Here is a 54280-nt window from a genome sequence, read left to right on the forward strand (position 1 = left end):
GCGTCCCGGAACGCGGGGTACGCGTCGTCGGGATACCGGGTCGCGTCGTCGAGCGCGCGCTCGTAGACCGCGCGGACGCCGTCGGGCCGCTCCGGGTTGACGTTCGCGGAGAACTCGAGGACGTCCGGGTCGCGCGTCCCCCCGTGCGGGACGCGCTCGGCCGCGTCGACCGCGTCAGGGCGCACGCCCCGTCACCTCCCCCGGCGAGCGCGTCACGACTCCCCTCCCGCGGTGGCGTCGCCGACGAGGCGGTCGTAGAGTTCGCCGGCGCGGTCGCGGACCGCCCCGAGGTCCCCGGTGGCGTTCGCGAGCGCGAGCGCCCCGCCCATGCCGACGCCCTCCTTCGCCTCCCCGTCGACGTACCCGCCGAAGCCGACGTGCGCGCGGTCGAACTGCGGGTCGGTCACGGTCGGCTCGCAGTCCAGGCGACGGGCGGTCTCGCGGAACGCGACCGCGTCGTCGTCAGCGACGTAGCTCGTCGTCGCGACGTCGAGCGGGCCGGTCGCGCCGTCGTGGCGGGCGAGCGCGGCGACCGCGAGCTGCTGGGTGCCGCCCGCGAGCGTCACGCGCTTCCCGGCGGCGAGCGCGCCCGTCGCGACGCCGGCGAGCGTCGCGAGCACCGGGTCGCCCATCCGCCGGGTCGCCTCACGCGGGTCGTTCTCGCAGTCGCCAGCTTCGAGGCCGCTCGCCGCGAGCCCCTCCGAGACGACCTCGCGCTTGCGCTCGATGGGGTTCGTCGGGAGCGACGACGACACCGCAGCGTCCTCGCCGAGTGCGCGCAGCACGCCGAGCGCGGTCGTCGTCCCACCGGGGATGGTCTCGGCGAGCACGAGGTGGTCGTCGGGCAGCGACCGCCCGACGCCGCGCGCCGCGAGGAACGCCCCGGGCGCGGTCGGCACCGGGTCGGCCTCGCGGACGTCCTCGCCGGGCCGCGCACCGACCGAGACGGTCGGCGCACCCGTCGGTTCCGCGAGCCCCGCGTCCACGACCGTCACGTCGAACCCGACGACCTCCTGGGCGGCGCGCGTGACGATCGCGGGCGTCGGCGTCCCCGTCGGCGACACCGGTACCGACGGCGCGCGGACGACGTCCCCGTACGCGAGGACCTCCGCGTCCGCGCTCGGCGTGTACGCCATCGCCTCCGGGTCCGCGCCCGCGGCACTCAGTCCCTCGATGCGCGCGGTCTCCGTCGACCCCGCAGCGAGCACGAGCCTCATCGGTCGCCCTCCACGGCGTCGTCCGTCGTTCCGTCGCTCGCGCGAACCGGGGCGTCCCCGGGCGCCGCGGCGAGCGCGGCGGCGACGTCGGCGTCCCCGAGTCGATTCACGTTCACGGCCAGTCGAGCGTCGTAGGTCGTATGCATGTTCTCTCCTCCAGTGTCGACGACGTTCAAGCCCGTCGGTGCGAGCCCGTCGAACGCGGTGTCGACGCTCGCACCGAGGCGCTCCTTGAGCGCGACGGGCACGCAGACCGACAGCGACCCGGTCGGGTCCGCGGCGTCGCCGCCAGCACCGTCCTCGCGAGCGATGCGTTCGCGGGCGGCGAGCGCGCGGTCGACGTGCTCTGGCGCGAGCAACGGCAGGTCCGCGGCGGCGGTGACCGCGGGCCGGCCGACGACGTCGAGCGCGGCGTCGAGGTCCGCGACGTAGCCGTCGCCGGGCGTGTCCACGACGGTGACGTCGTCGCGCGCGGCGAGGTGCTCGCGGGTCCGCGGCGTCTGCGGCGACACCGCGGCGTAGACGTCCTCGATGCCGTCCGCCGCGGCGAGCGCGTCGACGACGCGGTCGACCATCGCACGCCCCGCGACCGCGAACAGCGGCTTCTCCACGTCGGCGTCGAGGCGCGTACCCGCGCCGCCGCACATCACGAGAGCGTCCACGCTAACACCCCCGCGTGGAGCCCCAGGACGCGCGCGACCTCGGTCGCCGCGCCGAAGACGTCGCCGTTCGGGCCGCCGAGGCGACGAGTCGCCCACGCGCCGACGACGGCGGTCCCGGCGAGTGCGCCCGCGAACGCTCCCGCCGCGGCGACCGCGACCGCACCGCTCGCCGCACCGGCCAACGTGGAACCGGCGGCCAGGAGCGGCCACGCGACCGCAGGTCCGGCGAGCGCGAGCGCGAGGACCGCGGTCCCGACGCCGGCGCCCTCGGTGATGGCGCTCCCGAGGCCGTCGTGGGGCGCGGAGCCGAACGCGGCGAGCGCCGCGAGGCCGACGCGCGCACCGACCTCCGCCGCGAGGACGACCGCGACCGCAACGAACGGGGCCGTTCCGGCGACCGCGACCGCTCCCAGCGCGAGACCGGCGACGACCAGGGAGACGGCCGCGAGCGCGCCGACGCCCGTCGTCGTGTCCGCGAGCACCTCGCGCCGGCGGTCGCGGTCGCCGTGGACGACCATCGCGTCCCCGCAGTCCGCAACGCCGTCGAGGTTGTTGACGCCGACGAGCGCGTACACCGCGAGGACGTACGCGAACGCGACCGACGCCACGGGCAGGTCGGAGGCGACCGCGAGCGGCGCGGCGACGACGACCGCCGCGAGCGCGCCCACGACGTACCCGGGGACGACCGCGGCCGCCGGCGCGGCGGTGAACGCCGCCCACGCGTCGCCGTCTCGACCCACCGGCACGCGCGTCAGGAACCCGAGCGCGCCCGCCGCCGCCGCGAGCGCACCGCGAACGCGACCCGTCATCGCGCCACCACCACCGCCGGTGGCGGTCGCTCGCCGCCGTCCGGACGCGAACCGTGGTCCGGACGCGAGCCGCGTTCGACAGCGAACGCGGCGAGGACGCACTCGTTCATCTCGACTCCGGGTTCGCGGACGAACGGTTTGGGCGTTCTGGAACGCCACCGCTATCGAAGCACGCGAAACTCCGAAGAAGGGTCAGCGAACGTACTCAGGTCGGGACGCCGAGCACGCTCTCGTTCTCCGAATCGGCGGCCGGGTGAGGGTTCGACCGACGCGTCGAACGCGACCGCTATCGTGCCGTGGTCGAAGGCGGGGGGAAGCGGAGCCGTCGGGCCGAGAGCAGGCGCCGAGGGGAGGAACGCGCCTCGGTCGCGGGACCGAGTCAGGCGGCGGGGGCGGCGAGCGCTGACGCGGTCGCGTTCGCGGACGTCTCGGTGGCGTTCTGCGGGTCGTCGTCGCGCTCGGTGACGTCGACGAGCGCGGGCCACGAGTCCGCGGCGTCGGCCGGCCGCGGGTTCGCGGGCGCGTCGCCCTCGAACACCATGAGCACGATCCGGTAGTCGTCGCCGGTTTCGTTCACCGTGACGTTCCCGGACACCGTCTGGCGGGCGTCGGCGACGGTCGTCGAACGCTCGAGGAGCGTCTCGTTCGACGTCACCGCGATCGACGCGTTCTCGCCCTCGGTCGTCATCTGGTACTCCTGGAGGAGGGCGACGACGGTGTAGGACTGCTCGTCGTCGGACTGGTCCCGGAGCGTGATCTCGACGGGCGTCGGCTCGCCCGCGTAGACCGTGGGGTGACCGCCGTCCGCGGCAGCGTTCGCGGAGACGCTCCCGGTCAGGACGACGTCCGCGTCGGTCCCCGTCGTCACCGTCGTGCGTTCGGTCGTTTCGTTCGACGTCGCGTCGTCTGCGTTCGTCGTGTCGGTCGCAGTGGTCGCGGTGTTCGGCCCACCGAGGGCGCCGAGACACCCGCTCGTCGCGACGACGACGACGAGGAGGGCGATCGCTGGGATGCGGGAGACCATACTCGGGGTCCATCGGAGACACGACAAATACTTTGTGGAACCACCACCATCACGATACGTTTTCTCGGGCGTCGACTCCGAACCGAAACGAATGCATCAGGCCCCAAGAATCCCGTAAACGAAAGCCTCAGTCTCGACACGTGCACGAACGTTCTCGGTATCGTTACAATCTCTCGATACGCGTCACGGGAGCGCGAGCACCTCCGCGGGGGTGGGGACGGCGAGCGCGAGCGCGGCTGCGGTGGCGACGGCGAGCCACCCGGCGCGGTCGACGACCGCGAGTGCACGCTCCGCTATCGGCGTCGGCGGGAGCGGCGCGTCGGGATTCAGCACGTAGACGCCGGGTTTCTCCAGTCGGACGTCGACCGCGGCCGCGAGTGCACCCATCGGCCACCCCGAGTTCGGCGACGGGACGCCCGCGAGCCACTCGCGCGCGCGACCGAGCGCATCCGGTCGACCACCGGCGAACGCGAGCAGGCCCGCCGACAGCCGCGCCGGCACCCACATCGCGGCGTCGTCGAGGCGTGCGCTCGCGGTCCCGTGACGCTTGGCGGGGTACCCGAGCATCGAGTCGAGCGTGTTCACGGCCTTCACCCACGCCGCCGCGCCCGCGCCCGCAGCGATACCGAACGGGAGCGCGACGACGAACGCGAGGAGGGGCGCGACGAGCCCGTCGGCGAGGTTCTCGGCCGCGGACTCGACGGCCGCGGACCGCACCTGCGCCGGCGAGAGCGCGCTCGCGTCCCGCCCCGCGAGCCCCAAAAGGTCCTCGCGCGCCGCCGCGAGGTCGCGGTCACTCGCTGCGACGACGTCGCGAGCGAGCGCGAGGAGCATGCGTCGACTCGTCGCCGCGAATAACGAGAGAACGGCGGCGACGACCGACAGCCACGGGGTGAGGTATCCAACCGCGAGCACGACGCCCGCGACCACGCCCGCAGCGGCGAGCGGGAGGACGACCGCGACCGCGGCGCCCGCGACCGCCGGGTTCGCCCACTCGCGGTCCGCGAGCGCGACGACGCGCCCGAACCACGCGACCGGATGCAGGCGGTTCGGTGGTTCGCCGACCGCCGCGTCCAGCCCCGCCGCCGCGGCGACGACGAGCGCGCCGAGCGCACTCACTGCGACCCCGCTCCCTCGTCGGTCGCGCTCGACGCGTCACCGTCGTCGTCGACCGTGGTCGACGCGGCTCCGCCCCTGCCGGTCGAACGGGCGAACGACGCGACGACGTCCACGAACTCCGCGGACGCGACGTCGCGGACGTCCACGAACGACCCGCCGACGCGCTCGACGCCAGCGTCCGCGTCCGCGTCGCCGACGTGCACGAGCGCGTTCGGCTCGCAACCAAGCCCGTCCGCCACGCGCTCGAAGATCCGCTCGTCGGGCTTCCGCCACCCGCACGCGGCGCTCGCGACGACCACGTCGAACGCGTCGCGCATATCGGCGCGAACGAGCGTCTTCCGAACGAGTCCGGGAACCGAGCAGTTCGAGCACACCGCGACCGAGCCGTGCTCGCTGGCGGCCGCGACCGCGTCGCGCGCACCACGACGAACCGTCACGTCGGGGTCGAACGCGGCGACGACCGCACGCCGCGGCGCGTTCCCAGGCGCATCGACGCCGCGGCTCGCGAGCGCTCGCGCGACGTGCGCCGGAAGCGGGACCTCGGCTCCCTCCGGCGCGTCCACGTGCACCTCGCGGTACGCCTCGCCCCAGTCCTCGGGGACGTCGACGTCGCGAGCGCGAAGCTCGCGCGCCACCGCTTCAGCGGGGTCATCGGGTCGCGTGACGTCGACGAGCGTCCCGAACAGGTCGAACGATACTGCCACTACGTTCGACTCAGCGAAAACAGACTTGAAGATGACGGAACTACTGACTCGACCAGCATACGGCGCCCGCCAGGGCGCCGTTTCTACCGTCTCGACTCCACGAGCATCCGGCGACCTCCAGGCCGCCGGTTCTCGTGGTCGTGTTTGTCGTGAGCGTGTGGAGCGAAACCCGTTTCCCCTCGGGTCCGGTACGGGTGAGCGAATGGAGTGTTCGAAGTGCGAGCGGGATGCGGTGATGCATGCGGCGTATTCGGGCGCGCACCTGTGTGATGCGCACTTCGCGGAGTCCGTGGAGCGCCGTGTGCGGCGACGGGTTCGCGAGGACAATCTCGTGCCGCGTGACGCGACGCCGGAGGACCCGGAGACGTGGGTGGTCGGGCTGTCGGGTGGGAAGGATTCGGTTGCGCTCACGCAGATCCTGCACGAGACGTTCGAGGCGGATCCTCGTATCGAGCTGGTGGCGTTGACGATCCACGAGGGCATCGAGGGGTATCGCGACGAGAGCGTCGACGCCTGTCTCGAGCTGACCGAGGACCTCGACGTCCGTCACGAGGTCGTGTCGTACGCCGAGGAGTTCGGCGTGGAGATGGACGACGTCGTCGAGGACGACCCCGAAGGGATGGCGCCGTGCGCGTACTGTGGGGTGTTCCGACGCGACCTTCTCGAGCGCTACGCCGACGAGTTCGGCGCGGACAAGCTCCTGACCGGTCACAACCTCGACGACGAAGCCCAGACCGCGCTCATGAACTTCCTCGAGGGCGACGTCGCGCAGATCGCGAAGCACTTCGACGCGAGCCTCGGGCCGTTCGACGAGCGCGGGAGCGACGGCGACGGTGCGCCGAGTCGCGAGGACCAGGAGCACTTCGTGCCGCGCGCGAAACCGCTCCGGGACGTCCCCGAGAAGGAGGTCGCGCTCTACTGTCACCTCCGGGACCTCCCCGCACACATCACGGAGTGCCCGCACGCGAGCGAAGCGTACCGCGGCGAGATACAGCAACTCCTGCACGGCCTCGAGGAGAATCATCCCGGGACCCGTCATAGTATCCTCGCGGGCTACGAGGAGCTCGCGGGTATCGTCGCGAGCGAGTATCACTCCGACGCCGACGACTCGCGGGACGAAGCCGACCTCGGCGAGTGCGAGCGCTGCGGGAGCACCACCACGCGAGACGTCTGTCGGAAGTGCCAGTTACTCGACGCGCTCGACGCCTGAGGCGACCGGACAGGGCTAACTCGACCCGCCACCGCGGCGTCCGACGCGTCAGACGACGACGTACACAACCAGTCCTGCGAGCGCGACGCCAACGCCCGTGAACACGCCGATGTCCACGTACGTTCGGGCGACCGCGTCGCGCGAGTCGAGCGCGACGGCGACACCCGCGACGGCGACACCCACGAGGAACCCCACCGGCCCGAACCACGCGTGCGGCCCGCCACCGCCGCCGTGCGCGGCCACCCGCCCCGACGACACCACCAGGGCGACCATCCCAGTCACGACGAACCGCTGCAGCAACCCCGCTCGCCGCATCACGACACCTCCTCGGTCGTCACCGCCGCACGACCATCGGCCACGACGCTCGCGAACAGCACGCCGACGAGCGCAGCGAGCACCACCGCCCCAACGACGACGTGGATCGACCAGTTGAACAGCCCCTCCTGGAGGTACGAGTGGTCGATGCCGACCGTGAGGTCGACGACCGTGAAGTACACCGTCACGAACGCCGCCGGGAGGCCCGCCGCGAACGCGGTGAACGCTCGCGACCGGAGCGCACGACCAATCCCGACGCGACGCACGTACACCGCGAACACGTCCGCGAGCACGCCCGCGACCACCGCCGGAACCAGCAACCACACGTACCCCTCGACCTGCACGATAGCGAACGCCGCCACCCCGAACGCAACCGTGAACGCACCCGGCACGAGGTCGAACCGACGAAGCGTCGCCACGACCGCACCGACGTACACGAGCGGCCACGCGACCAGCATCGTCACCACCGACCGCATCGACTCCCACTCGAAGTGCGGGTACGGCCGCACGAGCGGATTCACGAACCCGCCGAACATCCCGAGAATCGCGAGCGCGAGCGTCATCGACACCACGACCGGGACCGCCCCGAAGGCCGTGTCCGCGTCCTCGCCGCGACGCGCCGCCGCTCGGAGCGGCGACAGCAGGAACAGGACCGACCCGACCGCGAGCGTCAAGTGACTCGGACTCACGAGCGCCTCGAAACTCTCCTCGAACCCGAACGCCGAATGCCAGAAGAAGTCACCGACGCCCCCGAACCCGAACACGAGGACGCCGACGATACCCCACCGGTATCCCGGCGGCACCGCCGCCACCCAATCCAGCCCACGGGACCGGCGGTGCGCCGTCCCGGCGAACAACGTCACCGCCACCACGAGGAACGCCGAATAGAAGAACACGTGCTCGGCGGTGAAGAACCCCTCCTCGGCGAACGAGATACCGGCCGCGTGCGACCGGAAGTCCGCAGCGATCCCCGCCACGGTCAACAACGAGAACACCGCGACCACCGCGTCGAACGTCCGACTCGACACCGGCAACCCGACGCCCTCGGTCACGTCACTCGAAACTGTCGTCGAACCCATGCCCGACCGTTCCACTCGCGAACACGTATAAATTACAGATTGTTTTCAGAGCCAGCAAAACGTCGCGCTCCGGGCCGCAGCCGTCACTACACCACGAGAACGGAAGGAAGGAAAGAGAACGGCCACGTGGCCACCGACGACGTCGACCGACCAGGGAGATCGGTCTCCACGAGTGCGCCGTCAGCGGATGACGTCCAGACCGTTGTTCCGCTCGACCTCGCTCCGACCGCCGTCGCTCTGCGCGCCAGACTGTCCGCCGAACGACCCGTCGCCGCTGACGTTCTGGCTCGCGTCGAACTCCGTCTCCTGACTGCCACCGACACCGTCGACGCCGTCGATGGCCTGCCGGGACTTGTTCGCCTGCTTCTGCGTGCTCGGCCCGAGCACCTGCGCGGACTGCACGCCCGTCATGATCGCCATGACGCGGACCTTACCCTTGTAGTTCTCCTGGATGCGCGCACCCCAGATGACGTTCGCGCTCGCCTCAAGACGCTCCGTGATGTTGTCCGCGATACCCTCCGCCTCTTTCAAGGTGAGGTCCGGGCCACCCGTGATGTGCACGAGTCCACCGCTCGCACCGCGGTAGTCCACGTCCAACAGCGGATGGTTCATCGCGTCGTTCACCACCTCGCGCGTCTTGTTCTTGTCCTGGGTCTCACCGACGAGCATCACCGCCACACCGCCCTGGTTCATGATGCTCGTCATGTCCGCGTAGTCCAGGTTGATGAGCGACGGCTGCGTGATCGTCTCCGAGATCCCCTTGACGGTCTCCGCGATGATCTGGTCCATCACGGAGAACGCCTTCCCGATCGGGAGGTTCGGGACGTAATCCAGCAGTCGATTATTGTCGAGGACGATGATGGAGTCAGCTTCCTCGCGGAGCTTCTCCAGGCCTTCCTCGGCCTTCACCGTCCGCGCTCGCTCCACGTTGAACGGCGTCGACACCATGCCGACGACGATCGCACCCTGCTCCTTCGCGATCTTCGAGACCACGGGCGCGGCACCAGTCCCGGTGCCACCACCCATGCCGGCGGTCACGAACACGAGGTCGGCCTCACCGAGGACCTCCTTGATCGTGCCCTGCGCCATCTCCGTGGCGCGCTCACCCATCGACGGGTCGCCACCGGCACCGAGTCCGTTCGTGAGGGACTTCCCCACGAGGATCTTGGTGTCGGCCTCGATCATCTTCAGGTGCTGTTTGTCCGTGTTGATCGCGATCGTCTCCGCGCCTTCAACACCGATGTTGTACAGGCGATTGACGGTGTTGTTGCCGGCGCCGCCAGCACCGACGATGACGATGCGGGGATCGCCGAAGTCGTCTCCGTCGATCTTCTGCTGCTTCTTCTTCTCTTGTTCCTCGTTCTCGAGGGCTTCTTGGACTATGTCCTGCATCGTCACACCTTCGCCCAGCTGCGGCCGCCTTTCTCGGCGCGGTCGCCTTGTTCGTTTAGCATTTCACGGACGGCGGAACGGATCGCTTCCGACCGGTTCGGAAACTCGCCCGTCTCCACCATCTGTTCGACCTCCTCGATCTGCTGTTTCGGAATGCGCAGTGTCACACGCTCCATGGTTCGTAATTTCCCCTTTGGGTAAGACGGCACGCGTGAGAGTCACACGCAATTTGTCTTACACGGCTAAACCCCAGTAGGGCAGTCCGTTCATCACCGCCGGACGCAGCCTGTAAGACGACCGTCTTACGCGACTGTATGCACTGTGTCATACGTAATAAAACTACCGCCGACATATTTCGACGGGCTCGTAGAGCGACTCCAGAGCCGCCCTACTCGCCGTTTACAGCGTTTACCCCGAATCGAGGACGTCAGCGGCCGGCGTCCGACGCCCACAGCCCGGACAGAACGCCCAATCCGACCGCACCTCGTCCCCACACTCGCAGAACGCCCGACGAGACGCCTTCTCACCACAGTTCGGGCAGTACACGTGCTCGCCGTCCAACGCCTCCCCGCACTGCGCACACGACTCATGGTCGTCGGACGACGACTCCACGCCCCCAGCCTCACTCTCGCCCGCAGTCGCCTCCGCCGCTTCATCCGACACCTCCGCATTCTCGTCGGACACCGCTCCTTCGACCGCGACCGTCACGTTCACGTCCTGTGGTTGCGGACGAACACCGAACCCGCGGTCCGCGAGCGCCGCATCCACGCGCTCGCGAACCACCTCGTCCACTCGCTCACGAACGAGCGCGTCCAGCGTCTCCGCATCCGCACCCCCAACCGAACCACCATCGGCATCCTCGATCACATCACCGTCCGCGAGCCGCTCGCTCCCCGCGTTTACATCCTCGAGATACGCGCGCAACGCCTCACGAACGACCTGGCTCTTCGAGGCGTCCATCGCCTCGAGTTCCGCGACCAGGTCGTCGTCCGCGCGAACGGTAATCTTACTCATCTAACACCAGCCACAACACAATCATCGTATTTCAACTTTCCTCACCGTCAGACACCCGAATCGACGACCCACAGCGACCACCGCGCCGTGACACGTAATCGCCCCCCGAAGGCACCACGAAAGAAAACCCTTATATCTACCCACGGACCAAGCAGTGAATGCGATTGCCCGCCCTTAGCTCAGACTGGTAGAGCAGTCGACTGTAGATCGACTTGTCCCCCGTTCAAATCGGGGAGGGCGGACTTCTCCTGCAGTCGATTCGTAGTCGAATTCTCGCCGTTCCTTCAGCTAGCGGTGGCGTTCGTCGGTGTCTCGTTCGTGGTATTCGCGGTGGACGGGATGGGGAGGTTCGTGGTGAGTGCTGGTGGGCCGTACATGTTGGTTGCGAGGTACGCCCAGTCGTCGAAGGGGGCGCTGGTGCTGTAGCCGAGGGTCTCCCAGGGGGCGTTGTAGTTCATCACGCTCTCGTAGCGGTCGTGTGGGACGTCGTACGAGTCGATGCCGTCGTAGTCGTCGTTGGAGAGGCCGAGTGCGTGCCCGAGTTCGTGCATGAGGACGTGTGCTTGGCCGCGGGTCGTGTATTGGTCGCCGTCGCGGCCGCTCGTCTGGAGGACGACGTGGCCGGTAGTTGCGAAGCCGGCGACGGAGTCGCCGGCGAGGCGGGCGTCGCGGACGACCATCGCGTGGTGATAGCCGCGGGTTTCGTTGTCGAAGTACGAGAGGCGGAGGCGGAGGCTGTCGAGTTCGTTCGTCTTCGGTTCGCGCGGGATGGCGTCGTCGACGACGACGTGCAGCGAGATGCCGGTGGTGCCGTCGGGGTTCGTGATGGGTGCGTTCGCGTACTCGTCGACGACGAGCGCGATCGCGGTCGCGTTCGGGCGTTCGCCGCGCATGTAGTCGAGTTCGACGAAGACGTCGCGAGCGAGCGGGTCGGCTGCGGCGAGCGGGCCGCTGTCGGCGGCTTCGACGCCGTCTTCGAGGCCGTCGTCGTCGGTGTCGGACGACGTCGGGTCGGTGTCGTACACGCGGAGTTCGACGGCGTCCGGGAGTCGGTCGCCGTCGGTGTCGTTCGTCGTCGGGTCGGTGCCGAGTTCGCGTGCTTCGCGGCCGTCTCGGAGGCCGTCGTCGTCGGTATCGGGGTTCGTCGGCGACGAACCGTACTCGGCGACTTCGACGCCGTCACCGAGGCCGTCGTCGTCGCTATCCGCGACGAGCGGGTCGGTCCCGTACGTCTCAGCCTCCTGACCGTCTTCCAGGCCGTCCTCGTCCGTGTCCACGACCGTGGGGTCGGTCCCGAGCGCGTTCACTTCGCGGGCGTCGTCGAGACCGTCGTCGTCCGTGTCGACTCGAAGCGGGTCGGTGCCGACGTCGACCTCGCGACCGTCTTCCAGGCCGTCGCGGTCGGTGTCCGCGAGCGTGGCGTTCGTGCCTGCGTCGCGTTCCGCGCCGTCGGTCAATCCGTCGGCGTCGGTGTCCGCGACGAGCGGGTCGGTGCCGGCGCGGAGTTCGTCGAGCGAGCCGACGCCGTCGCCGTCGAGGTCAGCGAGTGCCGCGGCTCCGCCGACCGCGAGCGCGAGGATGGCGACGCCGACGAGGAGGACGACGAGTGAACGACGGGAACGCACGTGCACCAAGTTGGCGTGGCACGCGATTAGTCCTTTCGCGCGACGGCGCTGCGAGGAACGCGTCGCGGTGCGCGCGCAGTTCCACAGCGTTCACGATACCGTCGGTCGTGGACCCAGCCATGAGCGAGTCCTGGCGGACGCGGCTGGCGCGATTGAAGTTCAACCTGTTCCCCGTCTACCGCGGAACGGGTGGCCGCGTCCGGTACATCCGCGAGGACTGGCAGGAGATCCGCGTCGAGATCCCGTATTCGTGGCGGACGAAGAACTACATGGGGACGACGTTCGGCGGGAGCATCTACGGGGCGTGCGACCCGATGCACGCGATGCTCCTCATCAAGAACCTCGACGAGTCCACGTACGCAGTGTGGGACACCGAGGCGTCCATCGACTTCAAGAAACCCGGGAAGACGGACCTGTACGCGAAGTTCGAGCTGTCCGACGACGAGATCGCGTCGGTGAAGCGCGCGGTCGACGCGGACGGCCCGGTGAATCGCGCGTACGAGGTGGACGTCGTCGACGCCGACGGCGTCGTACACGCGACCGTCGAGAACGTCGTGCACGTCTCGAAGCGCTGACTCCGCGGGTCGACGGCCTGGGACACGGTTCCCGAGGGCGGCGTGCTGAAGCGGGCTGGTTTTGACCGTGGCCGCGTTACCCTGGAGCATGAGTCTCTCACGGGACGACGCGCTGGACCGCGTCGCCGCCATCGTGGACGCGGTCGAGTCGGAGACGATGCCGGTCCCGGTCCGCGAGGTGTGGGTGTACGGCGACGTCGCACTCGGCCTCGATCCGGTCGACCGCCTGGACGTGTACGTCACGAAGGACATCCTGATGCGTGGGGACAGCGACCGCGCCGACGAGTTCGAGCGCGATCTCGGCGTGAAGGGTGTCGGACAGACCGTGCGCGCGGCGTGGGCCGAGGAGCACCCCGACCTGGTGCGGGCGAACGCGAACGGGCACGCGGCACCCGAACAGTGTCTCGCCGCGCACCTCCTGGAGGACGACGAACCCATCCATCTCGAGGTGTGTAACGCGAGCTTCGAGGACAACGTCACGCAGCGCCTCGAGGGCGCGAAGACGCGCGGCGACTGGACGCAGCTGCTCGACCCGCGTGGCGTCTGTCTGTTCGCGGAGGGCCAGCGGAGCGACGAGGCGATGCGGAAGCTCCGCGACGGCGAGGTCGCGCTCCCGACGCTCTCGCGGTCGCTCCAGATGCTCGGCCTCGACGAAGGGGACGCGCAGGACGCAGCCCAGGAGTTGCACGCGTGGCGCGACGAGCAGGAAGGCGCAACCGTTCGCGGCGACGTCGTCTAGCGGTCGCTACCGGTGGGGTGAACGACGAGAGGGTCGTGGCTGGCGAGCAGGCGGTGCGTGCGTCGTCGTCGCGTCGGCGCACCGCGCTCCCGTCTGGACCGACGCGACCATTCCTCAGCGCATCGCCGTCGTTCGCCGCCCGATGCAACTTGAATCGTTGGGGCGTCGAGGAGGAAGCGGACGGGACCGAGACCCAGCGTCGACGTGTGGATTACTCGCCGTCGAACCCGTCTTCGAACCGGAACGTCCCGTTGCGCTGCACTATCTCGCCGTCGACCTCGATGAACGAGTTCTCGCTCATGTCCACGATCATGTCCATGTGCGTCGCGGACTCGTTGAGGGGTTCGCCGTCGGGGACGGTGTGCTCGATGGCCTTCCCGACCGCCATGTGGACGGTGTCACCCATCTTCTCGTCGAACAGCATGTTGTACGTGAACCGGTCGATGTCGCGGTTCATCCCGATGCCGAGTTCGCCGAGGCGGCGCGCGCCCTCGTCGGTGTCGAGCACCGCGCCGAGGACGTCCTCGTTCTTCGCCGCCGAGTACTCGACGACCTCGCCGTCCTCGAACACGAGGTGGGCGTCCTGTATCTCGCGGCCCTGCGCCATCAAGGGCATGTCGAACAGGACCTCGCCCTCGACGCTCTCGGGTCGCGGCGCCGTATAGACTTCGCCGCCGGGGAGGTTCAGTTCGCCGTAGTCGTTCGCCGTCACCATCCCGTCGACGCTCATCCGGATGTCGGTGGTTTCGCCGGAGACGATGCGGACCTCGTCCGCGGGGTCGAGGATCTCGACCATCTGTTCCTGGTGCTCGCGCTGCGCGTCCCAGTCCTTGTTCACAGCGTCCCAGACGAACGACTCGTACGCGTCGGTACTCATCTCGGCGTCCTGTGCGTTCCCCGGCGCGGGGTACTGCGTGCCCACCCAGCGCGTCTCCATGCGGGCCTCCGAGATGGGCTTCCCGGCCTTCGATGCGGCCTGGACCTTCTCGGGGTCGACGTCGCTCGTCTCCTTCGTGTTCTCGTCGCCACGGACGATGACGACGACGTCCGTCTCCTCCATCTCCGCGAGCCGGTGTTCGGCGAGCGAGAACGAGTCCTCGTCGGCGGCGCGCATGTACGCTCGCGACGCCCGCTGGCTTCGCAGGTGGTACGCGGGGTTCGCACCCTTCTCGCCGAGTTTCTCCGCGAGCGCGACGACGAGGTCCTCGGCCGCCGACGGCGCGACGATGCGGACGTTGTCGTCCGCCTCGACCTTCGTGGAGTGTTCGACGATCACTTCGGCGTGCTGCTCGATGCGTGGATCCATACCGAATCGGTCTCGCGTCCCCGAGTTAAGGGTTTCCAGAAGCGTTCTTCTGTCTGAATCTTTTCACTCGCGGGTGGCGTCGAGGACGTCGCCGGTGTCGCCGAGCGTCACGACGAGGCGCTCCCCGCCGAGCTCGAACGACGTCTCGTACCGCGGCGGGTCGTCGCTCACCGCGGAGGTGTCGTCGTCGACGATGCCGGGGAGCGTCCAGGGGAGTCGCTCCTGCACGGTCACGCCGTGGTCGTGACAGAACGCGACGAACGCCGGATGCCGGAGTGCCGCGACTGCCGCGACGGAGCCCGTGACGTACCCGCAGCGCGTGCACTCGGTGTGGTACGCGTACGCCGGGAGGGCGTCGTCGTCGCTCTCGACCGACCGTATCTCGCCCTCGACGTGTCCGTAGCACTCCGAGCAGATACCCGCCGTCACCAGGTCGAGTTGCGCGTACGTCTTCCGGACCGCGAACCTGACGATCTCCTCGGTCGACCGGTCGGTCGCCGCGGCGGGCGGGAGCGCCGTCACGAGCAGCGGGTGCTCGTCCTCGCACTCGACGCGCAGCTGGCCGTCGCCGAAGTGCGCGACGACCGGCGTCTCGCAGAGCGGGCACTCCTCGTCGAGTGGCGCCGGGTCGAGATCCAAGACGTCGTCGTCGTACGTTCCGGCGAAGATGGCGCCGACGATCTCGTTCCCTGCTTCGGTCAGCGAGTACTCGCCGTCCTCGGACGCGACGAACCGGCCGCGGAGCTTCCCGAGGTGGTAGTTGAACCGGCCGGAGTCCGCGACGCCGACGCGCTCGCGGAGCGCGGAGAACGACAGCCCGGGGTTCTCGGGGTCCTCGCAGCGGGCGTCGACGAGCGCCTCGAGGATGGCGACGCGCGTCTCGTCGCCGAGCGCGGCGAACGCGTCGGAGACGCTATGGGTGTCCTCGACCATACTCGCTCGGTGGCTGCACGCGAACAAAAACCTCCGCTCCGGCGACGACCGCGCGGCGCCTCGCTCCTCGCCGAAGCGAGTGCGCGAGGAGCGCGGTCAGTCGTCGGGGACGCGCCCGACGGTGACGTGGAACGGGACGGTCTCGACGCGCCGATAGTCGCCGTCGGCGGCCTGCGCGGCGGCCTCGCGGCCCATCTCGCGCCAGTTCTCGCGGAGGTCGTCGTACTCGCTATCGGAGAGGACGGCGCGGAGGCTGGCCTCGTCGCTCGCGAGGCCGGCGCCGCTGGCTTTGCGCGCGACCGCTTCGAGGTCGGCGTCGTCGTACGGCGGTTCGATGGTGCGCGTGTGGTCGTACCGCCTGGTGCCGAGGACGTCGAGGCCGGCGTCTTGGAGGATTTCAGCGGCGTCCGCGCCGAGCGCGGGGTCGACCGTCGACCCGGCGATGTACGCGGCTCGCGCGGCCCTGGCGAGCCCTGGTTCGCGGTCGACGGTGGAGTCGACGGTGACGGCGGCGTTGTCGGGTTCGACGACCGCGACCAGGTCCCGGGAGGCGCGAGCGAACTCGCGGACGGCGGCGCTCGGGTCGGAGAGGTTCACGAGGAGCGCCTGGCACGCGACGAGGTCGAACGCGTCGTCGTGGACGGGGAGGCGCGTCGCGTCGCCGGCGACGACGGGGACGTGCTCGCGGGCGACCGCGAGGAGCGCGGGGTCGGCGTCGCACCCGACGACCTCGCCGGGCGTCTCCGCGGCGAGCACCCTGGAGAACTCGCCGGTCCCGCAGCCGACGTCGAGCACGCGCTCGCGGCCGGGGAGGTCCATGTCCGCGAGCGCGCTCGTCGAATCCGCCCACATCCCGCTCCGGGTGTGTTCGAGGTAGTCCTCGTCGAACCGTCGCACGCGTCCACGTCCGGGGGCGGTCGGGAAAAGCGAGTCGGTCCGCGGCGTCGGCTGGTCGACCCGGTGTCGCCGTCAGGCCTGCTGGCGGGCGGCGAACGCGGCGACGACGAGCGTCGTCGCGGCGAGCGCAAGCGCGAGCCCGAACCCGGGAACGGTCCGCTCCACGAGCCCCAGGCCGGTGGTCGTCGCATCGTCCTCGGTCGTCGACCCGCCGGCGCCGTCGTCACCGGCATCGCCGGGCGTGCGCGTCCCGGTTGCGGTGTCGGTCCCAGGGACGGTGACGGTCGCGCTCCCGCGCCACGTCACGACGACCTCATCGCCGGGACCGGGCTCGGGCGCGCTCGCGCTCGCACCGAACCGCACCGAATCGCCGGGCGTCGCGTTCGCGGGCGCTCGCACGACCAGTTCCGCTCGCGCCCAGTCGCCCGCTGGCACGTCCGCGAAGTGGAACGTCCGCGTCGTCTCGTTCACGCGCACCGCCGACCCGCGGTAGTCGACGACCGTCCACCCCGCGGGTGCCTCGAAGTACGACACCGACAGCGACGCCGGGTCGTCGTTCCGGTTGTACGCCGCGACCGTCACCGTCGCGTTCCCGCCGGGCGCGACCTCCGTCCCGCGCGCCTCGTACGTCAACGGGCGGTCCGCGCGCAACGCGAGGTCGACGGCCGCCGGGTCGCCGCTCGCGCTCGCGTTCACCGTCCGCACCGCGCTCACGTTCCCGTCCCGGAGCGCGACGACGTCGTACTCGCCGGCCGGCACCTGGAGACGGAACGATCCGTTCGCACCCGTCTCCGTGACGTGCAGCGTCGTGCTCGTCTCGTCGTCGACGACGGCCGCGAGCTCGCTCGGCGTCGCCTTCTCGAACAGCGGTTCGGGACTCGGCGCGAGGACGACCGACGCGTTCGCCGCCGACGAACCACCGGGCGCACGCACGACCCCGGTGACGTTCCCCGTCCGGTCGTCGTCGTCGTCCACGACCGCGCCCGGCTGGTCGGGGACCGACTCGGAGGACGCCGGCACCGCGTCCGTGACCGGCCCGACACCGACCGCGACGACCGCGGCGGTCGTCACGAGCGCGAACGTCGTGAGCGCAACGAACACCACGACCGCCTGTGCGCCCGGGCCGAGACTCCCGTCACTCATACCTGTTCGTTGCCCGTGAACGCACAAAGACCCACAAGATAGCTTCGATGACGCTTTCACCCTCTCCCGTCGGCCGTCTCCACCACTGCCGTCGCCCTCTCGTCGGCCGTCTCCACCACTGCCGTCGCCCTCTCGTCGGCCGTCTCCACCACTGCCGTCGCCCTCTCGACCGCTCCGTTCCGCCCCTCGTCGCTCGCGTTCAGGCGTCGTAGTCGTCGCGGAGTTCGCGGACGCGCTCGACGTTCCACGTGAAGCTCTTCCCGTCCTCGGTTGGCGTCTCCAGTACGAGCGGCACCTCGCCGTCGACGATGGCGTCGTGGTTCACGAACGCGCGCATCCCCGCCTCGCCGATCTCGCCCTCGCCGACGTGTGCGTGCTCGTCCTTGTTCGTCCCGCAGGCGTGCTTCGAGTCGTTCAGGTGCACGCACTCGAGGTGCTCGAACCCGACGACGTCGTCGAACTCCGCCATCGTCTCCGCGACGGCTTCGGCCGAGGACAGGTCGTAGCCCGCGGCGAACGTGTGCGCGGTGTCGAGGCAGACGTCGAGGTCCTGTTCGGACTGCTCGAGGACGCTCGCGAGGTGCTCGAACTGGCCGCCGAGCTTCGTTCCACTTCCCGCGTCGCTCTCGATGAGGACCGTGACGCCGTCGGGGACGTCGAGTTCGTCGAGCGCGCTCGCCGCGTTCTCGATGCCGCCCTCGACGCCCGCGCCGGTGTGCGCACCGAGGTGGACGTTCACGTACTCGATACCGAGGCGGTCCGCGGCGTCGACCTCCTGCTGCATCGAGTCGATGGACTTCGCGCGCAGGTCGTCCTTCGGCGTACAGAGGTTCACGAGGTACGACGAGTGAATCACCCACGGCCCAGCGAGGTGCTCGCTCGTCTGCCCGCGGAACGCCGCGGCTTCGTCGTCCTCGAGGGTCCCGTGGTCCCAGACCTGCGGCGAATGCGTGAAGATCTGCCCGCAGTTCCCACCGATGACGCGCTGGTTGTTCACCGTCACCTCGATGCCGTCGTCCGCCTTCTTCGACTTCCGCGTGAACGCGTACGCCGAGTCGCCGTCCTCGACCCAGTGCTGGCCCGTCGAGACGTGCGCACCTACCTTGAGCATGCCCGGAGCGACGCGGTAGCGGGTCAAAGTGCCTTCGGAAGCGGCCGGCGCTTCACGCTGGGCGCTCGCGCCCTACCGCGCCGCGTCGCGGTCACGCACCCACTCCTCGGCCGCGTACTTGTCGTCGACGAGGTCGCGTGCGGCGGCGAGTTCCGCGTCGGTCCACGCGCCCTCGCTGGCGTCGCACCAGTCCGCGAGGCCCTCCTCGAGCGCGGTGACGAACACGTCGCGCTCGACGTCGGCCTGTTCGCGGACGCTCGTCACGCGCTCGCGGAACCGCTCGGGCGTGACGTCGTGGTCCGCGAAGACGCCGAGGTGGTTCGCGAGCGCGTGGTCGTACGAGATGGAGCCGTGCTGGATGACGGCGTCGCGCTGGCGGTACTGGGCGTTCCCCGAGAGCTTCCGGCCGGTTCTGTCGTCTCCATCAGCTTCGTACGCGAACACGTCGTGCGCGGGGTGGATGCCCCGCAGGTAACAGGCCGGTTCGTGGATGCTGTCGTACTCGCGGTCGGCGAAGTCCGTGTCCACGCCGACGCTCCGGATAGCGTCGAGCACTGGCTCGCAGAGGAGCTCGTAGCACTCCATGAGGTCGCCGGGTAGCTCGTCGGCGGGCGCGACGATGCTGTAGGAGACGTCCGCGTAGCTGTCGTGATAGATGCCGCCACCGCCAGTCTGGCGCCGCGTCACGTCGATGCCCTCGCGCTCGCAGAACGCCCAGTCGACGCTCTCGGCGGCCTGCCGGTACCCCATCGAGAGGCAGCTCGGCTCCCAGCGGTACACCCTGACGGTGCGAACGCCGTCCTCGACGGCGGTCCGTGCCGCGACCTCGTCGAGCGCCATGTTCGTCGCTCCGTCGTGCGCTTCCTCGCGTATCAACCGCCACTCGGCGTCCGCGACCGAACCCATACCCGCGAGTTCGCCCACCCCCAGCATAGGGGTTTGGACTCGCCTCGAGGACGACCAGCGACCGTCACGCGTCCTCGAAGCGCCGGTTCCGCGAGCCGAACGTCGACGAAACGACTGGATCAGACAGCGGTCGCTCGACGCGTCGAGCAGCCGAGAAGTGGGTGAAGTGGTGTGGGATGACTGCGCTCCGCAGCGGTGGGAGGTGGGCGGCGCTACTCGGTGTCGGGTTCGGCGACCGCCTCGTCGAGACCGTCCTCGCGCGTGGCCTCGTCGAGGTACTCGGAGAGGTCGTCGTCGACCTCGCGTTCGCCGTTTGCTTCCTCGGTGTCCTGTTCTTCGACGACCTCCGTCTCGCCGGTCACCTTCTCGAACAGTGCACCGTAGTCCGCTCCCGACTGGGATTTCGACATTGGGTGATTCCTCCGTACAAGTACGCTACCGCCGACCCCAAATCACCACTCGGCCTAACCTGTATGGCTCGCCGTGACACGCGACGGCGTGGCCGCCACCCATCAACAGGCATATGCCGGGCAGTCGCGACGACGCGACCATGCAGTGCACCCTCCTCGGGACCGGTGACGTGACCGGTGTCCCGGCACCGTTCCGAGCCCTCGACGACGCAGGTGCCGCGGCGCGACGCCGTCGCCCCGGCCTCCTCGTCGAGACCGACGAAGCCACCGTCCTGTTCGACGTCCCGCCGGAGTTCCGCGAGGGCGTCCGCGACCGCGGCGTCCGCAGCCTCGACGCGACGTTCGTCACGCACTGGCATCACGACCACGTCGGCGGCGTCGACGACCTCTCGCTGTCCGCGCGCGCCGACGTCGTCGCGGACGACCTCTACCGGACGCCGACCGCCGGCGAGCACTTCCACCGCGAGAAACCGTACCTCGCCGACCGGTTCGACGAACACGACCTCGCGCACGGTGAGCCAGTCACCGTCGCGGACGTGACCGTCACGCCCATCCCCGTGAGTCACGACCGGCCCGCGTTCGACGCGCTCGCGTTCCGCGTCGAGACCGACGACGCCACGCTCCTCTACGCGCCCGACTTCGAGACGTGGTGCCCCGACATGCCCGGAGGAGACGACTACCGGAACGCCGACCTCGCCATCCTCGAAGCAACGAGCGTCGTCGCCCCCCACATGCTCGACGACCTCGCCCCCCGCGAGGACCCGGTCGCCGACGCCGCCGCCCACCGCACCGTCCTCGTCCACCTCAACGAGCACCTGCTCGCGCGCGACACCGCCACCGTCGCCGCCGACGTCGCCGACCAGGGCTACGAACTCGGCACCGACTTCGAGACGTACGTCGTCTGAGCGCTGCAGCGCCAGACGTCCGCCTCCCGAGTCACCAGGGCTCTAGTTCTTCGTCGCGCCACAGCCGCCCGCTCGGCCCGTCGCGGAGTCGCGCGAGGAACACCGGCGTCTTCGCGCCCTCCGCGACGCTCCGCGGCGCGTGCTCACCGCCCATGTCGGTGCGAACCCATCCAGGACACGCCGCGTTCACGTACAGCGACGGGTACTGGCGCGCGAGCCCCTGCGTGAACGCGTTCAATCCCGCCTTCGACACGCCGTACGGCAGGTGCGAGTCGTCGATGCCGTCCGCGAACTGTCCGGACCCGCTGGAGACGTTCACCACTCGCGCCCCGGACCGGTCGTCGCTCACGAGCAACGGGAGCGCGTACCGCGTCACGAGCATCGGCCCGAGGAGGTTCGTCCTGAGCGTCCGGTCGATAGCCGCGGTGTCGACGTCCCCGTACTGGCCCTGCGGACCGTAGACGCCCGCGTTGTTCACGAGCACGTCCAGGCGCCCGGACTCCGCTCGGAGGCGCTCCATCGCCGCAGCCACCTGCGACATGTCGGTGACGTCCAACTCGACCGGTTCCTGGTGGGTCGCGGTCACCGTCTCCGGGTCGCGCGCTCCGGCGTACACGGTCGCGCCCAAATCGACGAGTCTCGCAGCGATCTCGGCGCCGATACCTCGATTCGCGCCGGTCACGAGCGCGGTCTGCCCGGACAGCGACTCGTGGAGGTCGACGTTCATGGCCACGTAGAGGGCTCGAGCGGGCATAATCCCGCGGCTGACGTATCCAGGGTAGCATCCGTCAGTGCAGAGTTATTCCCTCGTAGCGCGTCTGTACGTCGTCCGTTACGGATACGACCATGAGCACACACAGATCCATCATCGACGAGTCCGTCCTCCGAACGCTCCGCGCCCGCGTCGCCGGTGACGTCCTCACACCGGACGAGGACGGCTACGACGAGGCCTGCACCCTCTGGAACGCCGCGGTCGACCGCGCCCCAGGCGTGTTCGTTCGCGCGCACACCGCCGACGACGTCGCCACCGCTATCGCCGCCGCACGCGAGCACGACCTCCCGCTCGGCGTGCGCGGCGGCGGCCACCACGTCACCGGGAGCGCGCTCGTCGACGACGGTATCGTCGTCGACTGCACCGAACTCACCGACGTCACCATCGACCCCGACGCGAAGACCGCGCGCGTCGAACCCGGAGCGCGCGTGAGCGACGTCCTCGCCCCCGCACAGGAGCACGGCCTCGCGCCCGTCGCGGGCTCGGCCGCCCAGACCGGTATCGCGGGGTCGACGCTCGCCGGCGGCATCGGCTGGCTCCGCCGCGAGCACGGCCTCGGCGTCGACGCGCTCCGCTCGGTCGACCTCGTGACCGCCGACGGCGACCGCATCACGGCGAGCGCGACCGAACACTCCGACCTCTTCTGGGGTATCCGCGGCGCTGGCTCGAACTTCGGCGTCGTCACGAGTTTCGAACTCGAACTCGCAGCTGTCGGGCCCGAGGTCGCCATCGCCCAACCCATCTACGCGCTCGAGGACGCAGCGAGCGTGCTCGCCGCGTACCGCGAGTGGGCTGCGGATGCCCCGCGAGCGGTGACGACGCTCGTCGCACTCATGCACGTCCCGCCGCTCCCGGTCGTGCCCGAGGAAGCGGTCGGCGCACCGGTCGTGATGCTGTTCGGCGTGTACGCAGGCGACGTCGAGGATGGCGAAGCCGCGCTCGCCCCGCTCCGCGAATTCGGCGACCCCATCATGGACATGAGCGGCCCGCAACCGCTCGCGGGCGTCCACGAGATAGCGCGCGACCTGTTCCCGGACGGCCGCCGGTACTCGTGGCACTCCATCTACGCGACCGATCTCGCCGACGACGCCATCGAGACGCTCGTCGACGCGCTCGCGAACGCACCGACCGAGCAGTGCGAACTCGGCGTCTGGCACCTCGGCGGCGCCATCGCCGACGTCGACGACGACGCGACCGCGTTCGGGTTCCGCGACCCCGAGTTCATGCTCGCCGTCGACGCCGCCTGGGAGGACCCCGACGACGACGCGACCGCGATCGAGTGGGCGCGCGACACCTGGACCGAACTCCGCGCCCAAGCGGCGACCGTCGACGGGTTCTACCCGGGCTTTCCCGGGTTCGTCGACGACCACGACGAACGCGCCCGGATGGCGTACGGCGACAACCTCGACCGCCTCCGCGACCTCAAAGCCGAGTACGACCCCGAGAACGTCTTCGCGAGCAATCTCAACGTCGAGCCCGCGAACTGAACCGCTCGAACCGACGACGCACGCTGTCGAGTCGGTTCTTGTCTTAGCGCCTGTACCGTCGCCGTACCAGGAGCCCGGTGATGGGAAGCGCCACGAGTTCGGTGAGAATCAGGATTACGAGGAGTTCGATACCGAACGAATTCACCAACACGAGGGTCGGTAGGATGCCGACCAGGAGTGGGAGCGCGAGATGGGTTCGGTCGCTGAAGGGCCCGAACAGTTCGATGAGGACGACCGAGGCGAGACCAGCGAAGGCGCCGAGCAACAACCCGCCAGCGACGAGTGCGGCGATGAGGGTGCCGAGGAGAGCGAGGCCGTTACCGTCCGTCGCCCCGGGTGCGTCGGTCGGGACGGCGGTTGTCGATGTCGACTGCGCGGCGACGGCGGACGACCAAACGAAGACGCCGAGGGCGGAGATAGCGAGCGAGAAAACTGCTACGCGGGTCGGTGAACTTCGACGGTTCATCGCTTCTATCCTGTCCGATGCGTCAGGCGAGTAAATATGTTCGCTATGTAGAACGAGCGCGCTCGCGTGCTGAACGGCCGCTACGCGAGGGTCCGTCCTCCGAACGAACGATCGAGTATTCTGTCGTGCCCGCGCCCAGCCGCACCGCATTTCGTATCGCAATCACTGGTTTATCACTTATGCCAGGGCCCGTGACGGGAGGCTTTTCCGCGTCGCCCGACTACGCTCGGTCGATGGTCCAGAACGTCGCGCCGATGATGGTCGACCTCGAACAGGAGGACTTCAACCTCCTCTCAGGGGTCGAGCAGGGGATGCGGTTCTCGGAGTGGGTGCAGCGCGGGAAGCTCCCGGACTTCTCCGGGTTGACGGCGGAGAACGTCGACTACCGCCTGGACCGCTGCCTGGACCGCGACCTCATCCAGCGGAAGACGATCCAGTACGAGGGCTACAAGCTCACCCCGGAGGGGTACGACGCGCTCGCGCTCCACACGTTCGCGGAACGCGAGACCGTCCAGGGGTTCGGGTCGAGTCTCGGCGTCGGGAAGGAATCCGACGTGTACGAGGTCCAGTCGTACAAGCCGATGGCGCTCAAGTACCACCGCGAGGGCTACACGAACTTCCGCGAGGTGATGAAGGAGCGCGATTACACGAGCGACCGCGACCACGTCTCGTGGCTGTACACCGCGCGGAAGGCAGCGGAACGCGAGTACGAGCGCCTGGAGACGCTGTATCCCGACGTCTCGGTGCCGCGGCCGGTCGACCACAACCGGCACGCGATCGTCATGGAGAAGATGGAGGGCGTCGAGCTCGCGCGAACGCGCGTCGAACCCGAGCAGGTCGTGGGCGTCCTCGACCTCGTCCTCCGGGAGATGGCGACGGCGTACGACGCCGGGTTCGTGCACGCGGACATGAGCGAGTACAACGTCTTCCTCGCCGAGAGCGGCGTGACGGTGTTCGACTGGCCGCAGGCGGTGCCGTCGAGTCACGAGAACGCCCGCGAGTTCCTCGCGCGCGACGTCGACAACATCGTCGGGTACTTCCAGCGGAAGTACCCGAGCGACGTCCCCGACCTGGACCGGGAGGGCGTCGTCGACGCGCTCGCCGCCAGCGAGTTCGAGTCCGTCCGCGAGCACGCTGCCTGAACGACACTGGCGTTATCCGCGCTCGCGTCGGCTGAAGGACGGGCGGACTGGCGTTATCCGCGCTCGCGTCGATTCCCGGCTAGATTCTTCCGCTCTTTCGCTCGACGAGCGCCGGCTGTCGACGCTCACCCGGAGGGTTCGACCGTCGAAGAACCCGCTCCGCCTGAGCGACGAAGCGCCTTTCGGGGGGTAGAGTTGGCTCCGCGTCGCGATGACCTGGCCGCTGCTCACCGCTACCGTCCAGGATTCGGTGTCGAGATGGGTTCGTCGGTCCGAATACGCCACGAAGAATCGTATTTCGTACATTCTTGTGGGACTGGCCACCAACTGGTAAACCAGATACTGCTATAGCAAATCGGAGAGTGGCTCGCGAGGCAAGGGCTCGTGAACGGTCGCGAGAGAGCGTGACGCGTACGGATGGCTCGCGGGGCGTCAGGCGACCGGCGGTCGGCCCTCGCGAGCGGGTCGAGCGTCGCCGGGCCGCATCGCGCGGAGGTACGCGACCGCGAGTCCCGCGACCACGACGACGGGCGCGAACGAGAGGGCGGCGGCCAGCGGCGTGAGCGTGATGCCGTCGCCAGCTGCGATGGCGAGCGTCATCGCCGAGATGGGGGCGGCGAGGAGCGTGCCCATGACGAAGAGCACGCCGGCGAGGAGTGCGGCCATCGGGCGTTCGCGCCGGAGCCAGACGCCGACGACGACGAGGGCGGGGACGACGACCGCGAGGTCGAGGACGTGCGAGAACAACGCCTGCGGGCCCGTCTCCTGGACGAGGACCGGGACGGTACCCGCGAGTGCGGCGGGAACGAGTTCCGAGAGCCAGAGCGCGGCGAGCGCGAGGCCGACGAGGACGAGCCCGAGCCCGTAGCGCCTCGCGTCGATGCGGCCGGTGACGGCGTCGTGGACCGGCTCGTGGTCCGTGTCGAGGAGCGCGGCGACGAACGTCCACAGCGAGAGCGCGAAGAGGACGAGGTACGCGAAGAACGCGTCGTTGAACGATACCTGGACGACGACGCTGAACCAGATGTACGCCATGAACGCGAGCGCGCCGAGCCAGACGATGCGGCCACGCAGCGACCCGCGGACGGTCGCGTACAGGCCGGCGGCGAGCGCGGGCACGCCGACGAGGAGTATCGTTGCGTCCTGGACCCGGTAGTTGGTGACGAGCGCGTCGGCGTCGCGGTAGTGCTCGGGACGCAAGAGGCCGAGCGCCGTCGCGAGGACCGAGAGGCCGACGATGGCGAGCGATGCGACGAGTTGCCAGCGAGGGATGGGTCGAGCCATGGTGAGTCGTCTAGAAGGACGACGAGCGCGCTATTAGCCCGATATCGCGGTTCTCGGGGGGTGAGAAGGCATCGACGCGGAGAGGACGTCGCGACGCAGGGGGCGACGGCGACGACTCCGAAGGGGCGTCGCGACGACTGCAGGGGGCGGTCGAGGCGGGTCGACGCGAGACTCAGTCGCCGAACGAGTCGGTCTCGTCGACGTTGATGCTCCCCATCTCGGGCGTGGATTCTTCGCCGTACGCCGTCTGGACTTTCCCGATGACGACCGCGCCGACGTAGATGGCGACGGCGATGAGGACGATGACGCCGCCCGCGGTCGCCTCACCGTAGTAGGAGGCTGCGATACCGAGGATGACGGCGAGTTCGGCGAGCACCACGGAGACGAGCAGCGATTCGTTGAAGCTCCGGGAGACCTGCGAGGCGCCCGCGACGGGGACGACGAGCATCGCGGCGACGAGGATGACGCCCATGATCTGCATCGCGCCGACGACGACGAGCGCGGTCAGCATCACCATGATGCGGTTGTACCAGTTCACGGAGAGCCCGGAGACGGCCGCGGCGGTCTCGTCGAACGTGACGTACAGGAGCTGGTTCCGGGTGAGCCCGACGACGGCGACGACGATCGTGAAGAGGACGAGGAGGATAGCGGCGCTCTCGGCGGACACCGTCGAGAGGTTCCCGAACAGGAACTGGTTGACGCCGACGGCGAGCCCGCCCGCGTTGAGACTGATGAGGGTGGTACCGAGCGCGAACCCGGTGGAGAGCACGATCGCCATCGAGACGTCGTTGTACGCGTCGGTCGCTTCGGAGATGAGTTCGATGAAGAGCGCGGCGATCATCGCGACGACGACCGCGGTCAGGTACGGTGACACGCCGAGGTCGAGGACCGCGTTCAGGAACAGGCCGACGGCGACGCCGGCGAACGCGGTGTGTGCCAAGGCGTCCCCGATGAGTGCGAGCTGGCGGTGCACGAGGAACGTCCCGATGAGGGGCGCCATCACGCCGATGCAGAGGCCGACGAGGATGGCGCGATGCATGAAGCCGTACTGGAGGAGTTCCAGGCCGGTGGCGCCGGCGAGCCACGACATGAGGCCCGACCAGAGGTCGAGGAACCAGTAGAGCGGGGCGAGGACGCCGTCTTCGCCGGTGAGGAGTGGCATCCCGGGGGTCCCGGAGAGGACCGCGAGGCTGAGCGCGGTCATGCGTCACCTCCGAGGAAGTTCGCGGCGGTGCCGAACGCGCGGGCGAGGGCGTCGCTCTCGACGAACTCGTCGGTCGGGCCGTCGAAGTATATCTCGCGGTTCAGGCAGACGACGCGGTCGGCGTGCTCGGTGACGGCGCCGAGGTCGTGTTCGATGAGGAGGACGGTGATGCCGCGCTCGTTGAGTCCGTCGAGCAGGTCGTAGAACGCTTCGACGGACTCGACGTCGACGCCGACGGTCGGTTCGTCGAGCACGAGGAGGTCGGCTTCGCTCGCCAGCGCTCGGGCGATGAACGCGCGCTGGCGTTGCCCGCCGGAGAGTTGCGTGACGCGACGGTCCGCGAACGCGGTCATGCCGACGGTCTCGAGGGCGTCGTGGACGATCGCCCAGTCCTCGCTGTCGAGGCGGCCGAACCCGACGTGCGGGAACCGCCCCATCTTCACGACCTCGCGGACCGTGATGGGCATCTCCTTCGAGGCGCTCGCGTGCTGGGCGACGTACCCGATGCGCGAGCCGTCGTCGAACCGATGCGAGGGTTCGCCGAAGATGCTGGCGCTGCCGGTGTCCGGCCGGAGGAGGCCGAGCATGAGTTTCATGAGCGTCGACTTCCCGGAGCCGTTCGGGCCGACGACGGCGACGTACTCGCCGGGGTCGATGCGCAGCGAGATGTCCTCGACGACTGGCGTTGCGGTGTACCCGAAGTCGACGTCGGCGAGTTCGACGACGGCGTCCGTCGACTGGGCGGCGTCGGTCGACGGAGCGGCGTCGTCGCGGTGGGCGTGGTCGGTCTCGCTGTCGTCGTCGGCCATGGTCGTGGTCGGTGAGTGGTTCGCGCTCATTCGAAGTTAGTCCACTCCTTGGCCCAGCCGTCGGGGCCGACGTTTGCGGGTTCTTCGTTCCCGAGGACGACCTCGAACGTGGGCATGTTGATGTTGTACGCGATCTCCTCGTACCCCCAGTTCTCCTCGACCCAGTCCTCGCGGACGCCCGCGTACGGCGTGACGGGGAAGTACGCCTCGACCTGGGTTTCCGCGAGCAGTTGCTTTGCGGGTTTGCGGGACTCGAAGACGCCGTTCGCGATGTACTTGATGTCGTTCTCGTCGATGACGCGCTTCGCGTCGGCGATGTCGGAGGGTTTGACGTCGCCGCTCGCGGCGAGGTTCGTGACGAGCGGACGCATGGTGACGTCGTACTTGACGCCGATGTACTGGAAGGCGTTGTGCGCGGCGAGCTGGACGACGTCGCGGTCGGCGGCGTCGAAGATCGCCTGGTAGTCCTCGTCGATCTGCGTGATGGTTTCGTCCTTGTACGTCGTGGCGTTGTCGCGGAGCGCGTCTTCGTGTTCGGGGGCGAGTTCGACGAGGCCCTCGGTGATGTTGTCGATGCTGGTCTTCGCGCGGTCGGGGTCGAGCCAGAAGTGGGGGTCCTTGCCCTTCTGTTGGCCGACGCCTTCCTCGTCGGGGTCGAGGGTGGCGGCGAGGTCGACGAGTTGGACGCCTTTGCGGGCGTTGATGAGTTGGGTGTCGACGTCGTCGTCCTTGAGCGTCTGGATGGCGCGGTCGGCCCACGGCTGGAAGCCGGGGCCGACGTGGAGGAACGCGTCGGCTTCGATGATGTCCTTCGTGACGCTGGCGTTAGGCTCCCAGCCGTGGCCGTGGAGGCCGGTGGGGACGAGGTTCTCGACCTGGATCGGCGTGCCGTCGACGACGTTCCGCGCGAAGTCGAAGAAGCTGAAGAAGGAGGCGACGACGACGGGGCCGTCGCCGTTCGCGCCGTCGGTGTCGTTCCCGGGCGAGTTGTTCGCGCTACCGATGCTGTCGATGCAGCCGGCGAGGCCGCTCGAGAGGAGTCCTGCGGTCGCTGCGAGCGTGCCGCGGCGAGAGAGTCGCGGTCGTTCGTCCGTCGAATCGGTCATTGTCGAGTAGGTGTAGACCTCGGCTAGGATATAGTACTTTCCATCAAAGTGTAGAATTAGACTAGTCTAAAGTGGTGGCTGTGTCGTGGTTTCGTGCCGACGGGACCTCGGGCATGCAGGCAGCTAGGCTGGTAAGCAGGTTGGTAGGCACGCAGGTTGGTAGGCACGCAGGTTGGTAGGCACGCAGGTTGGTAGGCACGCAGGTTGGTAGGCACGCAGGCAGGTCGGCTGGTAGGCAGCAGGCTGGTAGGCAGCGGTCTGTGACGCGGCGGTCACCCGGGGATGTCCGCCGGTTCGAACGCCTGCCAGCCGAAGTACGTGACGAGGACCGCGCCGAAGCCGACGCTCACGACGACCAGGGTTGCGAGCGTGCCCACGATGGGGACGGCGTCGAGGAGGTCGAGGGCGACGACGAGGAGTGCTGCGCCGGCGGCGGCGGCGACGTCCGGTCGGTCGACGGGGAGCGCTCGTCCGAGTCGGGCGCCGGCGGCGGCGAGCGCGTAGAGGAGGACGAGGAACTCGCCGACGACGCCGAGGACGCTGACGGGGACGAGGACGACGGTGAACGCCATCGCGACGAACCCGACGAGGAGGGTGACGGCGGCGAGCGCCCCGACGACGCCGGAGACGAGCGCGTGCCCGGTCATCGCGTCGCCGACCGTCGCGAGCGCGTCCGGTGCGCGTCGAGCGAGCAGGAACGCGAGGGCTGCGAGCGCGAGCGCCTGCATGGCGAGGAACCCGAGGCGTTCGGCGAGCGTGCGCTCTCGCGGGGCGACCTCGACGGTCGTGCGACGCGGGACGCGCGCGCCGGCGGCGACGCTGGTCGTCCCGCCGAACGAGCGGAGCTCGCCCGTTATCGCGGCGCCGTCGAGGACGCTGAGGTTCCCGGCGAGCACCGTCACCTCGGCGTCGACCGTGCCGGCGACGACCGCGGTCCCATCGATGACGTAGATCGGCCCGTCGACCGTCGCGTTCGCCGGGACGGTCACGGTCCCGCCAGCGACGACGAGCGGGTCCGTCTCACCGCCAGCGGCGAGGGCGTCGGCGTCGCGCGCGCCGTCGAAGACGACGTGCATGGCGTCTGGGTCGGCGCCGCTCGCGCCGACCAGGAGGAGGACGACGACGAGCAGCGGGAGGACGTCCATGACGCTCATCGCTCCACCTCCGGCGCGCTCCCCGCCGCGTCCTCGGGAGCGCGGTCGGCGTCGCGGCGTCGGTCCCTGGACCGTGCGATGGCGTACATCCGTTTCGCGTACGCGCCGACAGCGAGGCCGAACAGGAGGAGGAGGGCGAGCGCGTTCACGAGGTTGAGGTGCGTGAGGAGCGTGACCTCGGCGTGCGCGAGGTAGAGCGCGACCGCGGTGCTGGCGAACGTGGCGACCCAGCCGGCGAGCCCGATACCGAGCGCGCTGTGGGTGCCGATGGTGTCGGCGGTGGCGAGGTCCGGCCAGAGCGCGAAGTTCATCGTCGTGTAGAACGAGACGGCGACCGCGTACAGCAGCGGGTTCGCGAGACTCGGCGTGCCCGCCGCCGTCGGGAACACCGCGGCGACGCGGAGTTCTGTCGTGTAGAGGACGTGCGAGAGGGCGAACAGCGCGAAGATCCAGAGGAAGACGCCGTTGCGCGAGAAGTTCGTGTAGAGGACGCCCGCGGCGAACGCGCCGAGGACGTGCGCGCCGGCGATGAGGAGGCGCGTCTCGATCTGGGGCGACTGCCAGGAGGTGAGGAGGAGCGTGGGCGTCTCGATGATGCGGAGGAACCCGAGGCTGTCGACGAAGAAGACGCCGAACATCAGGACCAGGGGCGCGACGAACGCGAGACTCCGTGTGCGAACGGGGTCGGGGTAGTTGAAGCGTCCGCGGCCGAACGCGTCCTGTTGCGCTTCGAGGTGGTCGAGGACGCGTTCGACGGCGTCGACGCGACCGCTGGCGAGCACGGCGAGCACGACGATACCGGGCGCCACCGCGGCGGTCATGAGGTTGCTGAAGACGACGACGTTCCAGTCGAGCGGGATGGCGTTCGCGAGCCCGTACGTGAGGGCGGTGATGGCGGCGGCGACGTACCCGCGGTCGGGGACGGGGATGGTGTCGATCGCGAGCGCGAACGAGACGGGGAACCCGACGCCGAGTGCGGCCGAGCCGGCGACGATCCACGCGCCGAACGCGGGCGCGGTCCGGACGTGCGGCGCGAGTACGGTGAGGACGAACTGGACGCAGACGACGGCGAGGAGGAGCCGGAGCTTCGTGCGGATGCTCGTGCTCCACCCGCGGCGGTCCATGGTGACGCCGGTGGCGACGGCGGCGACGAACGTGCAGAGCGCGAGGACGCCCATCCAGAGGGACACGGTCGTCTCCGGGAGGCCGACGAGCCGGGTGCCGAGGTCGATGAGGCCGAGCTGGACGAACGTGATGTTGTAGTAGTAGCCGGCGGTCATCAGGGCGACGAAGAGCGCGTAGCCGGCGAGGGTGGACCAGTCGCGGTCGCGGAGGTACCCGAAGAGACGCATCGTACGTGTTTGCTCGACGCGAGCGGACAAAAAGATGGAGCGCCGTCCGTGACCCGCGAACGCCCCGGCCGTGACTCTCTCGGGCCGGGAGTGGTCGAGCTTCGACGACCTCGGCCTGTCGAGATGTCCAGAATCCCGCAGTATTACTTAACAGAATATTGCCCCTGGCCCAATATTACAAACTCATGAAAGGTTTTTTCGCGAGTGGCGGCGAGTATCACGTATGGACAACCGGGACAACCCACACCACTTCGAGACGCTCTCGGTCACGCACGGCGAACGCGCGACGCCCGGCGAACCGATGACGGGCGACGTCGTCTCACCCATCCACCTCGCGTCGACGTACGCGCTCCCCGGCCTGGACACCGAGATGTCTCTCGAGGACCTCGACCCGAGCAAGGGCGACTTCGTCTACTCGCGGCTCTCGAACCCGACGCGGCACGCCGTCGAACAGCGCCTCGCCGCGCTCGAGGGCGGCGACCACGGGTACGCGTTCTCCTCGGGGACCGCCGCCATCTTCACGTTCCTCCTCGCCGCCGTCGAACCCGGCGACCACGTCGTCGCGTTCGACGACCTCTACGCCGGCACCCGCCGGATGCTCGAGGACGTCTTCGCGAGCCGACTCCACGTGGACGTCGACTTCGTGGACGCGACCGACGCCGAGAACGTCGCCGCCGCCGTCACGGACGCGACCACGGTCGTCTGGATGGAGACGCCGACGAACCCGACGATGAACATGTGCGACATCGGCGCCATCGCCGACATCGCGGACGACGCCGACGCCCTGTTCGGCGTCGACAACACGTTCATGAGTCCGTACTTCCAGAACCCTCTCGAACTGGGTGCGGACGCGGTCGCGCACTCGACGACGAAGTACCTGAACGGGCACTCGGACTCGGTCGGCGGGGCGCTCGTCACGAACGACGACGCGCTCGCCGAGGAGGTCGAGTTCCTCCAGACCGTCGGCGTCGGCGACATGCTCTCGCCGTTCGACAGCTACCTCCTCCTGCGTGGCACGAAGACGCTCCCGATGCGGATGGACCGCCACGAGGCGAACGCGATGGCGGTCGCCGAGTACCTCGAAGCCCACGACCTCGTCGACGCCGTCCACTACCCCGGGCTCGAATCCCACCCCCAGCACGACCTCGCGACCGAGCAGATGAGCGGGTACGGTGGCGTGCTGAGCTTCGAGCTCGCCGGCGGTATCGAGGACGCGAAGCGCTTCCTCGAAGCGCTCGAGGAGTTCACGCTCGCCGTCTCCCTCGGCGGCGTCGAATCGCTCGTCGAACTCCCCGCGGGCATGACTCACGAACCGCTCGCGGTCGACGAACGCGAGGCGCTCGGTATCACGGACACGCTCGTCCGCGCGAGCGTCGGCGTCGAGCACGTCGACGACCTCGTCGCCGACCTCGACCGCGGCTTCGACGCGATGGTCGACGGCGCCGAGTTCGAGGCCACGCCCGCCGCCGACGACTGAACAGTCGGGTTCTCTCCTCCCGCTGTCGTCGGCATCGCCGACCGAGAGCGAAACCGTTTCGAGGCGGGCGTGGCGAGAGCGAGTGTGACCTTCGGCCTCGACCGGACGCGCCTGCAGTTCCCCGTCCTCTATCTGACGCGGTTCGCGACCGGGTTCGGGTTCGCGACGCTCGCCGTCCTCCTGGCGACGTACGTCAACCAGTACGACCCGTCGGGGTTGATGCTCGGCCTCTTCACGAGCGGGTTCGCCATCGCGCAGACGATAGCGGTCGTCCCCATCGCGTACCTCGGTGACGCACGCGACAAGCGCAACGTCCTCGTGGGCGTGCTCGCGCTCGGCGTGCTCGCGTACGTCGGGTTCGCCGCGCTCGACGTCTACAGCGGTGGCGAGTGGGCGTTCGTCGGCGTCCGCGCGGTCCAGGGCGCCGCCGTCACGGGGTCGGGGCTCTTGTCGCTCGCGCTCGTCGGCGACCGGTCGCCGCCGACCGAGACCGCGCAGTTCATCGGGAAGGCGAACTCGTGGCGGTTGCTCGCGGGCATCCTCGGCGGCGGCGTCTCCGGCATCCTCTACGACGTCTACGGGTTCGGCGTCGTCTACAGCGTCATCGTCGGTCTGCTGTCGGTCGCGATGGCGGGCGTCGTGTTCGTGCTCTCCCCCGACACGACCCGCGTCGAGGGGTTCCCGTTCAGGGACCTCGCGGTGAACGCGCGCATCCTGACGCTGACGGGGTTCCGCGCGCCGTACGCAGTTGCGGTGACGCTCGTCCGCACGTGGGTGCTCCTGTACGCCGGCGTCGAGGCGCTCCAGGGCGGCCTCGGGTTCGCGGTCGCCGCCGTCAGCATCGTCTACGGCGCCGAACGGTTCACGAACATGATCTGTCAGCCCTACACGGGCCGGCTCTCGGACCGCTTCGGGCGTGCGATGTTCGTCGCCGCGGGCGGTGGCGCGTACGGACTCGTGGCGCTCGCCGTCCCGTTCGCACCCGACCTCGCGTCCGCGATAGCGCTCCCGTCCGCGTCCGCGCTCGCGACCGCCGTCGCCGGCCTCCCCGGCGTCGACGCCCTCGTCGACGCGTCCACGGCCGCGGGGCTCGTCGAACGCGGCCTCGACACGCCGAGCGGGACGTTCCTCGTCCTCGTCGCGCTGAACGGGTTGCTCGGCGTCGCGGACTCGTTCCGCGAACCCGCGAGCATGGCGCTGTTCGCGGACGAGGGCAGCGACGGCGACGGCGTCGCCTCCAGCTTCGGCATCCGCGAACTCGTCTGGCGACCCGGGAGCGTCCTCGCCCCGCTCGCCGGCGGCGTCCTCACCGAACAGGTCGGGTACGCGTCCGTGTTCTACGTCGGCGGCGCGAGCGCGCTCGTCGGCGTCGGCGCGTTCCTCGCCGCGCTCTGGTACACGCAGGGCGCGGACGCGCTCACCAGCTGGTAGCAAGGGGAGGCGCCGTCGAACGCGGGATCCACCGACCGAGAATCAGTCCGCGGTCCCGTCCGCGAGCGGGAGCGTCACCGCGAACGTCGCCCCCGAGTGCTCGTCGTCGACGAGCGCGACCTCGCCACCGTACGCGTCCACGGTCTCCCGGACGAGGTAGAGCCCGAACCCGGTACCCGGGGAGTCGAAGCCCTTCTCGCCCTTCCGGAAGAGGTCGTCGCGCATCGACTCGTCGACGCCCGACCCGTTGTCCGCGACGTACACCGTCGCCGTCTCCGCCTCCTCGTCGACCGCGACGTCGACGAACACCTCGGGGTCGGTGGCGTCGTTGTGCTGGACGGCGTTCACGAGGAGGTTCTCGAACACCTCCGGGAGGAGTTCGTCCGCGGCGACCGCAATCCCCGGCAGCCCCTCGGCGTCGACGGCCACGTCGAACGCGCCCTCGAGCTTCTCTATCTCGCTGTCGAGCACCGCGTCGAGCGCGATCGGTTCGCTGTCGTGGTCGTCCTCGACGAGGATGTGCATGAGCGACCGCATCGTCTCCACGAAGTCGATCATCTCCGCGAGTCGCGACGCCGCCGTCTCCAGGTGGCCCTCGACTGACTCGTCGACGTGGCCCTCGAGCATGTCGGTGCGGGCGTGCGCGACGTTCAGACTGTTCAGGAGGTTGTGTCGAAGGAGACGGTTCACGTACTCGAGTCGCTCGCGTTCGTGTTCGAGTTGCGCGCGACGTTCCCGGCGTTCCGTGACGTCCTGTGCGAGCGATATCCCGCCCGTGATGGAGCCGTCGTCGCGGACCGGGATGGCGCGAACGACGAGCGTGCGGTCGTCGAGCGCGACCTCGCGCTCGACGAGGTCGCCGGCGAGCGCGTCCTCGTGCGCCGAACAGAGCGTGTCGCGAACGGGTTCGGGGAGCGCGTCGACGTCCCCGGGCGCGCTCCCGACGAGCGCGTCCTCGTCGACGCCGAGCACGCGCTCGTAGAGCGACCCCGCGACCGTGACGTACGCGCACTCGGTGTCGAACATCGTCACGGTCGCGTTCGGGACGTTCTCCGCCAAGGTACGGTACTGGCGTTCGCGCTCGCGGAGCTCGCGGTCCCGTTCCGCGAGAGCGATGGCGAGCCCGACGACCTCGCCGAGCTGTTCGACGACGCGACGCTCCCGGCCGTCGAACGCGTGCGGGCGGTCCGCGTAGATCGAGAGGACGCCGAACGTCTCGTCCTCGTGGACGAGCGGCACCGCGACCGACGACCGGTACCCTTCGGCTTCCGCGTGCGCGCGCCACTCGTCGTCGACGTGACCCGTGCGGACGTCCTGGGTCGCCGCGAGCGCGTCCTCGCGGAGCGCCGTCGCCGCCGGCGCGTTCGCGGCACTCGCGTCCAGCGACAGGTCGCGCTCGTCGAGGACGCCGTCGACGCCCGCCTCCGTCCGCACGTACACGTCGCCGTCGCCGTCCGCGTCACCGATCCACGCGAACTCGTAGCTGGAGGCGTTCGCGAGGCGCTCGCAGACGACGCGCTCTATCTCCTCGCGGCTCGAGTACCCCGAGAGCTCGCGGTTGATGTCCCTGACGACCCGCGAGAGCTGGTCGAGCGCGGCGAGACGCTCGTTCTTCGTCGCGAGCGTCCGCTCCCGTCGCTTCCGGTCGATGGCGGACGCGACGACGTTCGCGACCGACCGCACGAACCGCCGGTCGTCCGCTGAGACCGCGTCGGGGTCCGCGACCGTGACGACGAGTTCCCCCCACGGCGCGTCGTTCGCGCCGACCTCCGCGGCGACCACGCCCGGGTCCTCGCGGTCGTGTACGCTCGTCGGTTGGACGTCGACGGTGCCCTCGACCGCGTCGGCGTCACCGACGCACGCGCGAACCCGCGCCTCGCTCTCCGGACCGCCGTCGCCGAACTCGAGGAGGGACGCGCTCGACGCACCGAGGGTCTCCGCGGTCCGCTCGGTCGCCTGCCGGAGGAACCCGTCGACGTCCGCGCGCTCGATCGCCTCCCGACTCAACTCGGAGACGACCTCCTGCTGGGCGAGTCGCTCGTTGAGCGCCTCCTCGCGGTGCTTGCGGTCCGTGACGTCCTGGAAGTACACCGACAGCCCGGATTCGCTCGGGTACGCACGCACCGCGAACCACGTCGACAGCGGCGGAAAGTACTCCTCGAACGCCACCGACTCCTGTTCGCGCATCGCCGCCCGGTACTGGTCCGCGAACGTCGTTCCGGCCGCTTGCGGGAACGCCTCCCAGATGGACTCGCCCGTCACCGCCTCGGGGTCCACGTCGATGAGTTCCGCCGCGGTCTCGTTCACGTACGTGAACTGGAACTCGTCGTCGAGCGCGAAGAACGCGTCCGTCACCCGTTCGAGGGTCTCGTCGAGTTCCGCAACGAGTTCGTTCTTGCGCTGCCGGAGGCGTTCGCGCGCGCGCTCGTCGTCGGTGACGTCCCGGAACGACGCGAACGCCGCAACCGGGTCGTCGCCGAGCGGGACGACGTCCACGACGTACCACGCGGACTCGCCGTCGACCGGGTCGACGCGGAACTGGTGGCCGTAGGACGCCTCCCCGGTCCGGAACACGCTCGCCCACGGTCTCGCGTCCGGCGACACGAACTCGCCGTCGGTGTCGTACACGTCGACGTCGCCCGTTCTCGTCTCCCCGATGGAGATTGCGAACTCCTCGCGCGCCCGGTCGTTCGCCCGCACGACCGTGCCGTCTGGCTCGAAGACGACGAGTCGGTCCGGGCTCGTCTCGAACAACCGGTCGACGACGTGCCCGCGCCAGTTGTCCACCGCGGGCCGCGGCCCCGGTTGCGACGCATCCCCTATCCGTGACTCGTCGTCGCCCATCACCTCGCGCGGCGTTGAGCGCCCCTCACTCGCCGCAGACGCGGCCCCGAGTGCCGCCTCCCCGTCGCGGTTGACAGCCGGGACTCGTGCCGTCGCCCAAACCGGTTCGAACGCGCGCTCGACGGTGCCGACGACGTCGTCGTCGACCGTACAGAACGCCGTGACGTTCGCGTCCACCGCCGCGCTCGCGAGCGCCCCGTCGACCGCGCTCGCGACGACGACGACCGGTGACTTCGGCAGTCGCTCGCGGACGCGACCGACGACCGCCGGGTCGGTCTCCGCGTCGACCGCGAGCACCACGCCGGCGCCCGTCTGCGCGCGCTCGACCGCCGTCTCGACGCCGTCGACGTGCTCGACGTCGACGTCCGACGCTGCGAGCGTCGCCGCGACCGCACCCGCCCCATCCCCCGTGCAGACGATACCGTGTGAATCCGGCATTCGTCGGAAAGTTGAGAGTCCGACGGGCAAAAGCCCACGACCTAAACGACCCGTCGCGAGCGGCCACCGCGGCACCGACGTTCGTGCCGTCAGGCGAGTCGCGCGGCGAGGTCGGCGAGCGCGTCGCTGCCGCCCGCGGCGAGGGGCTCGCCGTGCCCCATGCACGCCACCTCGAACGCCGGGGCGCGGTCGGCGAACGCGCGCACGCTCTCACCGGCCCGACGCCGGTTCCCGTCGAACACCCGCGGCACGCGCCGCAGCGCCCCGTCCGCGGTCCCGCGCACGAGGTCACCGAGCAGCCCGACGCCGAGGCGGTCGCTCACGAAACACAGGTGCCCGGGCGTGTGTCCGGGCGTCTCGAACACCTCGAACGACCCGACGGTATCGCCCTCGCCGACGAACCGGACCTCGAGGTCCGGGCGTTCGACGAGCGGGACCGACACGAACCGCGTCAACACCGCCTTCGCGCCGCGCAACGGCGGCTTGCGCTCGCCCGTCAGGATGCGCCCGTCCGTGTCGCTCGCGTACACCGTCGCGTCGAGTTCGTCGTCGAGGCGCGCGAGCGCCCCGACGTGGTCGACGTCGTAGTGCGTCACGAGCACGCGGTCGACGTCGCCGAGCCCGAATCCCGCGTCGCGAACGCCCTCGCGGATGGTTCCAGCGTCCCACGGCACCCCGGCGTCGACGAGCACGAGGTCGTCCCCGTCCGCCACGAGGAACATCGACGACGCCCGCCCCTCCATCGCCCACACGCCAGCCACCAGTTCCCGACTCATACCCACACGCACCCGCTCCGCCGACAAAAGCACCGCCCCAACGACGCCCTCGCCGGCACGCGAACCGGACCGTCCAGTGCCAGCGCTCGCCGACCGCTCACCGCGACGCCAGCGCGAACCCGACCGCTCACCGCGACGCCAGCGCGAACCCGACCGCTCACCGCGACGCCAGCGCTATCGCTATCGAGCGTCGAAACCGCGAGAACCGAAGGAGCCGATCAGACCTCTTCGGGGTTCGGGAAGTCGTCGTACTCCGTGATGGAGACGTCGCCCTCGGTGACCTCACAGAGGACGAGACCGTTCCCGGAGCCAGTGTCGCGCTCCGCCGCCGAGATGACGGCCTTCGCGGCCGCCTGCTTCGCCTCACTCATCGACATGTCGTCGTGCCAGGACTGCTCGAGGTACCCGTACGCGACCTGCATCCCGCTGCCCGTGACGGTGTAGTCGTCCTTCATCACGCCACCCGCCGGGTCGATGGAGAAGACGTGACTGCCCTCGTCGTCCACGCCACCCAGGATGGGGTTGATGGCGAAGTACGGGCCGCCGCGCGCGAAGTTCCCCGCGAGCGTCGACAGCGCCGTCATACTCATCTCCTCGCCGCGACGCGCCTCGTAGAGGTTCACTTCCGCGCGGAGGCTCGAGATGAACGACTGCGCGCCACCGACGCTCCCGACGAGCGTCATCGCCGCGCTCGGGTGGATCTCCTCGACCTTCACGACCTTCTTGTTCGAGACGAACCGGCCACCGAGGCTGGCGCGGCGGTCGGTCGCGATGACGACGCCGTCGTCGGTCGCGATACCGACCGTCGTCGTCCCCGTCTTGTTCACGTTCTCCTGGTCCTCTCCGGCGTGCTCGCCCCAGTCGCTCGGCGCGATCTCGGGGTCGTAGGGGTTGTCAGCGTCCATCATTCTGCATCACCCTCGTCTTCCTCGGCGAGGAGGTCGAGCGCCTCGAGGCGCTCGCCGATCTCGTCGGTCGACAGCGATTCCACGCTCCCGGTCTCCGTCGGCACGGTCGACACCGCGATGCCTTCCGCCGGGAAGCCGTCCTCGGTCGCCTCCGCGAGCGACTCGAGCGCGAGGTCGACGCCCTCGCCGAGACTCAGCGCGTCGTCGTAGTCCTCCTCGAGACGACGCTGGATGTCCTCGCGAGACCCGCCGATGGCGACCGCCTTCCACTCGTAGGGCGTCCCCGACGGGTCCGTCTCGTAGAGCCGCGGTGTCCCGTCGTGCTCGACGCCGCCGACGAGCAGCGCGACGCCGAACGGGCGCGCACCGCCCGTCTGCGTGTACTGCTGGATGTGGTCCGTGACGTGCTTCGTCAGCGTCTCCACGCCGACGGGCTCGCCGTACCGGAGCTGGTTCACCTGGCTCTGGCGACGCGCGACGTCGATGAGCTGGCGGGCGTCAGCGACGTGGCCCGCGCTCGCGATACCGACGTGGTCGTCGATCTTGTGGAGTTTCTCGACGCTGTCGCGCTCCATGAGCGGCGACCGCGTGCGTCGCTCCGCTGCGAGCACCACGCCGTCGGGCGTTCTGATACCGACGCTCGCGGAGCCGCGCTTGACGGCTTCGCGTGCGTACTCGACCTGGTAGAGACGTCCGTCCGGCGAGAAGATAGTGATCCCGCGGTCGTACGCCTGCTGTTGATTTTGTCCTTGCATGGGAGGTTCCGTAACCTGAGGTAAGTGGACGGGTTCGGAAGTACTTTCTGTAAGCCATCAGCCGGCCATCTGGACTCCGAGCTCGTCCATCGTGCCCGGTTCTTGGACCCGACGACCTTTAAAAACTCCGTCCCGGGCAACACCGCTGGCGTTCTCGGTCCCCTGCCCCGGTTCTGAACGCCGAGCATCGCGGTCTCGTGGCGACCCGCCCCGGCGCGCTCGGCGGCCGCCTCGTCCGGTGGACGTTTCAACGCGACCCCCTAACGTCGGCGTATGCGACAGCGGTACATCCTGGTGCTCGTCGCGCTCGTGGTCCTCGGGCTCGCCGTCGGCGCACTCCCGAGTCTCCTCAAGAGCGGCGACCCGTATCGCGTGCAGGCGACCGACGTCGGGAACGCGTCGACGTTCGACGGCGCGACGTACGACGCGACGGACGTGAGCGAACGCCGGTTCCCGTACGTGACCGAAGCGATCGCGGACGGGACGTCCGGGTCGTACTACGAGGGCCCGTTCGGCGTGAAGGAGTCGTTCAGTCACTCGCCGTTCGACGAGTTCGGCGCGGTCGCGACGCGCGTCCCGAACGCGGTCGAGGGCGACGTGGCGTACGTGACGTACAACGGAACGGTCTACCGACTGGAGATCGTTCGTGAGGACGAATGAGTCGAGACCTCCCCGCAGGCGAGTGGCCGGTTCGCGAGTCGGTCGCTGAGTACGAGACGCCGTGGTACACGGGCGGCCGTGACCGCGTCGAGCAACCGGACGGCTCCGAGAAGGACTACTACTGGGCGGAGCTCCCGGACGCGGTCGTGGTGGTAGCGTCGACGGGCGAAGAGGTCGTGTTCGTCGAACAGTACCGGCCGACGATCCGTCAGACGCAGCTCGAGCTCCCCGCTGGCATCGTCGAGGACGGCGAATCGTACACGACGGCGGGGGCGCGCGAACTCCAGGAGGAGACCGGGTTCGACCCCGCGGGCGTTTCCCTCCTGCAGGAGGTCTGGTGCTCGACGGGCCTGCTCCGGCATCGCCGCGGGTACGTGTTCGCGGAGGGATTGACGCCCTGTGAGCGCGAGCTCGACAGCAACGAGTTCATCGAGGTGCGGTCGGTCCCCGTCGCGGACGCCATCGACGTGGCGCGCGACCCGCCGACGAACGACGCGACCCTGGAGGCGCTGTTGCTCGCGAAGGAGGACGGCCTGCTCTGACCGCGAGCACGGGACGCCCTGCGCTGACCGCGTACGCTCGGTGCCCTGTCCGACCGCGAGCGTCAAATCCTTCGAACGCGTATTGTTAACATGGTTCGAGACGAGTCCGCGGCAAGTCAGCTAGCGGCCACCACCGCGCTGGTCGCGGCCGCGGTCGAGGCGTGGCCCGGCGTGATCGTCCGCGAGCACCCCTTCGGCGGGACGGCGTTCTTCCTCGGGACGCGCGAGTTCGGACACGTTCACCGGTCCGGCCTGCTCGACGTCAACTACAATCGGAGCGTCCGCGACGCCCTCGTCGCCGCCGGACGCACGGGTCGTCACAGCGTCCACCCGGACTCTGGCTGGACGTCGTACCGCATCCGCGACCCGAGCGACGTCGACGGAGCCGTGTGGCTCCTCCGGCTCTCCTACCTCGCGACCGCGATAACGCTCTCGCGCACGCAGACCGGGCGGCGCGCGCTGGCGACCCTCGACCTCGACGCGGAACTCGACGCGCTCGACGCACCGGCGCCCGTGACCGAACGCTACCGGCAGCGAGCGCGGAACCTCGGGCTCGCCGCCTGAAGCTCGCACCCCGAGCCTCTGGGTCTGACCGCGGTCAGCACTCACCCGAGCGCGATGAGTGCGACGCCGCCGACGGCGAGCGCCGCAGCCGCGAGTCGCGCACCGAAGCGTTCCTCGTTCAGGACGACGCCGCCGAGGACGACCGCGACGATAGCCTGCGCGTTCACGAGCGGAGATGCGACGCTCGCCGCGAGCTCGACGAACGCGAGCGCGACGACGTGCTGGCCGACCGCGACGAGCACCGCGAGCGCCGCGAGCGCGCCGAGGTCGCCGCTGACCGCGACGTCGTCCGGCCAGTTGCGCGCGGCGAGCGGCGCGAACATGACCGCGACGATGGGGAAGAGCACGAGGACGAACGCCGCCGGGTCGACGCCGAGGTCGCCCATGAGGTGGCGTTTCCCGACGTCGACCACGCCGAACGTCGCCGCCGAGGCGAGCGCGAGCTGGCCGGGGCGGAGCGTCACCGCACGCCGCAGGGGCGTGAGGAGGTCGCCCTGGTAGTTCGCGAGGTAGAGCGCTATCGTCACGACGACCACCCCCGCAACCTGGAGCGACCCCAGGTCGGTTCCGGGGAGCACGGCGAGTTCGATTGGGAGGACGAACAGCGGCACGACCTTGCTCACGGGCGCGACGTAGGACACGTCGCCGAGCGTGAGCGCGCGGAAGAACGCGAGTATCGCGACGCCGCCGAGGGCGTTGACGCCCACGAGGACCGCGAGCGTGTACGGGTCGGTCGGGACCGTCGCACCGCTCGCGGCCGCGACCGGCGCGTACAGGACGGTCGCGATAGCGTACACGCAGACGACGTACACCGAGTCCGGATAGTGCGCGAACCGGTACTTGACGAGGAAGACGTACGTCCCGAAGACGACCGCGCCGGCGAGCGCGAGCGCGATACCCAGCGTACTCATCGACGACCCCAACTCATCTGCGAGTACCTATCGAGACCGCAGGGAAAAGCCCCGCTATGTTAACTCGGTATGTGTTCGATGGGCGTGGAGGAGGTCCCGAGCGGTCCACGCTCGCAGTCCAACCTCGCGCAGATTCAGCGCTCGCTCGCAGCACACCCCTCGCTCGCAGCACACCCTTCGCATCCAGCCCAGCCATCGCTACGCGAGTGACGCCCGAAAGAAACCGAAATCGCCGCTGGAGTCGACCCGAGTCGGCGTTACTTCGCGCGACCCTGGCCGCCGTTGTTCGAGGGTCGGGTGTGCTCGGTACCCTTGCCCTTGAACGTGAGGCCGCGGTTCTGCGTGCCGGCGCTCGTGAGGCCACGGAACGCACGCGACTGGTGCTGGCTCTCCGTGATCCACGAGAGGTCGTCGTCGTTCTCGATCGCGGGATGCTCGGGGTCCACGAGGATCACTTCGTGCCACTTCTGCGAGCCGTCCTCACCGACCCAGTACGAGTTCAGCACGCGGAGGTTCTTGAACTTCCGCGACGCTCGCTCCTCCGCGATGCGCTGGATGTTCTTCCGGCGCCCGATGCGGTTCACGCCCTGGCGCTTCGAACGACGCCCCTTCTTGTGTCGGGACTTCCGCGCCGTCCCCTTCCGGACGCTGACGCGCGCCACGACCACGCCCTGCTTGGCCTTGTAGCCGAGCTCGCGGGCCTTGTCGAGACGCGTCGGTCGCTCGACGCGCTCGATGGCGCCCTGATTCCGCCATTCTTGCTTTCGCTGCCACTGGAGTTCGGCGAGCTTCCCGTCGTCGGGGTCCCGCCACGCTTCCTTGATGTGCGAGTAGAAACTTCGTGCCATGGTCTATCACCACGGGCGTTTGCCGGTTCAGTCCCGGATGGGACCACATTCCGATGACCTGTCGATGACAGGTGCCCACTGGTGCCCGTCGACCAGCGAGTTGGTCGAACTTCCCGCGTCGTCGCATAAAGGGTTTCGGAACCCCGCGGCGCGCGTCACGGCCTCACACGGCCAGCGGCGCGACGCAGGGCGGTGACGGCGCGAGCGCGTTCGCTGGCGCGACGCGCTGACTCGCCGGTTCGTGGACGTCGCCGAGGTCCTCGACCGCCGGCGCGTTCACGATGGTGACCCGCGACCCCGACACGTCCACGTAGAACGCGTCCGCGTACGGCCCGTCCGGTATCACGAACACACCGTCGTCGCCCGCGTCCGCACCACGGTACCGCAGGAGGTCGCGGTACGCCCGCGCGAACTCCCGGGCCTCCCCGTCGTCGTCGAACCGCAGCCGCCACACGTACCCCGTGTCGCCGTCGTCGCGCTCGTACGCGTACAGCGAATCACCCGCCCAGCCGGCACTCGGCGGGAGCGCGTACGTTATCGGGACCGGCCCGCTGTCCGTGAGGAACTGGTCGCGCGAGACGATGCTCCCCTCGACGTCGTCGTACAGCGTCGCCGCGAACATCGTCGCCACGTCCGCCTCGCCCGCGACCACGCCGCCGTTGCCGACGCGCGACCACTCGCCCGAACTCCGGTCGGGCACCGACACGCTCTCGACGGCGTCGTCGTTCCGGTGGATGATCTGCTCGCTGGACGCCGCCGGGTCGCTGTAGAGCGCGTTCACGGCCGCCCACCCGCCGCGTTCCTTCGTCGCCGCGACGTACGCCTCGCCTTCCGCGTACGGGAAGTACGACAACAAATACAGGCCCATGTTCGGGCGCGGCGCCGCCGCCGCACCCGAGCCACCCTCCTCCCCTCCGCCGTCGCCGTCCGCGGTCGTCCCGCCGTCGCTCGTCGACTCCTCTCCGCCGGTCTCATGGCCGACGCACGCCCACTCGGCCCCGCAGCGCTCGCGGACCTGCCGATCGACGAAGTTCGCGTCACCCTCGATGAGCGCCACGAGCGCGCGCTGCTCGTCCCGCGTCGGCGACTGCGGGAACCGCACGTCGAGGTTCCCGCGGAACTGGTACGCGTGCACGAGCTCGTGCGCGAGCGTCACCTCGTCGACCGTCGGCGTCGACGACGGCGCGACGATGGTTATCTCGTCCGCGTTCGGCGAGTAGAACCCCTGGACGCTCGCCGACCGCGTCTCCGCCTGCTCCTCCTGGGCGTCCGTCGACTCGCCGACGAGGAACAGCGCCTCGAGCCGCACCGCCTCCCTGGTCGCCGCGGCCTCGTCACCACCACCGCCGCCGCCGCTCTGGCGCTCGCGGTACTCCTCGCGCGACAGGATGGAGACCGGCACGCGCCGGTCGAACTCGACGTTCCGCACGTACTCGACGCGGGCCATGCTCCGGTTCACGACCGCCGCGAGCTCCGACTCGTTCAACCCATCCCCGGGCGTGACCGCGAGCGACTCGTTGTACCAGACGCCGTTCTCCCAGCCCTTCACGTCCTCCTCGGGGTCCGCGAGCGCGCCCCCGTCGTCGGGCGCGGGCGCGGTCTCCGAGTCGCTCGTCGTCGCCGTCGACTCCTGGAACGCCGACAGCGTACAGCCAGCGAGCCCGACCATCGCGACCACGGCGACGACGACGAAGACGACTCTCGTTCGCATCTACCCGTACCTCGGAGTCTGCGCGATAAAAACGTCGTGGCGTTCGGCCGCGCCGCCGGGGATGTCTGGGTGAGTCACTCCGGTCGTTGCGCGACGATAGCGCTCTGGACGTTCCAGTGACTCCCGAACGGGTTCTCGCCGTACCCGGCCTTCAAGCCGAGCGCGATCAGCCAGGCGAGGGCGACGAACGGATAGTGGACGAGCGCGAACGCGCCGCTCAACCATCTGACGCCGAGGAACATGCACGTCCGTCGGACGGGCGAGAAGAGCACGTGCAGGAGCGTGTCGACGTAGCTCCCACCTCGATAGAGCGTGTCCACGTCCAAGCCAGCGGCGACTGCGAGGTCGTTCAGGCCGTGGATGCTCGGTCGGGAGTAGTCGTGGGGTTGCCCGTGGAGCGGGTAGTTGAACGCGACGGCGCCGAACAGCTTCCCGCCGGGCTTGAGAACCCGTTGAATCTCCTCGAAGAGCAGGTGGAGGCGGGAGAGCGAGACGTGTTCGAACACAGCCGAGCAGATGACGCTGTCGAACGTCTTCGCCGCGAAGGGGAGGTTCGTGCCGTCCGCGCGAACGTCCAGGTTGTCGTACTGGTCGATGTCCATGCGAACGACCTCGGTCGTGTTCGGGAAGTCCCAGTGGTCGTGCGTGCCACCGCCACCGGCACCGACGTCGAGGACACGCCCGCTGACCGCCGAACCCGTCAGTTCGTGGAAGTGGCTCCGGTAGCGACCGGTGTATCCGCGGTCGGGAGAGAACCGCGTGATGGTCGCGTCGATGATACGTGGACCGTCCGGTGGCGCGTCCATAGCGCTCTCTCGATGTGCGACGGTATAACCACACTGGCCCCATCGACACCCCACGAGAAGAAGTGTCAGCCCGAATATTGGATGTGGTTCGGAATCTTCGACTGCAGCCCGTCGGGCGCTCGCCCCCGGAGTCACCGACCGAGTCCACCACTGCCGCCAGCGCCAGGAACACTCACCCGCTCCACTCGATCTAGTTTCTCCCGCGCGACAGACCAATCGACGGACGAGGAGGGCCGCTCCCGCTACGACCCGACGTACCGCGCGACGACGCCGGCGAGTATCACGAACGCTCCCGTCACGAACGTCCCGGGGATGGGGAGCGCGAACAATCCAACACCGAACGCGATAGCGGCGGTCGACGCTCGCATGGATGGACGTCGCGGCTACGTGAACGTGGAACCCGCGCCAAATCACCTTGTGTGCGTCGACGGTCGCTCGTCGCGCGGCGGGACGGCCCCACCGTGCGTTCGTCGAGCGACGGATGGCCGGTTCACGGCCGGGCGCGGGCCGGTCCGGGGAGCGTGAACGACACGTCGCCGTTCTCCGTCGTGGTGCAAGAGGCGACGAGCGCGTCCGTTCCCCCTCCCACCGGACCGGTCTCCGGGCACGAGCGTGCCGACCGCTCGTACGCCCGACGCCGGCTCGTCGACGACGGAACCGCCCTCCGAACCGATAATCCAACGCGAACTAACCGCGAAATATGTAAACCAGGCCGGGGCGATTCGTCGTAGTATGGCGCCGATCCGCGCGAAGGACCTCTTCGTGACGTTCACCATCTTCGAACTGACGCTGCTGCTGTACTACGGACTCATCGCGATTGACCCCGACCTCGTCGTCCTCCGGTTCTGGGCGCGACCTCTCCACTGGACGGTCGTCTCGACGTACGCGCTCACCGCGCTCGGCGTCGCAGCCACGTGGCTGCACTACGAACGCCCGCTGGAGGTCCGCGACGCGCTCGCCATCGCCGGCGTCGTCTGTCTCGTCCAGGTCCCCCTCTCCCCGATGATAACGCACCCGTTCTACTGGCGGCCGCTCTCCGAGACCGCACTGATGCAGGGGATATACTCGCAGTTACGACTCGGCCTCCCCATCGCACTGCTCCTCCCGCTCGGCGCAGCAGGAACGAAACGCGAGTTCGCGGCCGTTCTCGCACTCGCCTGCTCTCTCCCACTCCTCGCCGTCCTGTACCGCGCCCACAACCACCTCTACTACGGCGGATACCAGTGGCCGGTCGACGTCCTCGCACTCAACGCCACCGTCGGGTTCGCCGTCGCCATCGGCCTCGGCACTCTCAACTTCGCCATCGGCCGCTACGCAGCCACCCGCACCCCGTCGTAGCCACCATCGGACACCAGCGACTCCGCGACGCACGAATCGAACCCGGAACCCAAGGAGCGGTCGGTTCGAGGAACACGTCCAACTACGCAGCGAGAGGAATCGGCGAGAGAAGCCTAGGCCGGAATTTGAATCCGGGGTCTCGTCCTTACCAAGGACGCGCTTTACCGCTAAGCTACCCAGGCGCGTTGGAACGCATCTTCCACTTGTCGGGATTCGTTTTAATGCGTTTCGATTCGCGGCTACGAATCGCCCGCGGACTGGGGGACGCCGTCGTCCGCGGTCGGCTCCTCGGGCGGAATCGTGGCGTGGAGGTCGGCGACGGTCGGGAGGAAGTCCAGTTCGTGCGGGAACCCACGGTCGGTGACGTGGTCGATGCAGTCCGCGACGACGGCGTACAGTTCGGGCGTCGGGGTGCCGTCGGCGGCGGTGGTGCCGGCGAGTGCGGCGAGTTCGAGGACGTCCCGTTCGAGCGTGCGGTCGTGCTCGGCGGGGTCCCTGGTGGGGTCGCGCTCGGCGTCGCGGCGTTCGGTCTGCTCGCGGCCGAACGTGCGGACGGTCTCGACGGCGCGGCCGGCCGCGTCCGTTCGCGCGAGCAGGTAGAAGCCCCTGGAGACGAGGACGTCGGCGGCGAGGATGTCGAGGTTCGGCTGGGTCTGGTCGTCGACGTCCTCCCAGGGTTCCGTGTGGGAGAGCGTGCGGGTGAGGCGAAGGCCGTCGTAGATGAGTTGGACGCCGGCGGCGCGGCTACCGATGGCGTTCAGGTCGACGGTGTCGTCGACGGCGCGCGCGCAACGGAGTGCGAGCGTGCCGGGGGCGAGCGAGCCGCCGTCGACGTGTGCGACGATGTCGTCGCGGAGGCGCGCCGGGTAGACGTCCTCGACGGCGTCCACGGCGGCCGAGCGACACGTTGCTGCCTCGTCCATCGCGCGTAGGTAGCAACGGGACACGCAAAGACCTTTGGAAACGACGGACGTCCGCGGTGGTGTGATTCGAGTCGACCGCGACGGGGACGTCTGCGTGGTGAGCATCGACCGTCCGGACCGGCGGAACGCGCTTCGACCGACGGACCTGGACGTGCTTGCGGACGCGGCCGAGCAGGTGACGGCGCCCGTGCTGTACCTTCACGGGGAGGGGCCGGCGTTCTGTGCGGGCGCGGACCTGGACGTCGTCGCCGACCTGGACCGCGAGGGTGCGCGGGACCTGGCGGCGCGCGGGCAGCGCGTGGTGCGCGCGTTCGAGTCGACGGACGCGGTCGTCGTCGCCGGAATCGACGGCCCGGCGCGTGGTGGTGGCGTGGAGCTCGCGCTCGGCTGCGACGTGCGGGTGGCGACGCCGGCGGCGTCGTTCGCGGAACCGGGCGTGTCCCTCGGGTTGTTCGGCGCGTGGGGCGGGACGGCGCGGCTGGCGCGCATCTGCGGGGAGGGCGACGCGATGGACCTCGCGCTCTCCGGGCGGAGCGTGGACGCGACCGACGCCCACCGGATGGGGCTCGTGTCGCGCGTCGTCGACGACCCGCGCACGGTGGCTGACGAGATAGCGGCGCACCCGCCGGATGCGCTCGGGGCGCTGAAGCGACGGATGCGCGACCGCGAGGACGTCCAGAGCCAGGAGGCCAGGGAGGTGGAGGCGTTCGCGGACCTCGTCGCGAGTCACGCCGACGACATCGCCGCCGCGCGCGACGAGGACTGACCGCGTCGGTACTCCGGTGGGGCATCGGGCAACGAGTCCTCGTCCGAAAGAGTCGTAGTGCGCGAACGCCGACGTTGGGGCGTGACAGATTGCGAGCACTGCTCGGAATCGTTCGAGGACGAGGCCGCGTACCTCAGGCACCTCGGCGACGAGCATCCGGGCGAGATGGGGCCGATAGAGCGACGGCGACTGGACGAACTCGGCGGCGGCGACGGCGGGCCGTCGACGCCGCTGCTCGTCGCCGGTATCGCCGTCGGCGCGCTCCTCCTCGCCGTCATCCTGTACACGCTCACCATCGGGGGTAGCGGGAGCGGTCCGAACAGCGAACTCGGCGAACTCGGGCCGGCGCCGAACCCGCCCGGGCACCAGCTCGGGCCGGCGGGGACCGACGAGGTGTATCGACCGTACAGCCTCGGGGCGGCGCACGAGCACGGGCCGATCAGCGTGAACGTCGACGGACAGCAGATAGACTTCCGGCGAGCGGAGTTCCAGCATCCGCGAGAGATGCGCGCGTTCCACTTCGAACGCGGGCTGCGACGCTGGCACGTGCACGCCAAGGGCGTGACGCTCGAGTACGCGCTGGAGGCGACGGCGTTCGGCGTGACGAACACGTCGTTCGCGTACGACGGCGTCGTCTACCGGCAGGGGGCGAACGCGCAGGCGCCGGACGGCTGGGAGGTCGTGACCGGTGCGACCGTCGTGTACGAGGTCAACGGCGAACCGGTGGCGCCGGAGACGTACGTCCTCCAGGAGGGCGACAGCATCTCGGTTCGCGTGCAAGCACCCGGCGGTGGGTCGACGAACGGGACGACGACGAACGCGAGCGCGCTCGCCTGAGCGGTCTCGATTTCTCGACTGGTTCTCTCCTGGAGCGGTCAGGGCGTGGGGTCGACGGGCGCTGGCGGCATCGCGCGCTTGTGCTTGCTGGCTTCGTAGAGTTCGCGGACCTGCGTGATGGCGTCGCGGTCGACGTCGAGCGCACGTTCGGTCGCGGCGGGCGAGAGGTCGCCGTCGACGTGGAGCGCGAGGATGGCGTCGATTGTATCGTAGTCGAGCCCCAGCTCGCCCTCGTCGGTCTGGTCCGCCCAGAGTTCGGCGGTCGCTTGCTTCTCAGCGAGGTCGTCTGGCGCGCCGAGGTGCGCGGCGAGCTGGCGGACCTGTTGCTTGTAGAGGTTCCCGATGGGGTTGCAGTCGACGGCCTGGTCGCCGTACTTCGTGAAGTACCCGGTGAGGGCTTCGGCGCGGTTCCCGGTGCCGAGGACGACGCGGTTCTCTTCGTTCGCGACGTAGTAGTTCAGGACGCCGCGGACGCGAGCGCGAGTGTTCCCGACGGCGGTTCGGTCGCGGTCGCTCCCGGGGACGGCGTCGACGAGCGCGTCGACGATGGGTTCGATCTCGACGACGTCGTACTCGATGCCGAGGTCCTCGGCGACGCGCTCGGCGTCGCTCATGTTGCCGTCGCTCGATACTTCGGCGGGAAGGACGAGCCCGCGGAGGTTCTCTTTGCCGAGTGCGCTCGCCGCGAGGTACGCGGTCGTGGTGGAGTCGACGCCGCCGGAGAGGCCGAGGACGGCGCCGTCGGCGCCGGCGTCGGCGACGACGTCCTGGATGAACGTCTCGATGTGGTCGCGTCGGTCGCGGAGTTCGTCGTCGGAGAATCGCAGGTCAAGCATCACGCGTCGGTAGGGATTGCATCGACAAATACGGTTCCATGACGCGGAAACGATGGACGTGCGTCCAGTTCCCGGCCGCCCGGCGGCCGCGAAGCGCTACGTTCAAGTGCAAGCGGCCGGAATCGACGGATGCGAGCGCCGTTGGTCCAGTGGTAGGACAGTGGCTTCCCAAGCCACTAGCCCGGGTTCAATTCCCGGACGGCGCATTTTCTGAGCGAAACGAAGAAGATCGCCACCGGGAATTGAACCCTACCAGTCGCGCGCAGCGAACGCAGTGAACGAGCGCGTCTGGTTTCGGTTCAATTCCCGGACGGCGGACTCCCTTCGGTCGTCCACCGTCCGACTTCCCGTTCGCCTCGCTCACGGGAATCCCGGACGGCGCACTTCTCCGGAACACCACGAGCGAGGAGCGACAGCGACGAGCGAGTGCCTTCGCGGGGTGGGGTTCGCGTCGGGGGGTCGGGTGGTATGCGGTGTCTAGTGGGGGTGGATGGTGGGTCGTAGGCGGTTGGTTACGATGCTGATGGGGGTGGTATCGGTGGTGTATGGTCGCCTGGGCTCGCGTGGTGGCGTGTGTGTTCGGTGTGGCGTGTCGCAGGCGAGTGAACGGTGGTGGTTAGTGTGCGGTTTAGTGTGGTGGTTCGGGGTGTGGTGGGGTGCTGGTTGCTGGTGGGTGTGGCGTTGGGGGCGGTGCTGGTGTTCCAAAGTGTTCGGTATGCGTTGTATAGCGTGGGTCTGGTGGTGTTGTGCGTGGCGCTGGTGGTGTTCGCGTTGGAGCCGGAGTGGCGCCAGTATGGCTATCGGTAGGTTGGTGCGGTCGCTCGCTGGCGGCTGTTGCTGTGTGAGGGGTCGTCGTCGCGTGCGTTCGCGTCGACGACCGGTTGCGTCGCTGTACCCACCCCACCCCTGGGGTTTCAGGCTTCGTCGCGCCGTTCGAGTCCGTCTTCGACGGGACGCGTGGTGTCGGATTCGATCCAGGCGTCCAGGTTCTCGCGGTCGTAGATGACCATTCCTTCGACGGTTTCACGGCCGACGTAGCGGTCGGCGTCTTCGTTTTCCTGTGACTGCATCCGGGTTCGATGCAGGATATAGTTCGGTCGGGCTTATGCTTGCTGGCCGGGTGAGCGCGGCGATAAAAGCATGACGGCCACGGGGCGAGGAAGGGTGGTTCGGGGTGATCGAGGGTCGGGTGGTTGGGGTGGCGCGGCGTGGGCGGGGTGGCGGGTCGAGCGGTGACGGAGGGTCAGCCGAGCGAGCGCGTGCAGTTACGGCAGTACTTGATGGTGCCGAGGTGTTCGTTCGCCGTGCCGCAGTGCGGGCATGCGCGGAACGCGTCCTCGGTGGGGTGTGCCGGTGGGACGCGGTCGTCGAGGTCGTCCTCGTCGACGCGGTTCCGGTGGACGCGGTCGCCGACGCGCGTGTATTCTTCGGGGTCGCCGATGGCGCTCGCCTGTGGGTTCCGCTCCCCGCGGCGCACGTAGTACGCGTAGATGGCGAGCTGGACGACCGCGAACAGGACGGCGTAGCCGATTATCCAGCTCCAGACCTCGACCATATGTGCTAGTTGTTCGCATGGCACTTGATTGTTGTCGCTCGCGGGTCCACCTGCGCGCGAGTGAGCGGACGGGTCGTGGCGAGACGGGACAGGACGGGTCGGAGCGGAAGCGGGTGGGTGGCGTCGTCAGCGGCCGCCGGGCGGCGCGAGGTCGCGGCGGAACTCGTCGAACACGTCGAGGTCGTCGTCGAGGTCGTACTCGATGCGGCGTTCCGCCTGGCGGTTCACGTTCGCGTCCTCGAGCGGTTCGGCGACGTCCTCCCAGCCGGGTTTGACCTTCACGCTCTTGGCTGGCGACCCGACGGCGACGTGGTGCGCGGGGATGTCGCTGGAGACCGCGGCTTTCGCGCCGACGACCGCGTTCTCGCCGATCTTGCAGCCCGCGCGGACCATCGTGTCGTACGTGATGCGCGCGTCGTCCTCGACGATAGTGTGGTAGTTCTCGACCTCGGTCTGGTCGACGACGTCGTGGTCGTGACTGTAGATGTGTGCGTCGTCGCTGATGGAGACGCGGTCGCCGATGGTGAGCTTCCCGCGGTCGTCGAGGTGGACGTCGTCGTGGATGACGACGTTGTCCCCGATGGTGATGTTGTGGCCGTACGTGAACGTGATGCCCTTGAAGAACCGGCAGTCGTCGCCACACTCCTCGAAGAGGTGGTCGGCGAGCATCGCGCGGAACCGGAGCGCGAACTCGACGTTGTCCGCCATCGGCGTCGCGTCGAACTGCCGCCAGAGCCACTGGAGGTGCTTCGAGGTCTCGAACTTCTCCTCGTCTTTCTCGGCGTAGTACTCGGATTCGAGCGTGGTGTTGCAGGGGTCGTACCCCTGGAGACGGACGCGTTCTGCGGGCGAGACGTCCGCGTCGTTCTGCCAGCGCTCGTAGGCGTCGCGGTCGCCGTGGAGGTCGACGAGGACGTCCTCGACGACCTCGCACGTGGACTCGTCGTCGCCGCGGAGTCGCTCGTCGACGTCCTCGATGAACGCTCGGACGCCTGCCTCGGCGCCCCCGGGAAGCGTGACGTGCCGTTTCGTCATGCTCGCCAGTTGGCGGTCGGCCCTGATACCCGTTTGGTTGTGCGAAGCCCGCGTCGTCCCGCTCCTCGCGCTGGTTCGGCCAAGCACTGATACCGATGCATCACTTTGGTATGGTATGGCATACTCGCGTCGGTCGGTGCTACGCGGGTTAGCCGCGGCGGCATCGTTCCCAGCGCTCTCCGGGGCCCTGTCGAGCAGGCAGCCTCGGCGCTTCGAGCAGCTATCGGTGTCTGTCACCGGCCCGGGGTCGCTCTGGGTTGGGACGCTCGGGTTCCGCGACGCCGACGGCACCGAGCGCTGGGAGGACGTCTTCGGACTCGGCGACCTGGACTACCTCGCACCGAACGACTTTCAGGTCAACGACCGAGTCACCGAACTGTACACGCCCGTCGAGTTCGTCGCAGCCCCGATGGCCGGCCACGACCCCGCGAACCCGCTCTCCGCGTCG

Annotated in this window: 57 protein-coding genes and 3 tRNA genes (2 of these 60 only partly in view); 17 read left to right on the forward strand and 43 right to left on the reverse strand. The window is 69.3% G+C overall.

Features of this window, described 5'->3' with window-relative positions:
- The 7 genes from VYJ16_RS02760 to VYJ16_RS02790 form a co-directional block, all read right to left on the reverse strand.
- Window positions 1-185 carry the 5' portion of a threonine-phosphate decarboxylase gene (locus VYJ16_RS02760; protein WP_336348790.1) on the reverse strand. Its footprint begins 886 nt before the window's first position, so only the first 185 of its 1071 coding nucleotides appear in the window; the start codon lies at window positions 183-185; its stop codon lies beyond the left edge, outside the window.
- Window positions 186-212: 27 nt separating this feature from the next.
- A complete protein-coding gene (locus VYJ16_RS02765) occupies window positions 213-1217 on the reverse strand; it encodes a nicotinate-nucleotide--dimethylbenzimidazole phosphoribosyltransferase (protein ID WP_336348791.1) in 1005 nt (334 codons plus the stop codon).
- A complete protein-coding gene (locus VYJ16_RS02770) occupies window positions 1214-1864 on the reverse strand; it encodes an NTP transferase domain-containing protein (protein WP_336349656.1) in 651 nt (216 codons plus the stop codon). Before VYJ16_RS02770 ends, VYJ16_RS02765 begins: the two co-directional genes overlap by 4 nt.
- On the reverse strand, window positions 1864-2688 hold the full coding sequence (locus VYJ16_RS02775; protein WP_336348792.1) for an adenosylcobinamide-GDP ribazoletransferase: 825 nt from the start codon (window positions 2686-2688) through the stop codon (window positions 1864-1866). Before VYJ16_RS02775 ends, VYJ16_RS02770 begins: the two co-directional genes overlap by 1 nt.
- Before the next feature lie 379 nt (window positions 2689-3067).
- Window positions 3068-3712 carry a DUF1616 domain-containing protein gene (locus tag VYJ16_RS02780; protein WP_336348793.1) on the reverse strand — a complete coding sequence of 215 codons (645 nt, stop codon included), beginning with the start codon at window positions 3710-3712 and terminating at the stop codon, window positions 3068-3070.
- 183 nt (window positions 3713-3895) lie between these two features.
- Complete coding sequence (cbiB, locus tag VYJ16_RS02785; protein WP_336348794.1) at window positions 3896-4831, reverse strand: adenosylcobinamide-phosphate synthase CbiB; 936 nt, start codon at window positions 4829-4831, stop codon at window positions 3896-3898.
- Window positions 4828-5535, reverse strand: coding sequence for an HAD family hydrolase (locus VYJ16_RS02790; protein ID WP_336348795.1), 708 nt, complete (start codon window positions 5533-5535; stop codon window positions 4828-4830). Before VYJ16_RS02790 ends, cbiB begins: the two co-directional genes overlap by 4 nt.
- Before the next feature lie 202 nt (window positions 5536-5737).
- Between VYJ16_RS02790 and ncsA the strand changes: the two genes are divergently transcribed.
- A complete protein-coding gene (gene ncsA / locus VYJ16_RS02795; protein ID WP_336348796.1) occupies window positions 5738-6745 on the forward strand; it encodes a tRNA 2-thiolation protein NcsA in 1008 nt (335 codons plus the stop codon).
- Window positions 6746-6793: 48 nt separating this feature from the next.
- Here ncsA and VYJ16_RS02800 read toward each other — a convergent pair whose 3' ends face one another.
- The 5 genes from VYJ16_RS02800 to VYJ16_RS02820 all read right to left on the reverse strand — a co-directional run bounded on the left by VYJ16_RS02800 (window position 6794) and on the right by VYJ16_RS02820 (window position 10545).
- On the reverse strand, window positions 6794-7060 hold the full coding sequence (locus VYJ16_RS02800; RefSeq protein WP_336348797.1) for a hypothetical protein: 267 nt from the start codon (window positions 7058-7060) through the stop codon (window positions 6794-6796).
- Window positions 7060-8139 (reverse strand): hypothetical protein, encoded by a 1080-nt coding sequence (locus VYJ16_RS02805; protein WP_336348798.1) that lies wholly within the window; start codon window positions 8137-8139, stop codon window positions 7060-7062. Before VYJ16_RS02805 ends, VYJ16_RS02800 begins: the two co-directional genes overlap by 1 nt.
- 180 nt (window positions 8140-8319) lie before the next feature.
- Entirely contained in the window at window positions 8320-9531 is a 1212-nt protein-coding gene (gene ftsZ, locus VYJ16_RS02810; protein WP_336348799.1) for a cell division protein FtsZ, read from the reverse strand.
- 2 nt (window positions 9532-9533) lie between these two features.
- Entirely contained in the window at window positions 9534-9707 is a 174-nt protein-coding gene (locus tag VYJ16_RS02815) for a ribbon-helix-helix domain-containing protein (RefSeq protein WP_227132043.1), read from the reverse strand.
- Window positions 9708-9939: 232 nt separating this feature from the next.
- Window positions 9940-10545, reverse strand: coding sequence for a double zinc ribbon domain-containing protein (locus VYJ16_RS02820; protein ID WP_336348800.1), 606 nt, complete (start codon window positions 10543-10545; stop codon window positions 9940-9942).
- A 168-nt stretch (window positions 10546-10713) separates the two neighbouring features.
- Here VYJ16_RS02820 and VYJ16_RS02825 point away from each other — a divergent pair.
- Window positions 10714-10787 (forward strand) — tRNA-Tyr (locus VYJ16_RS02825).
- Window positions 10788-10829: 42 nt separating this feature from the next.
- Here the strand turns inward: VYJ16_RS02825 and VYJ16_RS02830 are convergent.
- Window positions 10830-12170: a zinc metalloprotease gene (locus VYJ16_RS02830; RefSeq protein WP_336348801.1), complete on the reverse strand. Its 1341-nt coding sequence runs from the start codon at window positions 12168-12170 to the stop codon at window positions 10830-10832.
- 119 nt (window positions 12171-12289) lie between these two features.
- Between VYJ16_RS02830 and VYJ16_RS02835 the strand changes: the two genes are divergently transcribed.
- Both VYJ16_RS02835 and VYJ16_RS02840 read left to right on the forward strand, forming a co-directional pair.
- A complete protein-coding gene (locus tag VYJ16_RS02835; protein ID WP_336348802.1) occupies window positions 12290-12745 on the forward strand; it encodes a DUF4442 domain-containing protein in 456 nt (151 codons plus the stop codon).
- Window positions 12746-12833: 88 nt separating this feature from the next.
- Window positions 12834-13484 (forward strand): DUF7095 family protein, encoded by a 651-nt coding sequence (locus VYJ16_RS02840; RefSeq protein ID WP_336348803.1) that lies wholly within the window; start codon window positions 12834-12836, stop codon window positions 13482-13484.
- A 211-nt stretch (window positions 13485-13695) separates the two neighbouring features.
- Here VYJ16_RS02840 and VYJ16_RS02845 read toward each other — a convergent pair whose 3' ends face one another.
- The 7 genes from VYJ16_RS02845 to VYJ16_RS02875 all read right to left on the reverse strand — a co-directional run bounded on the left by VYJ16_RS02845 (window position 13696) and on the right by VYJ16_RS02875 (window position 20190).
- Window positions 13696-14790 carry an aminopeptidase gene (locus tag VYJ16_RS02845; RefSeq protein ID WP_336348804.1) on the reverse strand — a complete coding sequence of 365 codons (1095 nt, stop codon included), beginning with the start codon at window positions 14788-14790 and terminating at the stop codon, window positions 13696-13698.
- Between the two features lie 63 nt (window positions 14791-14853).
- Window positions 14854-15723 (reverse strand): ArsR/SmtB family transcription factor, encoded by an 870-nt coding sequence (locus VYJ16_RS02850; protein WP_336348805.1) that lies wholly within the window; start codon window positions 15721-15723, stop codon window positions 14854-14856.
- Window positions 15724-15819: 96 nt separating this feature from the next.
- Complete coding sequence (locus tag VYJ16_RS02855) at window positions 15820-16620, reverse strand: class I SAM-dependent methyltransferase (protein ID WP_336348806.1); 801 nt, start codon at window positions 16618-16620, stop codon at window positions 15820-15822.
- 72 nt (window positions 16621-16692) lie between these two features.
- Window positions 16693-17763 carry a carboxypeptidase-like regulatory domain-containing protein gene (locus VYJ16_RS02860; protein ID WP_336348807.1) on the reverse strand — a complete coding sequence of 357 codons (1071 nt, stop codon included), beginning with the start codon at window positions 17761-17763 and terminating at the stop codon, window positions 16693-16695.
- 199 nt (window positions 17764-17962) lie between these two features.
- The gene (locus VYJ16_RS02865) at window positions 17963-18874 is read right to left on the reverse strand and encodes a deoxyribonuclease IV (RefSeq protein ID WP_336348808.1); all 912 of its coding nucleotides are present in this window, start codon (window positions 18872-18874) and stop codon (window positions 17963-17965) included.
- Between the two features lie 72 nt (window positions 18875-18946).
- Window positions 18947-19780 carry a lipoate--protein ligase family protein gene (locus VYJ16_RS02870; protein ID WP_336348809.1) on the reverse strand — a complete coding sequence of 278 codons (834 nt, stop codon included), beginning with the start codon at window positions 19778-19780 and terminating at the stop codon, window positions 18947-18949.
- A 212-nt stretch (window positions 19781-19992) separates the two neighbouring features.
- On the reverse strand, window positions 19993-20190 hold the full coding sequence (locus VYJ16_RS02875) for a hypothetical protein (protein ID WP_336348810.1): 198 nt from the start codon (window positions 20188-20190) through the stop codon (window positions 19993-19995).
- A 140-nt stretch (window positions 20191-20330) separates the two neighbouring features.
- Between VYJ16_RS02875 and VYJ16_RS02880 the strand changes: the two genes are divergently transcribed.
- Window positions 20331-21095: an MBL fold metallo-hydrolase gene (locus VYJ16_RS02880; protein ID WP_336348811.1), complete on the forward strand. Its 765-nt coding sequence runs from the start codon at window positions 20331-20333 to the stop codon at window positions 21093-21095.
- A 31-nt stretch (window positions 21096-21126) separates the two neighbouring features.
- Here the strand turns inward: VYJ16_RS02880 and VYJ16_RS02885 are convergent, their stop codons facing one another.
- A complete protein-coding gene (locus VYJ16_RS02885; protein WP_336348812.1) occupies window positions 21127-21822 on the reverse strand; it encodes an SDR family NAD(P)-dependent oxidoreductase in 696 nt (231 codons plus the stop codon).
- Window positions 21823-21941: 119 nt separating this feature from the next.
- On the opposite strand from VYJ16_RS02885, the gene VYJ16_RS02890 reads away from it, so the two are divergent.
- Complete coding sequence (locus VYJ16_RS02890) at window positions 21942-23354, forward strand: FAD-binding oxidoreductase (RefSeq protein ID WP_336348813.1); 1413 nt, start codon at window positions 21942-21944, stop codon at window positions 23352-23354.
- Window positions 23355-23397: 43 nt separating this feature from the next.
- On the opposite strand, the gene VYJ16_RS02895 is transcribed toward VYJ16_RS02890, so the two are convergent.
- Window positions 23398-23820, reverse strand: coding sequence for a hypothetical protein (locus VYJ16_RS02895; RefSeq protein WP_336348814.1), 423 nt, complete (start codon window positions 23818-23820; stop codon window positions 23398-23400).
- Between the two features lie 233 nt (window positions 23821-24053).
- On the opposite strand from VYJ16_RS02895, the gene VYJ16_RS02900 reads away from it, so the two are divergent.
- Window positions 24054-24962, forward strand: coding sequence for an RIO1 family regulatory kinase/ATPase domain-containing protein (locus VYJ16_RS02900; protein ID WP_336348815.1), 909 nt, complete (start codon window positions 24054-24056; stop codon window positions 24960-24962).
- A gap of 432 nt (window positions 24963-25394) precedes the next feature.
- Here the strand turns inward: VYJ16_RS02900 and VYJ16_RS02905 are convergent, their stop codons facing one another.
- The 6 genes from VYJ16_RS02905 to VYJ16_RS02930 form a co-directional block, all read right to left on the reverse strand.
- Window positions 25395-26246 carry a hypothetical protein gene (locus tag VYJ16_RS02905; RefSeq protein WP_336348816.1) on the reverse strand — a complete coding sequence of 284 codons (852 nt, stop codon included), beginning with the start codon at window positions 26244-26246 and terminating at the stop codon, window positions 25395-25397.
- Between the two features lie 172 nt (window positions 26247-26418).
- Window positions 26419-27408 (reverse strand): metal ABC transporter permease, encoded by a 990-nt coding sequence (locus tag VYJ16_RS02910; RefSeq protein ID WP_336349657.1) that lies wholly within the window; start codon window positions 27406-27408, stop codon window positions 26419-26421.
- Between the two features lie 38 nt (window positions 27409-27446).
- On the reverse strand, window positions 27447-28289 hold the full coding sequence (locus VYJ16_RS02915) for a metal ABC transporter ATP-binding protein (RefSeq protein WP_379761783.1): 843 nt from the start codon (window positions 28287-28289) through the stop codon (window positions 27447-27449).
- Complete coding sequence (locus VYJ16_RS02920) at window positions 28286-29365, reverse strand: metal ABC transporter substrate-binding protein (protein WP_336348818.1); 1080 nt, start codon at window positions 29363-29365, stop codon at window positions 28286-28288. Before VYJ16_RS02920 ends, VYJ16_RS02915 begins: the two co-directional genes overlap by 4 nt.
- A 272-nt stretch (window positions 29366-29637) precedes the next feature.
- A complete protein-coding gene (locus VYJ16_RS02925) occupies window positions 29638-30519 on the reverse strand; it encodes a polymer-forming cytoskeletal protein (protein WP_336348819.1) in 882 nt (293 codons plus the stop codon).
- Window positions 30516-31871, reverse strand: coding sequence for a pentatricopeptide repeat-containing protein (locus VYJ16_RS02930; protein ID WP_336348820.1), 1356 nt, complete (start codon window positions 31869-31871; stop codon window positions 30516-30518). The genes VYJ16_RS02925 and VYJ16_RS02930 overlap by 4 nt, the downstream gene beginning before the upstream one ends.
- Window positions 31872-32094: 223 nt before the next feature.
- Between VYJ16_RS02930 and VYJ16_RS02935 the strand changes: the two genes are divergently transcribed.
- Together VYJ16_RS02935 and VYJ16_RS02940 are read left to right on the forward strand one after the other, a co-directional pair.
- Window positions 32095-33348: a trans-sulfuration enzyme family protein gene (locus VYJ16_RS02935; RefSeq protein WP_336348821.1), complete on the forward strand. Its 1254-nt coding sequence runs from the start codon at window positions 32095-32097 to the stop codon at window positions 33346-33348.
- Window positions 33349-33432: 84 nt separating this feature from the next.
- Complete coding sequence (locus VYJ16_RS02940; RefSeq protein WP_336348822.1) at window positions 33433-34779, forward strand: MFS transporter; 1347 nt, start codon at window positions 33433-33435, stop codon at window positions 34777-34779.
- Between the two features lie 42 nt (window positions 34780-34821).
- Here the strand turns inward: VYJ16_RS02940 and VYJ16_RS02945 are convergent, their stop codons facing one another.
- The 4 genes from VYJ16_RS02945 to psmA all read right to left on the reverse strand — a co-directional run bounded on the left by VYJ16_RS02945 (window position 34822) and on the right by psmA (window position 40500).
- Entirely contained in the window at window positions 34822-38061 is a 3240-nt protein-coding gene (locus tag VYJ16_RS02945) for a PAS domain-containing protein (RefSeq protein WP_336348823.1), read from the reverse strand.
- Between the two features lie 89 nt (window positions 38062-38150).
- The gene (locus VYJ16_RS02950) at window positions 38151-38837 is read right to left on the reverse strand and encodes an MBL fold metallo-hydrolase (RefSeq protein WP_336348824.1); all 687 of its coding nucleotides are present in this window, start codon (window positions 38835-38837) and stop codon (window positions 38151-38153) included.
- A 218-nt stretch (window positions 38838-39055) separates the two neighbouring features.
- The gene (gene psmB, locus VYJ16_RS02955) at window positions 39056-39745 is read right to left on the reverse strand and encodes an archaeal proteasome endopeptidase complex subunit beta (RefSeq protein WP_379761784.1); all 690 of its coding nucleotides are present in this window, start codon (window positions 39743-39745) and stop codon (window positions 39056-39058) included.
- On the reverse strand, window positions 39742-40500 hold the full coding sequence (psmA, locus tag VYJ16_RS02960; RefSeq protein WP_336348825.1) for an archaeal proteasome endopeptidase complex subunit alpha: 759 nt from the start codon (window positions 40498-40500) through the stop codon (window positions 39742-39744). Before psmA ends, psmB begins: the two co-directional genes overlap by 4 nt.
- A gap of 273 nt (window positions 40501-40773) precedes the next feature.
- Here psmA and VYJ16_RS02965 point away from each other — a divergent pair, with 273 nt between their 5' ends.
- From VYJ16_RS02965 to VYJ16_RS02975, 3 genes are all read left to right on the forward strand, one after another.
- Complete coding sequence (locus VYJ16_RS02965) at window positions 40774-41160, forward strand: hypothetical protein (protein WP_336348826.1); 387 nt, start codon at window positions 40774-40776, stop codon at window positions 41158-41160.
- Window positions 41157-41702, forward strand: coding sequence for an NUDIX hydrolase (locus VYJ16_RS02970; protein WP_336348827.1), 546 nt, complete (start codon window positions 41157-41159; stop codon window positions 41700-41702). The genes VYJ16_RS02965 and VYJ16_RS02970 overlap by 4 nt, the downstream gene beginning before the upstream one ends.
- Window positions 41703-41792: 90 nt before the next feature.
- On the forward strand, window positions 41793-42266 hold the full coding sequence (locus VYJ16_RS02975; RefSeq protein WP_336348828.1) for a luciferase domain-containing protein: 474 nt from the start codon (window positions 41793-41795) through the stop codon (window positions 42264-42266).
- Window positions 42267-42307: 41 nt separating this feature from the next.
- On the opposite strand, the gene VYJ16_RS02980 is transcribed toward VYJ16_RS02975, so the two are convergent.
- From VYJ16_RS02980 to VYJ16_RS03000, 5 genes are all read right to left on the reverse strand, one after another.
- Window positions 42308-43177, reverse strand: coding sequence for an EamA family transporter (locus VYJ16_RS02980; protein WP_336348829.1), 870 nt, complete (start codon window positions 43175-43177; stop codon window positions 42308-42310).
- 257 nt (window positions 43178-43434) lie between these two features.
- Entirely contained in the window at window positions 43435-44025 is a 591-nt protein-coding gene (locus tag VYJ16_RS02985) for a 50S ribosomal protein L15e (RefSeq protein WP_336348830.1), read from the reverse strand.
- A 163-nt stretch (window positions 44026-44188) separates the two neighbouring features.
- Window positions 44189-45736 (reverse strand): Hvo_1808 family surface protein, encoded by a 1548-nt coding sequence (locus tag VYJ16_RS02990; protein ID WP_336348831.1) that lies wholly within the window; start codon window positions 45734-45736, stop codon window positions 44189-44191.
- Window positions 45737-45810: 74 nt separating this feature from the next.
- Window positions 45811-46542, reverse strand: coding sequence for a class I SAM-dependent methyltransferase (locus VYJ16_RS02995; protein ID WP_336348832.1), 732 nt, complete (start codon window positions 46540-46542; stop codon window positions 45811-45813).
- 242 nt (window positions 46543-46784) lie between these two features.
- Entirely contained in the window at window positions 46785-46910 is a 126-nt protein-coding gene (locus VYJ16_RS03000; protein WP_336348833.1) for a hypothetical protein, read from the reverse strand.
- 364 nt (window positions 46911-47274) lie between these two features.
- On the opposite strand from VYJ16_RS03000, the gene VYJ16_RS03005 reads away from it, so the two are divergent.
- Entirely contained in the window at window positions 47275-47880 is a 606-nt protein-coding gene (locus VYJ16_RS03005; protein WP_336348834.1) for a hypothetical protein, read from the forward strand.
- Between the two features lie 110 nt (window positions 47881-47990).
- Here the strand turns inward: VYJ16_RS03005 and VYJ16_RS03010 are convergent.
- A tRNA-Thr gene (locus tag VYJ16_RS03010) sits at window positions 47991-48062 on the reverse strand.
- A gap of 57 nt (window positions 48063-48119) precedes the next feature.
- The gene (locus tag VYJ16_RS03015; RefSeq protein ID WP_336348835.1) at window positions 48120-48803 is read right to left on the reverse strand and encodes a DUF7114 family protein; all 684 of its coding nucleotides are present in this window, start codon (window positions 48801-48803) and stop codon (window positions 48120-48122) included.
- Between the two features lie 61 nt (window positions 48804-48864).
- Here VYJ16_RS03015 and VYJ16_RS03020 point away from each other — a divergent pair, with 61 nt between their 5' ends.
- Together VYJ16_RS03020 and VYJ16_RS03025 are read left to right on the forward strand one after the other, a co-directional pair.
- A complete protein-coding gene (locus VYJ16_RS03020; protein ID WP_336348836.1) occupies window positions 48865-49569 on the forward strand; it encodes an enoyl-CoA hydratase/isomerase family protein in 705 nt (234 codons plus the stop codon).
- 81 nt (window positions 49570-49650) lie between these two features.
- Window positions 49651-50406, forward strand: coding sequence for a hypothetical protein (locus VYJ16_RS03025; protein WP_336348837.1), 756 nt, complete (start codon window positions 49651-49653; stop codon window positions 50404-50406).
- A gap of 38 nt (window positions 50407-50444) precedes the next feature.
- Here the strand turns inward: VYJ16_RS03025 and VYJ16_RS03030 are convergent, their stop codons facing one another.
- Window positions 50445-51242, reverse strand: a complete 798-nt coding sequence (locus VYJ16_RS03030) for an NAD+ synthase (protein WP_336348838.1) — start codon at window positions 51240-51242, stop codon at window positions 50445-50447.
- A gap of 135 nt (window positions 51243-51377) precedes the next feature.
- On the opposite strand from VYJ16_RS03030, the gene VYJ16_RS03035 reads away from it, so the two are divergent.
- Window positions 51378-51448: transfer RNA gene (locus tag VYJ16_RS03035), tRNA-Gly, on the forward strand.
- A 708-nt stretch (window positions 51449-52156) separates the two neighbouring features.
- On the opposite strand, the gene VYJ16_RS03040 is transcribed toward VYJ16_RS03035, so the two are convergent.
- From VYJ16_RS03040 to VYJ16_RS03050, 3 genes are all read right to left on the reverse strand, one after another.
- Window positions 52157-52312, reverse strand: a complete 156-nt coding sequence (locus tag VYJ16_RS03040) for a DUF7331 family protein (protein WP_227132116.1) — start codon at window positions 52310-52312, stop codon at window positions 52157-52159.
- 173 nt (window positions 52313-52485) lie between these two features.
- Window positions 52486-52797: a DUF7577 domain-containing protein gene (locus tag VYJ16_RS03045; RefSeq protein WP_336348839.1), complete on the reverse strand. Its 312-nt coding sequence runs from the start codon at window positions 52795-52797 to the stop codon at window positions 52486-52488.
- A gap of 126 nt (window positions 52798-52923) precedes the next feature.
- Window positions 52924-53832: an acyltransferase gene (locus VYJ16_RS03050; protein WP_336348840.1), complete on the reverse strand. Its 909-nt coding sequence runs from the start codon at window positions 53830-53832 to the stop codon at window positions 52924-52926.
- A gap of 226 nt (window positions 53833-54058) precedes the next feature.
- Here VYJ16_RS03050 and VYJ16_RS03055 point away from each other — a divergent pair, with 226 nt between their 5' ends.
- A protein-coding gene (locus VYJ16_RS03055; protein ID WP_336348841.1) for a hypothetical protein crosses the window boundary here: on the forward strand, window positions 54059-54280 show its 5' portion. The gene runs 78 nt beyond the window's last position; only the first 222 of its 300 coding nucleotides appear in the window; its start codon is at window positions 54059-54061; the stop codon falls past the right edge of the window.

The sequence above is a fragment of the Halorubellus litoreus genome (genome assembly GCF_037081675.1).
Taxonomy (GTDB): Archaea; Halobacteriota; Halobacteria; order Halobacteriales; family Natrialbaceae; genus Halorubellus; species Halorubellus litoreus.

Excerpts from the sequence above, each read along its gene's own strand:
- VYJ16_RS02765 (WP_336348791.1), bottom strand. The coding sequence starts at position 1,217 with ATGAGGCTCGTGCTCGCTGCGGGGTCGACGGAGACCGCGCGCATCGAG.
- VYJ16_RS02770 (WP_336349656.1), bottom strand. The coding sequence starts at position 1,864 with ATGTGCGGCGGCGCGGGTACGCGCCTCGACGCCGACGTGGAGAAGCCG.
- VYJ16_RS02775 (WP_336348792.1), bottom strand. The coding sequence starts at position 2,688 with ATGACGGGTCGCGTTCGCGGTGCGCTCGCGGCGGCGGCGGGCGCGCTC.
- VYJ16_RS02780 (WP_336348793.1), bottom strand. The coding sequence starts at position 3,712 with ATGGTCTCCCGCATCCCAGCGATCGCCCTCCTCGTCGTCGTCGTCGCG.
- ncsA (WP_336348796.1), top strand. The coding sequence starts at position 5,738 with ATGGAGTGTTCGAAGTGCGAGCGGGATGCGGTGATGCATGCGGCGTAT.
- VYJ16_RS02800 (WP_336348797.1), bottom strand. The coding sequence starts at position 7,060 with ATGCGGCGAGCGGGGTTGCTGCAGCGGTTCGTCGTGACTGGGATGGTC.
- VYJ16_RS02805 (WP_336348798.1), bottom strand. The coding sequence starts at position 8,139 with ATGGGTTCGACGACAGTTTCGAGTGACGTGACCGAGGGCGTCGGGTTG.
- ftsZ (WP_336348799.1), bottom strand. The coding sequence starts at position 9,531 with ATGCAGGACATAGTCCAAGAAGCCCTCGAGAACGAGGAACAAGAGAAG.
- VYJ16_RS02815 (WP_227132043.1), bottom strand. The coding sequence starts at position 9,707 with ATGGAGCGTGTGACACTGCGCATTCCGAAACAGCAGATCGAGGAGGTC.
- VYJ16_RS02820 (WP_336348800.1), bottom strand. The coding sequence starts at position 10,545 with ATGAGTAAGATTACCGTTCGCGCGGACGACGACCTGGTCGCGGAACTC.
- VYJ16_RS02835 (WP_336348802.1), top strand. The coding sequence starts at position 12,290 with ATGAGCGAGTCCTGGCGGACGCGGCTGGCGCGATTGAAGTTCAACCTG.
- VYJ16_RS02840 (WP_336348803.1), top strand. The coding sequence starts at position 12,834 with ATGAGTCTCTCACGGGACGACGCGCTGGACCGCGTCGCCGCCATCGTG.
- VYJ16_RS02845 (WP_336348804.1), bottom strand. The coding sequence starts at position 14,790 with ATGGATCCACGCATCGAGCAGCACGCCGAAGTGATCGTCGAACACTCC.
- VYJ16_RS02850 (WP_336348805.1), bottom strand. The coding sequence starts at position 15,723 with ATGGTCGAGGACACCCATAGCGTCTCCGACGCGTTCGCCGCGCTCGGC.
- VYJ16_RS02860 (WP_336348807.1), bottom strand. The coding sequence starts at position 17,763 with ATGAGTGACGGGAGTCTCGGCCCGGGCGCACAGGCGGTCGTGGTGTTC.
- VYJ16_RS02865 (WP_336348808.1), bottom strand. The coding sequence starts at position 18,874 with ATGCTCAAGGTAGGTGCGCACGTCTCGACGGGCCAGCACTGGGTCGAG.
- VYJ16_RS02870 (WP_336348809.1), bottom strand. The coding sequence starts at position 19,780 with ATGGGTTCGGTCGCGGACGCCGAGTGGCGGTTGATACGCGAGGAAGCG.
- VYJ16_RS02875 (WP_336348810.1), bottom strand. The coding sequence starts at position 20,190 with ATGTCGAAATCCCAGTCGGGAGCGGACTACGGTGCACTGTTCGAGAAG.
- VYJ16_RS02880 (WP_336348811.1), top strand. The coding sequence starts at position 20,331 with ATGCAGTGCACCCTCCTCGGGACCGGTGACGTGACCGGTGTCCCGGCA.
- VYJ16_RS02885 (WP_336348812.1), bottom strand. The coding sequence starts at position 21,822 with ATGAACGTCGACCTCCACGAGTCGCTGTCCGGGCAGACCGCGCTCGTG.
- VYJ16_RS02890 (WP_336348813.1), top strand. The coding sequence starts at position 21,942 with ATGAGCACACACAGATCCATCATCGACGAGTCCGTCCTCCGAACGCTC.
- VYJ16_RS02895 (WP_336348814.1), bottom strand. The coding sequence starts at position 23,820 with ATGAACCGTCGAAGTTCACCGACCCGCGTAGCAGTTTTCTCGCTCGCT.
- VYJ16_RS02900 (WP_336348815.1), top strand. The coding sequence starts at position 24,054 with ATGGTCCAGAACGTCGCGCCGATGATGGTCGACCTCGAACAGGAGGAC.
- VYJ16_RS02905 (WP_336348816.1), bottom strand. The coding sequence starts at position 26,246 with ATGGCTCGACCCATCCCTCGCTGGCAACTCGTCGCATCGCTCGCCATC.
- VYJ16_RS02910 (WP_336349657.1), bottom strand. The coding sequence starts at position 27,408 with ATGCCACTCCTCACCGGCGAAGACGGCGTCCTCGCCCCGCTCTACTGG.
- VYJ16_RS02915 (WP_379761783.1), bottom strand. The coding sequence starts at position 28,289 with ATGAGCGCGAACCACTCACCGACCACGACCATGGCCGACGACGACAGC.
- VYJ16_RS02920 (WP_336348818.1), bottom strand. The coding sequence starts at position 29,365 with ATGACCGATTCGACGGACGAACGACCGCGACTCTCTCGCCGCGGCACG.
- VYJ16_RS02925 (WP_336348819.1), bottom strand. The coding sequence starts at position 30,519 with ATGAGCGTCATGGACGTCCTCCCGCTGCTCGTCGTCGTCCTCCTCCTG.
- VYJ16_RS02930 (WP_336348820.1), bottom strand. The coding sequence starts at position 31,871 with ATGCGTCTCTTCGGGTACCTCCGCGACCGCGACTGGTCCACCCTCGCC.
- VYJ16_RS02935 (WP_336348821.1), top strand. The coding sequence starts at position 32,095 with ATGGACAACCGGGACAACCCACACCACTTCGAGACGCTCTCGGTCACG.
- VYJ16_RS02945 (WP_336348823.1), bottom strand. The coding sequence starts at position 38,061 with ATGCCGGATTCACACGGTATCGTCTGCACGGGGGATGGGGCGGGTGCG.
- VYJ16_RS02950 (WP_336348824.1), bottom strand. The coding sequence starts at position 38,837 with ATGAGTCGGGAACTGGTGGCTGGCGTGTGGGCGATGGAGGGGCGGGCG.
- psmB (WP_379761784.1), bottom strand. The coding sequence starts at position 39,745 with ATGATGGACGCTGACAACCCCTACGACCCCGAGATCGCGCCGAGCGAC.
- psmA (WP_336348825.1), bottom strand. The coding sequence starts at position 40,500 with ATGCAAGGACAAAATCAACAGCAGGCGTACGACCGCGGGATCACTATC.
- VYJ16_RS02965 (WP_336348826.1), top strand. The coding sequence starts at position 40,774 with ATGCGACAGCGGTACATCCTGGTGCTCGTCGCGCTCGTGGTCCTCGGG.
- VYJ16_RS02970 (WP_336348827.1), top strand. The coding sequence starts at position 41,157 with ATGAGTCGAGACCTCCCCGCAGGCGAGTGGCCGGTTCGCGAGTCGGTC.
- VYJ16_RS02975 (WP_336348828.1), top strand. The coding sequence starts at position 41,793 with ATGGTTCGAGACGAGTCCGCGGCAAGTCAGCTAGCGGCCACCACCGCG.
- VYJ16_RS02980 (WP_336348829.1), bottom strand. The coding sequence starts at position 43,177 with ATGAGTACGCTGGGTATCGCGCTCGCGCTCGCCGGCGCGGTCGTCTTC.
- VYJ16_RS02985 (WP_336348830.1), bottom strand. The coding sequence starts at position 44,025 with ATGGCACGAAGTTTCTACTCGCACATCAAGGAAGCGTGGCGGGACCCC.
- VYJ16_RS02990 (WP_336348831.1), bottom strand. The coding sequence starts at position 45,736 with ATGCGAACGAGAGTCGTCTTCGTCGTCGTCGCCGTGGTCGCGATGGTC.
- VYJ16_RS02995 (WP_336348832.1), bottom strand. The coding sequence starts at position 46,542 with ATGGACGCGCCACCGGACGGTCCACGTATCATCGACGCGACCATCACG.
- VYJ16_RS03000 (WP_336348833.1), bottom strand. The coding sequence starts at position 46,910 with ATGCGAGCGTCGACCGCCGCTATCGCGTTCGGTGTTGGATTGTTCGCG.
- VYJ16_RS03005 (WP_336348834.1), top strand. The coding sequence starts at position 47,275 with ATGGCGCCGATCCGCGCGAAGGACCTCTTCGTGACGTTCACCATCTTC.
- VYJ16_RS03015 (WP_336348835.1), bottom strand. The coding sequence starts at position 48,803 with ATGGACGAGGCAGCAACGTGTCGCTCGGCCGCCGTGGACGCCGTCGAG.
- VYJ16_RS03030 (WP_336348838.1), bottom strand. The coding sequence starts at position 51,242 with ATGCTTGACCTGCGATTCTCCGACGACGAACTCCGCGACCGACGCGAC.
- VYJ16_RS03040 (WP_227132116.1), bottom strand. The coding sequence starts at position 52,312 with ATGCAGTCACAGGAAAACGAAGACGCCGACCGCTACGTCGGCCGTGAA.
- VYJ16_RS03045 (WP_336348839.1), bottom strand. The coding sequence starts at position 52,797 with ATGGTCGAGGTCTGGAGCTGGATAATCGGCTACGCCGTCCTGTTCGCG.
- VYJ16_RS03050 (WP_336348840.1), bottom strand. The coding sequence starts at position 53,832 with ATGACGAAACGGCACGTCACGCTTCCCGGGGGCGCCGAGGCAGGCGTC.